Origin of the sequence: Enterobacter cloacae complex sp. P13B (assembly GCF_014895915.1) — a bacterium.
Taxonomy (GTDB): Bacteria; Pseudomonadota; Gammaproteobacteria; order Enterobacterales; family Enterobacteriaceae; genus Enterobacter; species Enterobacter bugandensis.
The window spans coordinates 1-57671 of the sequence record NZ_JADBQN010000019.1 but is presented as its reverse complement, the minus strand read 5'-3'; the positions used below and the strand labels follow the sequence as shown (position 1 = coordinate 57671).

The following is a 57671-nucleotide window of genomic DNA, read 5'->3' as shown; positions in this document are numbered from 1 at the left end:
CTGCCCGCTTTCGGGCGCTCCTGATGCGCCAGGCGCACCACCATTTTTTGCTCGCCCCAGCGCCCATGCGCCAGGTTATCTGCACCCAACATCTCCAGCGTGTCCATCACCAGCGGCACGCCGCCGTCCGCCTGAGAGGTTAAACCAATATGCTCGGGACGGATACCGAGCGTCATCTTACGCCCGGCGTAGCCACGATAGTACCAGTTGATCGGCAGCGCCATCCCGCTTTCCAGTTCAAAGTGGGTGCCCGCGCTGCTGATGCGCCCTTCCAGCAGGTTCATCGCCGGGCTGCCGATAAAGCTCGCCACAAAGCGGGTGGCCGGTTTTTCGTACACTTCCACCGGGGTGCCAATCTGCTCGGCAATGCCTTTGTTCATCACCATTACGCGCTGGGCAAGAGTCATGGCTTCGACCTGATCGTGGGTCACGTACAGTGACGTGGTTTTCAGACGACGGTGCAGCTGCTGCAGCTCAAGGCGCATCTGCACGCGCAGCTTGGCGTCGAGGTTAGACAGCGGCTCGTCGAACAGGAATACCGCCGGGTCGCGCACGATGGCGCGCCCCATCGCCACGCGCTGGCGCTGGCCGCCGGAGAGCTCGCGCGGGCGGCGCTTGAGCAGGCCGTCCAGCTCAAGAATGCGGGCGGCTTCTTTCACGCGCTCCTCGATATGGCCTTTGCCCATACCGCGGATTTTCAGCCCCCAGGCCATGTTCTCCTCCACGCTCATGTGCGGATAGAGGGCGTAGTTCTGGAACACCATCGCGATGCCCCTGTCTTTCGGCTCCATCTCGGTGACGCGCTGACGGTCAATCCAGATGTCCCCCGAGGTTACGCGCTCCAGCCCCGCCACCATGCGCAGCAGCGTGGACTTCCCGCAGCCGGACGGGCCGACCATCACGATAAATTCGCCGTCCGCCACGTCGAGCGTCAGCGGCTGAATGACCTGGGTTTTACCGTCCCAGCTTTTGGTAACTGCCTGAAGTTTTAAACCTGCCATCTTATTTCTCGCTATCGACCAGGCCGCGGACAAACGCGCGCTGCATGGCTAAAACAATGACTACGGGTGGGATTAGGGTGAGCAGCATCGCCGCCATCACCTGGTTCCAGAGGGTGGTGCCTTCACCGGTGGCAATCATGCCTTTGATGCCCGCCACGGCGGTGCCGAGGTTGACGTCCTGAATAATCAGCAGCGGCCACAGGTACTGGTTCCAGCCGTAGATAAAGGTGATCACAAACAGCGCCGCAAGGTTGGTTTTCGACAGCGGCAGCACGATGTCGCGGAAGAAGCGCATCGGGGAGGCGCCGTCGATGCGCGCGGCCTCAATCAGCTCGTCCGGCAGGGTCATAAAGAACTGGCGGAACAGGAAGGTGGCGGTCGCCGAGGCCATCAGCGGCAGGGTTAAGCCCGCGTAGCTGTCCAGCATCTTCAGGTTGGCAATCACCTCCACCGTCGGGAAGATACGCACCTCCACCGGCAGCATCAGGGTGATGAAAATCATCCAGAAGAAGAGGTTACGCAGCGGAAAGCGAAACCAGACAATGGCGAAGGCCGAGAGCATCGACACCGTAATTTTGCCAACCGTAATGCCGAACGCCATGATGAAGCTGTTGAGCATCATCAGCCAGAACGGCGCGCTGTTGGCGCCCACGCCCTGGGTCCAGATGGTTTTCATGTTCTCGAAAAGATGCCCGCCCGGGATCAGCGTCATCGGCGTGTCGAACACCGCTTTAGTGTCCAGCGTGGCGGCGACAAAGGCCACGTACAGCGGGAACAGGATGACGATAATCCCTAAAATCAGCATGGTGTGGCTGAAAATCGTCAGCCCGCGACGGTTCTCAATCATTGGTAGCGCACCTTACTTTCAACATAGCGGAACTGCACCACCGTGAGGATGATGACGAGGAACATCAGCACCACCGACTGCGCGGCGGAGGCCGAGAGATCCAGCCCGGCGAAGCCTTCACGGTAGATTTTGTAAATCAGCGTGGTGGTCGCCTGGACCGGGCCGCCCGCGGTGGCGGCGTCGATCACCGGGAAGGTGTCGAAGAAAGCGTACACGAGGTTAACCACCAGCAGGAAAAAGCTCACCGGGGCAATCAACGGCAGGGACAGTCTGAAGAAGCGACGAATCGGCCCTGCGCCGTCAATCGCGGCGGCCTCCACCAGCGAACGCGGGATGGACTGCAGCGCGGCAAAGAAAAACAGGAAGTTATAGCTGATCTGCTTCCACACCGAGGCGAACACCACCAGGAACATCGCCTGACCGCTGTTCTGGGCGTGGTTCCAGTCGTAGCCGAACTCTGCCAGGAAGTGAGTAATCAGCCCGCGTCCGGGGTTAAACAGGAAGATCCACAGCACAGCGGCAACGGCGGGGGCCACGGCGTAAGGCAGCAGCATCAGGGTCTGATACAGGCGGCTGCCGCGCACCACGTAATCCACCAGCGCGGCGAAAAACAGCGAGGCAACAAGGCCGCTCACGGTCACTAGCGCGCTGAATTTCATCGTCGTCCAGAAGGAGTCCAGGTAGTAGCTGTCATGGAATAGCGCGGTAAAGTTGTCCAGCCCGACGAACTGGCTGGAGAGCCCGAACGGATCGACGCTTTGTACCGAGTACCACAGCGCTTCGCCCGCAGGCCAGATAAAGAAGATAACGGTGATGACCAGCTGAGGCGCGACCAACAGGTACGGCAGCCAGCGGGAGCGAAACACCGGACGGGATGAGGACATGGAGATTGGGTTCCTGAACAATGCCGGGTGGCGGCTGCGCCTTACCCGGCCTGGATGGGGCACGTCGTAGGCCCGGTAAGCGCAGCGCCACCGGGCGAATCACAGATTACGATTTCGTCGACTGCTCAAAGCGGCGCAGCAGCTGATTCCCGCGCTCTACTGCGGAATCCAGCGCCTGCTGTGGCGTTTTCTTCCCGGTCCACACGCTTTCCAGCTCTTCATCCACGATGGTGCGGATCTGCGGCATGTTGCCCAGACGCAGGCCTTTAGTAAACGGCAATGGCGGCTTGTTCAGCATCTGACGCGTCGCGATGTCCGCGCCCGGGTTTTTGCTGTAGAAGCCCTGCTCGCGGGTCAGGTCATACGCGGCTTTGGTGATCGGCAGGTAGCCGGTCTTCTGGTGCCATTCAGCAGCGTTTTCCGGATTCGCCAGGAAATCCAGGAACTCGGCGACGCCTTTGTAGGTGCCCTTATCTTTACCCTGCATCACCCACAGGCTCGCCCCGCCGATGATGGCGTTCTGCGGCGCGCCCTTCACGTCAGCGTCGTACGGCATCATGCCCACGCCGTAGTTGAATTTGGCGTAGTGACGAATATCCGCCAGCGAGCCGGACGAGGCGGTGGTAATGGCGCAGTCGCCGTTGTAGAACTTCTCGGTGGATTCGTCTTTCCGCCCGAAGTAGCTGAAGTCGCCCTTCTTGTTCAGATCGGCAAGCAGCGCAATGTGCTTCACCTGCTCCGGCTTGTTGAACTCCAGTACCGCGTCGGTGCCGTCGAAGCCATTGTTTTTGGTGGCAACCGGCAGGCCGTGCCAGGCGCTGAAGTTTTCAATCTGGATCCAGCCCTGCCAGCCGCTGGCGTAGCCGCACTTCATCCCCGCCGCTTTCAGCTTCGCGGTGTATTCGGCCAGGTCCTGCCAGGTTTTTGGCTGCTGCTCCGGATCTAAACCGGCTTTTTTGAAGGCGTCTTTGTTGTAGTACAGCACTGGCGTGGAGCTGTTAAACGGCTGGGACAGCAGGTGACCGGTTTTGGAATCGGTGTAGTAACCCGCTACGGTCGGCACGAACTGGGATTCATCGAAGTTGATACCCGCTTCTTTGAACACTTCATAGACCGGCTTGATGGCTTTGGAGGCCATCATGGTGGCGGTGCCCACTTCATACACCTGTAACAGTGCAGGCGCGTTGCCGGTACGGAAGGCGGCGATGCCCGCGCTCAGGCTCTGCTCGTAGTTACCTTTGTACACCGGCACAATTTTGTAATCCGGATGGGTGTCGTTGAAACGCTGCGCCAGGGAGTCAACTTCTTTACCCAACTCCCCTTCCATGGAATGCCAGAACGGAATGGTGGTCACAGCCATTGCGTTCGTCGCAAAAGCCAGACCCAGTGCCAGACCCAAAGCTGTGTGTCGTAACGATGTCATTGTCATCTCTCTTATTGTGCCGGATGCGCGATATCACGCGTTTTATGCTCGCGAGGTAACATGACATGCTCGAATGACAGAAAAATAACTGTTTGTTTACAGATAAGTGACAGTAAAGGGTCAGGGGGATGATGGTTGTGTGAAGGGGGTTTATGTGAAAAAGCCGGGTGGCGGCTACGCCTTACCCGGCCTACTCGATCCCTGTAGGCCCGGTAAGCGCAGCGCCACCGGGCGATACAGACGGCTCAGCCGCCCAGGTAAGCGCTCCGCACCGCTTCGTTCGCCAGCAGCGCATCGCCGGTGTCTTCCAGCACCACGCGGCCGTTCTCCAGCACGTAGCCACGGTCAGCGAGCTTCAGCGCCTGGTTGGCGTTCTGCTCGACGAGGAAGATGGTCATCCCCTCTTTACGCAACTGCTCGATGGTGTCGAATATCTGCTGGATGATGATCGGCGCAAGACCGAGCGACGGCTCGTCCAGCAGCAGGAGACGCGGCTGGCTCATCAGCGCGCGGCCAATTGCCAGCATCTGCTGTTCACCGCCGGACATGGTTCCCGCACGCTGAATGCGACGCTCCCACAGGCGCGGGAAGAGTTCGTACACCCACTTGATGCGGGTCTGGTATTCATCGCGATGGGCGAAGAAACCGCCCATCGCCAGGTTCTCTTCCACCGTCATACGCGAGAAGACGCGACGCCCTTCCGGGACAATCGCCACCGCCTCACGCATGATTCTGGCCGTCTGCCAGTCGGTAATGTCCTTACCATCGAACACAATCCGCCCGCTGGTGGCGCGCGGGTCGCCGCACAGGGTGCCGAGCAGCGTGGTTTTACCCGCGCCGTTGGCGCCAATCAGGGTAACGATTTCACCCTGATTGATGTGCAGGCTGACGTCGTGCAGCGCCTGGATCTTGCCGTAGTGCGCATTGACCTTGTCGAACGTTAACATCGCTTTTTCCATCTTATGCCTCACCAAGGTATGCGCGGATCACGTCCGGGTTGTTGCGGATCTCTTCCGGCGTGCCGTTTGCCAGCGGCGTGCCCTGGTTTACCACGTAGATACGGTCCGAAATACCCATCACCAGCTTCATGTCGTGCTCAATCAGCAGGATGGTGGTGTCGTGATGATCGCGCAACTCGGCAATCAGCTCGTCCAGCTCTTTGGTCTCTTTCGGGTTGAGGCCCGCTGCCGGTTCGTCGAGCATCAGGATCTCCGGCTGGGTCACCATGCAGCGCACGATCTCCAGTCGACGCTGGTCGCCATAGGCCAGGTTGCTCGCCTGACGGTTGGCGTGCTGCAGCAGGCCGATACGGTCGAGCCAGGTGGCGGCGCGATCGAGCGCCTCCTCCTGCGCGCGGCGGAAGGCCGGGGTTTTCAGCAGGCCGGAGAACAGGCCGGTTTTCAGCTGCTGATGCTGTGCCACCAGCAGGTTCTCAATCACCGTCATCTCGCGGAACAAACGCACGTGCTGGAAGGTACGCACCACGCCCATGCGGGCAATCTGCTGGCCCGGCAGCCCTTCCAGGTGCTGGTCGCGCAGCATGATGGTGCCGCCCGTCGGCTTGTAGAAGCCGGTCAGGCAGTTAAAGACCGTGGTTTTCCCCGCGCCGTTCGGGCCAATCAGGGAGACGATCTCTTTTTTATGCAGGTCCAGGTTCACGTTGTTGACCGCCAGCAGGCCGCCAAAACGCATCATCAGACCGTTTACGGATAATAATGGCTGACTCATGCCTGCTCTCCTTTCGCTTCCACATTCTTAAGCTTCAGCTGTGGACGCGTCATCGGCAGCAGACCCTGCGGACGCCAGATCATCATCAGCACCATCAAACCACCCAGCATCAGCATGCTGTATTCGTTAAAGTCGCGCATCAACTCGCGAGAGACCACCAGCAGGATGGCCGCGAGGATAACGGCGAACTGCGAGCCCATCCCACCGAGTACCACAATCGCCAGCACAAAGGCCGATTCGGCAAAGGTGAACGACTCGGGGCTGACGAAGCCCTGACGCGCGGCGAACAGCGTGCCGGCGAAACCGGCAAACGCGGCGCTGATGGTGAACGCGGTCAGCTTGATGCGGGTCGGGTTCAGGCCCAGAGAGCGGCAGGCGATCTCATCTTCGCGCAGCGCTTCCCACGCTCGGCCCAGCGGCATGCGCAGCAGGCGGTTGATCACGAACAGGGTGATGACCACCAGCAGCAGCGCCACCAGGTAGAGCCAGATCACGCGGTCAGATGGATCATATTTGATGCCAAAGAAGTTGCTGAAGGTATCCCAGCCGCCTTCGCGGGCGGTACGGCTGAACTCCAGGCCAAAGAAGGTCGGTTTTGGGATCTGGCTGATGCCGTTCGGGCCGCCGGTCACTTCGGTGTTGTTGAGCAGCAGGATACGGACGATTTCACCGAAGCCTAAGGTCACAATCGCCAGGTAGTCACCGCGCAGGCGCAGCACCGGGAAGCCGAGCAGGAAGCCTGCGGCGGCAGAGACCAGCCCCGCCAGCGGCAGGCAGGTCCAGAAGCCCAGGCCGTAATAGTGGTTCAGCAGCGCGAAGGTGTACGCGCCGATAGCGTAGAAACCGCCGTAGCCCAGCACCAGCAGGCCGGACAGCCCCACCACCACGTTCAGACCGAGGCCGAGAATCACATAAATCATGGTCAGGGTGGCGATGTCCACCGTGCCGCGCGACACCATAAACGGCCACGCCACGGCAGCCACCAGCAGCGCCACGAGGAACAGCTTCTGTTTTACCGTTGTACCGTCGATCGCCGGCAAGACGAATTTCGGTCCGGAGACATTTTTCAGCGTTTTCTGGAACAGCGGGCGCAGCAGCTGGAACAGGAACACCACGGCGGTGCCGATAAAGACCCACTGCCAGCGAATATCAGCTGCAGTATCGACAACGAGTTTGGTGCCATTCAGCTCAAGCTGGACGCCCATAAAGACGCTGGCCAGCACGAAGAACATGGCGGCAGAGAGCAGCGCCATTGCAAAATGCATCGGTTTCATACTTTCTCTACCTCCGGACGGCCCAGAATACCGGTAGGCATCACCAGCAGAACCAGAATCAGCAGGGCAAACGACACCACGTCCTTATATTCGGTGCTCAGGTACGCCGAGGAGAGTGCTTCCGCCACGCCCAGGATCAGGCCGCCAATCATCGCGCCCGGAATGCTGCCAATGCCGCCCAGTACCGCCGCGGTGAAGGCTTTCATCCCGGCCATAAAGCCGATGTACGGGTTAATTACGCCGTAAAACTGGCCGAGCAGCACGCCAGCCACCGCAGCCATCGCCGCGCCAATCACGAAGGTCAGGGCGATTACGCGGTCGGTGTTGATGCCGAGCAGGCTCGCCATCTTCAGGTCTTCAGCGCACGCGCGGCAGGCGCGTCCCATGCGGGAGTAGCGGATGAACAGGGTCAGGGCGAGCATGGCGACAAAGGTCACGACCCAGATCACCAGTTGCATCGTGGTAATAGAGGCAGAGAAGTTTTCGCTGGCCCCCACAATCCACTGGCCGTTAAACAGGCTTGGCAGCGCCACGTCGCGCGAACCTTCGGTCAGGCTGACGTAGTTTTGCAGGAAGATCGACATCCCAATCGCGGAAATCAGCGCAATAAGACGCTTGGAGCTGCGCACCGGCCGGTAGGCCACGCGCTCGATGCTCCAGCCGTAGGCGCTGGCGATCACGATCGCGCCAACAAACCCGGCGGCGACCAGCAGCCAGCTGCTGTCGATGCCCATCATCATCAGCGCGGCGATAATCATAAAGGAGACGTAGCTACCGATCATATACACCTCGCCGTGGGCGAAGTTGATCATGCCGATAATGCCGTAAACCATCGTATAGCCGATGGCGATCAGCGCGTAGGTGCTTCCCAGCGTGACGCCGTTAAACATCTGCTGCAAAAAGTAGAGAAACTGCTCGGACATATGCAAACCTTTTTATACCCGCCCGGTGAGCCGGGCGGTGGGATAATTATTTGGCGACCGAGGACGAACCGTCGGCGTGCCACTTAAAGACACCAAACTCAAATCCCTTCAGATCGCCTTTCTCATCCCAGTTCAGCGTCCCAATCACGGTGTTCGCCCCGTGTGCTTTTAAATCTTTCACCAGATCCAGCGGCTCTTTGCTGCCGGTACGCTCCAGCGCGGTTGCCAGAGACTGCACAGCCGCGTAGGTGATCCAGACGTATGGACCACTCGGATCTTTCTTCTGCGCCTTGAGCGCATCCACGATAGCCTTGTTGGCCGGATCCTGGTCATAGCGTTTTGGCATCGTCACCAGCATGCCTTCGGCAGAATCCCCTGCGATGTTCGACAGTGAGGCGTTGCCCACGCCCTCTGGCCCCATAAACTGGGTTTTCAGACCGGTGGCGCGCGCCTGGCGCAGCATCTGGCCCATCTCCGGGTAGTAGCCACCGTAGTAGACGAAGTCGATGTTCTCTTTTTGCAGACGGGCGATCAGCGCGGAGAAGTCTTTTTCGCCTGCGGTAATGCCGTCGAAGAAGACGATGTTCGCGCCGCCTTTTTTCAGGCCGTCCTGCACGGAGCGCGCCAGGCCTTCGCCGTACTGCTGCTTGTCATGAATGATGGCGATACGCTGTGGCTTAACGGTCTCGAGGATGTATTTGGCCGCGGTTGGCCCCTGGGAGGAGTCCAGACCGGCGGTACGCATGATGTGCTGGTAACCGCGCTGGGTCAGCTCCGGGTTGGTGGCGCCCGGAGTGATCATCAGAATACCTTCGTCTTCGTAGATATCGGACGCGGGCTGGGTGGAGGATGAGCAGAGGTGGCCGATGACGTACTGAATCCCGTCGTTGACGATTTTGTTGGCGACCGCAACGGCCTGTTTCGGATCGCAGGCGTCGTCATACTCCACGCCTACCAGCTTGTCGCCCTTGATGCCGCCTTTGGCGTTGATGTCTTTGATGGCCTGACGCGCGCCGTTAAACTCCATGTCACCCCACTGGGCAACAGGGCCGGACATCGCACCGACTACCGCAACTTTAATCTCTTCCGCCATGACCGCATGCGAGATCGCCAGTGCAACCATTCCCGCGATAAATGTCTTCGCGTTCCTTTTCATCTCAGAATCCCCATTCGTGATGTCGTGTTTATATTTTGTTTTATTATGGTTAAAAAGCATTCTGTACTTTTAATGAACAACGCTATTTTTACCAGTGCCTTTAATGGTTTAGCGCAGTTTTTTGTCAAAAACCAGACTAAAATCTCTATTTTTCAGGCGATTAAGGAAAGATAATATTCTGAAATCAGGCAGAGATAAACAAATAAAAGTGCAGTTTGCAGCATAAAATAACGGTACAAAGCGCCGAATAAATCACTGCCATTCAGGTTAAAATTCTGCTTATTTTTCGATCCATGTGTTTTCACACTGCCCATTGCATTGCTAAAAAACTAATCACCTGGTTAATGAGAATAAAAAGAGGAAGCCGCTGAGTGAATAAATTGAGTACACTGCCTCTACTCAATTTGATTTGGACAAGCTGCTAATGAAACTGACTATCGTGCGTCTGGTGACCTTTAGCGACCAGGATCATATCGACCTGGGCAAGATCTGGCCGGAATATTCCCCTTCGTCGCTGCATGTCGACGAGAACCATTGCATTTATGCCGCGCGCTTCAACGAGCGCCTGCTGGCCGCGGTTCGCGTGACCCTGAGCGGCACGGAGGGAGCGCTGGACTCGCTGCGCGTGCGTGACGTGACCCGTCGTCGCGGTGTGGGACAGTATTTAATTGAAGAAGTGATCCGCGAAAACCCGAACGTAAACTCATGGTGGATGGCCGACGTGGGCGTGGAAGACCGCGGCGTGATGGCAGCGTTTATGCAGGCGTTAGGGTTTACGGCGCAGGAGAGCGGGTGGGAGAAGCGTTTGGAATGAATTGTGCGGTGCGGCATGATGCCCTCACCCCGGCCCTCTCCCACGGGGAGAGGGTGCAAACACTAAAATGGCAACCTTACGGTTGCCATTTGCGTTTATTTGGCGTCTGTCGCCGTTCCGTTAGCATGCCAGTCAAACACGCCGAACTCAAAGCCCTTCAGATCGCCTTTTGCGTCCCAGGAGAGCGGCCCCATCACGGTTTCCACCGTGTTGGCTTTCAGCCAGGTGGTAATCTCAGCCGGATCGGCTGACTGGTTCAGACCCGCCTGCAGAGACTGCAGCGCTGCGTAGGTTGTCCAGACGAACGCGCCGCTTGGATCCTGCTTCTTCGCCTTGATGGCATCTACGATAGGTTTGTTCGCTGGCACCTGGTCGTAGTTCTTCGGCTTGGTCACCAGCAGACCTTCGGCAGATTCACCCGCGATGTTAGACAGGGAAACGTTCGCCACGCCTTCCGGGCCCATGAACTGGGTTTTCAGACCCGCCGCGCGCGCCTGGCGCAGGATCTGGCCCATTTCCGGGTGGTAGCCGCCGTAGTAAACGAAATCGATATTCTCTTTCTTCAGACGCGCCACCAGGGTGGAGAAGTCTTTCTCGCCAGCGGTGATCCCGTCAAAGAAGACCACGTTGGCATTGCCTTTTTTAAGACCGTCCTGCACCGCACGGGCCAGACCTTCACCATACTGCTGTTTGTCGTGAACAATCGCGATACGCTGCGGCTTCACTTTTTCCAGAATGTACTTAGCCGCCGTTGGGCCCTGATCGGAGTCCAGACCGGTGGTACGCAGGGTCAGCTTGTAGCCGCGCGCGGTCAGCTCCGGTGCGGTCGCAGCCGGGGTGATCATCAGGATACCTTCGTCTTCGTAGATGTCAGACGCGGGCTGAGTAGAAGAGGAACACAGGTGACCGATAACGTATTTGATGCCGTCGTTGACCACTTTGTTCGCCACCGCGACCGCTTGCTTCGGGTCACAGGCATCGTCGTATTTTACGATCTGCAGTTTTTCGCCCTTGATGCCGCCCTTAGCATTAATGTCTGCAACTGCCTGTTCTGCGCCCGTAAATTCCTGGTCGCCGTACTGTGCTACCGGACCGGACATTGCGCCCACCACGGCCACCTTAATATCTGCCTGCGCCATGGTGCTGAATGCCAACGCGATACATCCTGCCAGTAACGCTTTACCCTTCATGTTCATCCTGAGATTCCCCATTATTATGGTTATTACGATTGTTGTGATGTTGTTGTGCAGCGCTTTATTTCAGTTATTGGTGTGCTGTTCGCGCTTTTTCAGCATACTCTGCTAAAACATACCCCATTTTTATGATTTTGGAATAGCTAATTTGAAATGAATATATGATAAGCCCGACAGGATTTACCGCCGGGCTGGTGGCTTTAACGTGTCAGCGACGCGGAGATAATGTCCAGCGCTTTGCGAAACTGCGCTTCTGGGATGGTAAGCGGATAAAGGAAGCGGATCACGTTGCCGTAAACGCCGCAGCTCAGGAGCAGCAGCCCTTCGTTCAACGCGCGCTCCTGCACCTGACGGGTAAATTCCGGCGACGGTTGCCCAGATTGCGGATCGTTAAACTCTACCGCGACCATCGAGCCCTGGGCACGGATGTCGGCGATGAACGGGCAGTTTTCCTTCGCTTTGTTGAGCACTTCTACCAGATGATGGCCGAGATGCGCCGAGCGTGTGCAGAGATCTTCCTCGTCAATCACGTCCAGCACCGCGTGCGCCGCGGCAATCGCCAGCGGGTTACCTGCGTAGGTACCGCCCAGACCGCCAGGTGCAGGCGCGTCCATCACCTCGGCGCGGCCCGATACCGCTGAGAGCGGCATCCCGCCCGCGAGGCTTTTTGCCATGGTGATCAGGTCCGGCTTCACGCAGTGGTGTTCCATCGAGAACAGCTTGCCGGTGCGGGCGAAGCCGCTTTGCACCTCGTCGGCAATCAGCAAAATTCCGTGGGTATCGCACAGGGCGCGCAGCGCCTGCATAAAATCAGCGGGCGCAATGTTGAACCCGCCCTCTCCCTGAACCGGTTCGAGAATAATGGCCGCCACCTGGTCTGGGGCGATATCGGCCTTAAAGATGCGCTCCAGGCTTTTTAATGCTTCCGCCGTGCTGATGCCGTGCAGATCGTCAGGGAATTGAGCGTGGTATACCGAACCGGGGAACGGGCCGAAACCCAGCTTGTACGGCGCGACCTTACCGGTCAGCGCCATGGTCATAAAGGTGCGACCGTGGAACGCGCCGCCGAAGGTGATAAGGCCGGGGCGTCTGGTATACGCGCGGGCAATTTTGACCGCGTTTTCGACCGCTTCAGCACCCGTCGAGAAGAAGGCGGTTTTGGCCGGGCCGTCAATCGGCACGCGCTGGTTGATGCGCTCGGCAAGCGCCACATAGCCCTCATACGGCACAATCTGGTAGGCCGTGTGGGTAAAAGCGTGGAGTTGTTTTTCGATAGCGGAGATAACTTTGGGATGGCGATGGCCGGTATTCAGCACCGCGATCCCGGCGGCGAAGTCGATGTACTCATTGCCTTCCACGTCCCACACCGTGGCGTTTTCGGCTTTATCAGCATAGAAGTTACACATCACGCCGATGCCGCGCGGCGTCGCCTGTAAACGCCGGTCATTCAGTTCGTTATTTTTCACCCTGACCCCCTGAGAAAATCGCCTGCTTAGCGCATCAGTAAGTGTTTGCCAGGGGGGAGAAATTCGCCAGAGCGGGCGCTAAAAAAACAAAACCCCCGAATTTGCATTCGAGGGCTCTCGGTGTACTTCGCGGTAATTACGCTTCGATAGCAGCGCGAAGTTTTTTCATGGCGTTCTTTTCAAGCTGACGGACACGTTCCGCAGAAACGCCGTAGCGGTCAGCCAGCTCCTGCAGCGTGGACTTGTTGTCTTCGTCCAGCCAGCGGGCGCGGATAATGTCCTGGCTACGCTCGTCGAGGCCTTCCATCGCATGGGTCAGCTTGTTCGCGGCCTGATCTTCCCAGTTGTCCTCTTCAATGCCGTCGGCAAAGTTAGAGGTTTTATCCTGCAGATACAGAACCGGTGCCATCGGCTGGCTGTCAGATGCGTCGTCGTCGGAGGACATATCAAAGGTCATGTCCTGCGCGGCCATACGGGATTCCATCTCACGGACGTCTTTGCTGGATACACCCAGCTCGCGCGCCACCATTTCCACTTCATCCTGATTGAACCAGCCCAGACGCTGCTTGGTTTTACGCAGGTTGAAGAACAGCTTACGTTGCGCTTTTGTCGTGGCGACTTTCACGATACGCCAGTTGCGCAGCACGTATTCATGAATTTCTGCTTTGATCCAGTGTACGGCGAAGGAGACCAGTCGCACGCCCACTTCCGGGTTAAAGCGACGTACAGCCTTCATCAGGCCGATGTTACCTTCCTGAATCAAGTCCGCCTGCGGCAGGCCATAGCCCGCATAGTTACGAGCAATGTGAACAACAAAGCGCAGGTGAGACAGGATCAGCTTTTTCGCTGCTTCCAGATCGCCCTGGTAATGCAGCTTTTCAGCAAGCTCCTTTTCTTCCTCGGCCGTTAACATCGGCCAGGTGTTCGCAGCCCGGATGTAAGATTCCAGGTTACCAACAGGGGCTAAAGCTAAAGTTTGCATTTCTTTGGTCATTCATTCCTCTCAATGTTTCTTCTGGTCCAGGCTGTCCCCGTCAGGCAACAACCATGCCAAAGCGTTTGAGCAACGAGATTAGCATTCACTCTTTTATCAGACAGTGATTTTATCCACAAGTTCCAGGTGCAACGGTGAATAAATTACGCACAAAATGTGACATGGAGATGATAACAGGGGAAGAGACAACAGGGACGCTTTCCCTGCAGAGCGAACATCTCGGTGCAGGGAAAGATTATATCACGCTTTTATTAGTCGGGAGTAAAGTGGCGTAAATGTTGAACCGTTGCCAGCCATGCGGCAATCCAGCCGATCATGGAGCACACCAGCAGCAACAGAAGGCACTCATCGAAGCCTAAGCCACTGATATCAAACTTAGTTCCGAAAACCTGCGCCACTTCGGTGACGGCAGACGAAAGCCGCATCACCAAAATTTCTGACAATATTAGTGAAAGAAATGCGCCGGAGAAACCGAGCAGTGCGCCACCGTAGAGGAACGGACGCAGGATGAAACCATCCGTTGCGCCAATCAGTTTTTGCACGTTGATGGTATCGCGACGCGCAAAGATGCTCAGACGCACGCTGTTACCGATGACGAGGAACACCGCTGCCACCATCAGCACGCCGATCATCGCCGACACGCGCCCCACCAGCCCGGTCAGCGCCGCAAGACGGGCAAACCAGCTGTCGTCCATGCGCACTTCATCAATCCCGTTGATGCGTGTGATGCGGTCGCGCAGGGTATTCAGCGAATCGGTACCCTGGAAATCCAGCTTCGGGATCACCACCGCAACGGCGGGCAGCGGGTTCTCTTCCAGCATGTCCAGCGCGCCGCCAAAGCCTGACCAGTTACGGAACTCGCCCAACGCTTCTTCACGGGAGAGATAATTCACCTTCTCCACGCCCTGCTCGGCCTGGATTTGCCCGACCACCTGCGCCGCCGCGTTATCGTCGAGCGCTTTATCCAGATAAACGGTGATCTGCGGTGACGGGTAATACTGCGACGCCGCCTGGTTGACGTTCTTATAGACCATGTAGCAGACGCTTGGCAGCGTCAGGGAGATGGCGATCACCATCACCGTCAGGAACGTCGCCAGCGGTTTGCTTTTCAGGTCCTGCAGCGCGCCGTGGAAGGCGTAGCGCACCTGTTCGTTAAACACGTTGGTCTTGCGGGAGGCCGGTTTCGGCGCCGCTTTCTGGCGCTTAGGCGCATTACGACTGCCGTCACCGCCGCCCTGCGGCTTACGGAAACGGTCGAACCGGTTCCCGAACTGCCGAATCTGGTTCATTGCATCACGCTTGTTCACCGTGGCCTCCGTGCAAATGCCCGTCGCTCAGGGTCAGCATGCGGTACGAACGACGGGAAATCAGCCCCATGTCGTGCGTCGCCATCAGTACCGTTACCCCTACGCGGTTGAATTCCTCAAACAGACGCAAAATCCCTTCGGACAGGGCATCGTCCAGGTTACCGGTCGGTTCATCCGCCAGCAGTACGGCAGGCTTGTTCACCACCGCGCGGGCGATGCCCACGCGCTGCTGTTCACCGCCGGAAAGCTGGATCGGGAAGTTCTTCGCTTTGTCCAGCAGCCCGACCTTGTCCAGCGCCGCAGAGACGCGACGGCGGATATCGTCATAGCTGGCGCCGGCAATAATCAGCGGGATCGCCACGTTATCGAAAACGGTGCGATCCATCAGCAGGTGGTGATCCTGGAAAATCATGCCAATCTGACGACGCAGAAACGGCACTTCACGGTTTTTCAGACGGCTAATTTCGTGGCCGCTGAACCAGATTTTCCCGGCGCTTGGCCGTTCGATCCCACAGATAAGCTTGAGCAGGGTACTTTTCCCCGCGCCGGAATGGCCGGTCAGGAATGCCATCTCGCCTGGCTGCAGGTGGAACGTTACCCCCTGCAGCGCTTGTCTCCCACCGAGATAGGCCTTGCTGACGTGTTCAAAGCGAATCATTGTTAGTCCTCTCGGGCAAATAATGCCTCAATAAAGTCGTCCGCCTTAAACGGACGCAAATCCTCAATACGCTCGCCCACACCGATGTAGCGGATAGGAATGCCGAACTGGTCGGCCACGGAGAAGATCACCCCGCCTTTCGCGGTGCCGTCCAGTTTGGTCAGCGTGATCCCCGTCAGCCCTACCGCTTCATGGAACAGCTTCGCCTGGCTAATGGCGTTCTGCCCGGTGCTGGCGTCGATAGTCAGCATAATTTCATGCGGTGCATCTTCGTCCAGCTTCTTCATGACGCGGACGATTTTCTTCAGCTCTTCCATCAGGTGCGATTTGTTTTGCAAACGCCCTGCGGTGTCAGCAATCAGCACGTCCACGTTGCGCGACTTCGCCGCCTGGATGGCATCGAAAATCACGGATGCGGAATCCGCGCCGGTGTGCTGGGCAATCACCGGAATGTTGTTGCGCTGGCCCCACACCTGGAGCTGCTCAACCGCTGCCGCACGGAAGGTATCGCCCGCCGCCAGCATCACCGATTTGCCCTGCTGCTCAAACTGGCGCGCCAGCTTGCCGATGGTGGTGGTTTTACCCACGCCGTTAACGCCAACCATCAGAATAACAAATGGCGTTTTGCCTTCAATATTAAGCGGTTCGTCAACTTTTGCGAGAATTTCACCCATCTCGTCTTTCAGCAGGCCGTACAGCGCCTCGGCGTCGCGCAGCTGTTTGCGGCTCGCCCCTTCGGTCAGGTTGGCGATGATCTTACGGGTAGTTTCCACGCCCACGTCCGCAATCAGCAGCTGCTCTTCCAGCTCTTCAAACAGATCGTCGTCGATCTTCTTGCCGCGGAAAAGACTGATAAATCCGGAACCTAAGTTTTCTTTGGTTTTGAGCAGGCTGCGCTTCAGGCGCGCGAAGAAACCTTCTTTGGTCGGTTTTTCCTGCTCCTGAACGATCTCTTCTTCGGCCTGCTCTTCCACCGGCACGACGATTACCGCTTCTTCAGCCGCTTCCGCCGCCAGCGCCTGAGCTTCCAGCTCTTCGTCGGTCAGCTCTGGCTCAAGTGCCGCCTCTTCTTCCACCGCCTCAACGATTTCAACGGTTTCCGCTTCGGCCTGCCACTCTTCGGCAGAAACCTCTTCAGCTTTAACCTCTTCGGGCAGCGGCAGCGCTTCGTGTTCGATAGCGGCCTGCGGCGCTTCGGTAAGGGTTTCTACGATAACCGGCTCTGGCTTCTCGCTCTCCTGAACCTGCTCAGTGACCTCAACCACCTCTTCAGCAAAGGATTCAATCTCTTCTTTGCTGTGCGCTGGTTCTTCCGCTTCGACAACCGCAGCGGTTTCGACAGGCGTTTCAGGCTGTGACTGCTCTTCTACAACCTGTTGCTCTTCGGTTTTCTGTTCTGTTTCTTGCTCTTTTTCACCGAAACCCAACCAGGAAAAGAAGCCACGTTTTTTTTGTTTTGCCATCTGCGACTACACTCCTCGCGGCGCTATATACAGGGAAGCTAAAAAAATGATGAAATAGTCTAACACTTTACTTAATTGACATCACCGCCCGCAATCGCAGGGCTATGGTTAACAGAGCTTTCCAGAGATGAAGAAACCCACCCGCGCCCCGGCCGGTCAAATTCGCATTATCGGCGGCCAGTGGCGAGGCCGGAAATTACCGGTGCCGGACAGCCCCGGTTTACGCCCTACAACCGACCGCGTTCGCGAGACGCTGTTTAACTGGCTTGCCCCATCAATGGTAGACGCCCACTGCCTGGACTGCTTCGCCGGAAGCGGTGCCTTAGGGCTGGAAGCGCTGTCGCGCTACGCCGCCAGCGCCACGCTGCTGGAGATGGAGCGCGGCGTTGCGCAGACGCTGCAGCAAAATCTGGCGACGCTGAAGGCGACGAATGCGAAAGTGGTCAACACCAATACGCTGAGTTTCCTCGCGCAGCAGGGTACGCCGCATAACGTGGTCTTTGTCGACCCGCCGTTCCGCAAGGGGTTGCTGGAAGAGACGTTATCCCTGCTGGAGCACAATGGCTGGCTGGCGGATGACGCGCTGATTTATGTAGAAAGCGAAGTGGAAAACGGCCTGCCACCCGTTCCCGTTCACTGGGATCTGCACCGCGAGAAGGTCGCAGGCCAGGTGGCTTATCGTCTGTATCACCGTCAGGCACAAGGAGGATCCGATGCCGGTACTGATTAACCTGGGACGCTTGCTGATGCTGGGCGTCTGGGCATTTTTGATTTTGAATCTGGTGCACCCGTTCCCGCGCCCGTTGAACATCTTTGTTAACGTGGCGCTGATTTTCACCTCGTTCATGCACGCCCTGCAGATGGTGATGCTGAAAAACGGCCTGCCGAAAGATGGCCCGCCGATGACCGGCTGGCAGCAGCTGCGGGTGTTTATTTTCGGCGTGTTTGAACTGCTGGTGTGGATGAAGAAGTTTAAGGCGCAGGTGAAGAAGTAAGGTGCGGTGTGATGCCCTCACCCTAACCCTCTCCCACTGGGAGAGGGGACCGATCGCGCATTATTCAGCCCTAAAACCTACAAAACGCGACCCTTTATAGCTCAGCGTGCCTTTCTCTCCCACCGTCAGCTGATGGTACTGCTGCGCCTCCAGGCGGAAGGTCATCTCCAGACCGCCGGTTTCCGGCTTAAAGCTGGCTTCATAGCGCATGCCGGTGCCCGCGGGCGTCACCTGCTGCTGGCGAGAGCGGCGGTCGTTAAGCGGTTTCTCGCGTTTGTTCGCCACCACTACGCGCTTGTGCATCAGCGGCGCGGCGTCGTTGTCCGCCTTTTCGCGGCGCTGCTGCACGAAGCGAAACGAGGCGGCAATGACGATAATCGCCACCACGATAATGAAAAACAGCGGCATCTTGCTCATTGAAACATCCCATCAGATTATGCGGAATTCAGGATACCTCGCCTGCCCCGGCATTGCCAAACGCCCGCTCGCGTCACTACACTGGATCAGAAACTGATTATTCAGCCTCAACAGTTACAGGGAGTTAATATGCTTTGGTCATTTATCGCTGTCTGTTTTTCCGCATGGCTTTATGTCGATGCGTCCTATCGCGGTCCAGCCTGGCAGCGCTGGTTGTTTAAACCCGTCACGCTGCTGTTGCTTCTGCTGCTCGCCTGGCAGGCTCCGATGTTTAACGCCATCAGCTATCTGGTGCTCGCCGGGCTGTGTGCCTCCCTGATTGGTGATGCCTTAACCCTGCTGCCGCGTCAGCGCCTGCTGTATGCCGTGGGGGCATTTTTCCTCTCCCATCTGCTGTATACCATCTACTTTGCCAGCCAGATGACGCTCTCCTTCTTCTGGCCGCTGCCGCTGGTGCTGCTGGTGATTGGCGCGCTGCTGATTGCGGTGATCTGGTCGCGTCTGGAAGAGATGCGTCTGCCGGTATGCACGTTTATCGCCATGACGCTGGTGATGGTGTGGCTGGCCGGTGAACTGTGGTTCTTCCGCCCGACATCTCAGGCGATGTCCGCGTTCTTCGGCGCGGCGCTGCTGTTAATCGGCAATATCGTCTGGCTGGGCAGCCACTATCGCCGCCGCTTCCGCGCGGACAACGCGATTTCGTCCGCCTGCTACTTTGCCGGGCACTTCCTGATCGTGCGTTCATTGTATATCTAAATAACGCTTGACTCTGGAGTCGACTCCAGAGTGTATGCTGCGGTTAATGAGAAAATTATCATTACCGGAGAATGCCATGTCGACTCCAGAAATTCCAAAAAAAGTCCCACAATTCTCGGCGCTTAAGCTCAGCCCGGTTCCGCCGAAAGACGACTGCTGCTGCGAGGGCGCGTGCGAAACGCAGGTCGATGCGCTGCCTGAAAACGGCAACCGCTACAGCTGGGTCGTCAACGGCATGGACTGCGCGGCCTGCGCCCGCAAAGTGGAAAACGCGGTGAGGCAGGTACCGGGCGTGAACCACGTTCAGGTCCTGTTCGCCACCGAAAAGCTACTGGTCAGCGCCGAAAAAGACGTCAGCAAGCAGGTAGAAGCCGCCGTCAGCAAGGCGGGCTATACCCTGCGCAGCGAAACGGCACCTGCCGAAAAAACCTCTCCCCTGAAAGAAAACCTGCCGCTTATTACCCTCATCATCATGATGGCCCTGAGCTGGGGTCTGGAGCAGATTAACCACCCGTTCGGCAACCTGGCGTTTATCGCCACCACGCTGGTTGGCCTGTTCCCGATTGCCCGTCAGGCACTGCGCCTGATGAGAAGCGGCAGCTGGTTTGCCATTGAAACGTTGATGAGCGTGGCGGCCATTGGCGCGCTGTTCATTGGCGCGACGGCGGAAGCGGCGATGGTGCTGCTGCTGTTCCTGATCGGCGAACGGCTTGAGGGCTGGGCAGCGAGCCGGGCGCGCAAAGGGGTGAGCGCGCTGATGGCGCTGAAGCCAGAAACCGCCACGCGGGTCAATGGAGGCAAACGTGAAACGGTCGCCATCAACACGCTGCGCCCGGGCGACGTGATTGAAGTCGCCGCGGGCGGGCGTCTGCCTGCCGATGGGGCTCTCGTTACCGCCACCGCGAGCTTTGACGAAAGCGCCCTGACCGGGGAATCCATTCCGGTGGAGCGTGCGGCAGGCGAAAAAGTCCCTGCCGGTGCCACCAGCGTCGACCGCCTGGTGCAGCTCAAAGTCCTGTCCGAGCCGGGTGACAGCGCCATCGACCGTATCCTGAAGCTGATTGAAGAGGCCGAGGAGCGCCGCGCGCCGGTCGAACGCTTTATTGACCGCTTCAGCCGGATTTACACCCCCGCCATCATGCTGGTCGCCCTGCTGGTTACCGTGATTCCACCGCTGTTCTTCGGCGCGCCGTGGGAGGGCTGGATTTATAAAGGGCTGACCCTGCTGCTGATTGGCTGCCCGTGCGCACTGGTGATCTCTACGCCCGCGGCGATTACCTCGGGGCTGGCGGCGGCGGCACGTCGCGGGGCGCTGATTAAGGGCGGCGCGGCGCTGGAACAGCTGAGCCAGGTTCAGCACATCGCCTTCGATAAAACCGGCACGCTGACGGTTGGCAAGCCGCAGGTCACCGGCATCTATCCGCAGGACATCAGTGAAGACGAACTGCTGATCATGGCCGCCGCCGTTGAGCAGGGCTCCACTCACCCGCTGGCGCAGGCGATAGTGTGTGAAGCGCAGAGACGCGGGCTGGCTATCCCTTCGGCAACCGCCCAACGGGCGCTGGTCGGGTCAGGGATTGAGGCCGTCGTCGACGGCAAAAAGGTGCTGATTGTCGCGGCGGGCGCGTTCTCTCATCCACAGGTTGAGGCGTTAGAGCAGGCCGGGCAGACGGTCGTTGCCGTGATGCAGGACGGCGTGTCGAAGGGCATGCTGGCACTACGCGACACTCTACGCGATGACGCCAAAGACGCCGTGGCGGCGCTGCATCAGTTGGGCGTACAGGGCGTGATCCTCACCGGCGATAACCCGCGCGCGGCGGCTGCGATTGCCGACGAGCTGGGGCTGGCGTTTAAGGCCGGATTACTGCCTGCGGACAAGGTCAGCGCGGTAACTGAACTGAACAGCCGCGCGCCGCTGGCGATGGTCGGTGACGGAATTAACGATGCCCCGGCGATGAAGGCCTCAACCATTGGCATTGCGATGGGCAGCGGCACCGACGTGGCGCTGGAGACCGCCGACGCGGCGCTGACGCACAACCGCCTGACCGGGCTGGCGCAGATGATAGATCTTGCGCGGGCGACGCGCGCCAATATTCGCCAGAACATCGGCATTGCGCTGGGTCTGAAGGGGATATTTCTCGTCACCACGCTGCTCGGCATGACTGGCCTGTGGCTGGCGGTGCTGGCAGATACCGGGGCGACGGTGCTGGTCACGGCGAACGCGTTGAGATTATTACGGCGGAAATAAAAACGCCCGGTGGCGGCTGCGCCTTACCGGGCCTACAACAATTCTGAACCGTAGGCCGGGGAAGGCGCAGCCGCCACCCGGCAAAAAACGGCGTTACTGCATCCCCAACATCCTCGGCAGCCACAATGATATAGCCGGGATGTACGTCACCATCCCCAGCACCACCAGCAACATACCGTAAAACGGCAGCATCGCCCGTACCACGGTTTCAATCTTCTGCTTGCTCACCGCGCTCGCCACAAACAGCACCGACCCGACCGGCGGGGTGATCAGCCCGATCCCCAGGTTAACCATCATGATCATCCCGAAGTGCACCGGGTCGATCCCCAAAGAGTTGGTCACCGGCAGCAGCACCGGCGTCAGGATCAGAATGATCGGCGCCATGTCCATCAGCGTGCCGATCAGCAGCAGCATGATGTTGAGATACATCAGGATCACGTACTTATTATCAGAGAGCGACGTGAAGAACTCGGTGATGCGCATCGGCAGCTGCATGTAGGTCATCACCGCGCCAAACGCCGCGGCAAAGCCGATTAAAATCATCACGATGGTGACGGTTTTCACCGTGCGGCACATCAGCTTCGGCAGTTCGCTCCATTTGTAGTCGCGGTAGATAAACATGGTGACGAAGAATGCCCACAGGCAGGCCACGGCGGCGGATTCCGTCGCCGTAAATATCCCGGACAAGATCCCGCCGAGGATAATCACCACCGTCATCAGCCCCCACAGGGCATCAAGTAAAATCTTCACCGCCTGCTTAAACGGGATTTTCTCACCCTTCGGGTAACCGCGCTTGTGGGCGAATCCGAGACAGAGGATCATCAGGCACAGCCCCAGCAGCAGCCCCGGCAGCACGCCGGCGATAAACAGCGTGGCGATGGAGACCGTTCCCCCCGCCGCCAGGGAATAAATCACCGAGTTGTGGCTGGGCGGGATCAGAATCGCCTGCACCGACCCGCTGGCCGTGACCGCCGCCGCGTATTCGCGCGGATAGCCCTTCTTCTCCATCTCCGGGATCATCACGCTGCCGATGGACGCTGTATCCGCCACCGACGAGCCAGAAATCGCGCCGAAGAACGTCGAGGCGACGATGTTCACCAGCGACAGCCCGCCGCGAATAAAGCCGACAAACACATAGGCGAAGTTAACCAGCCGTCGGGCAATGCCCCCTTCCGCCATGATCGCTCCGGCAAGGATGAAGAACGGGATCGCCAGCAGGGTAAATTTGTTCACCCCACTGGTGATCTGGATCATCAGCGCCTCCAGCGGTAAATCAATCCACAGCGCACCTGCCACGGCGCTCAGCCCCACGGCGAAGGCCACCGGCATCCCCAGCGCCAGCAAAATGGCGAGGGTGAATAACAAAACAAAAGCATCCATTGTTCACCCCTTAACTGTGATTGCCGATCAGCACGACCGGACGGTTTTCCTGCGCGCCAAACAGCAGGCGTTCAAGCACGAACAGAATCAAAATCGCCGACCCGATCGGCAGCGGCAGGTAACTTTCGCCGGAAGTCAGGATCGGGAACTCCGCCACCGGCTGCTCCCACAGCTCGACGCACAGCCAGTAGCTGTACCAGCACATCAGACCGGAAATCAGCAGCATCAGCAGATCAACCACACGTACACACAACTTTTGCAGCGACGCGGGCAGACGGTCGGTGAGCATATTGACCGCAATGTGCGACCCGGCGCGGTAGCTCACCGCCGCGCCGATGAAGGTGAACGTCACCATGCAGATAATGGCGACGGGCTCCGGCCAGGATTCGCCGCGGTTGAGCACGTAGCGTGAGAAGATGCCGATGGGGATGACAATCGTCATCACCAGCAGCGATACACCCGCCACCGCCATGGCGAGCAGGTACAGACGGTCCATCCACTTCAGGTAGAGTTCGGACATACGTGCTCCGTATTACTGGACGTCAGCGATGGCTTTCATCAGATCCTGATGCTTGTCGCCATACTGGGCGCGCACCGGCTCTGTGGCCTTGATGAATACCGTCTTATCGATATCGTGGAACTGCACGCCGCCCGCCTTCATTTTCGCCAGCGCCTGGTCGTTATACGCATTCCACAGCTTGCGCTGTTCGAACTGCGCTTCACGGGCCAGGGTCAGGATTTTTTGCTGTTCATCAGCGCTCAGCTTGTCCCATTTCACTTTTGAATAGAGCAGCATTTCCGGGGTGATAAAGTGGCCGCTGAGGGTGTAGTTTTTAGCAACCGGCATGTAGTTGTGGGCGATAAAGGTGGGCGGGTTATTCTCCGCGCCGTCGATCACGCCGGTCTGCATGCCGCTGTAAACCTCGCTAACGCCCATCGCCACCGAGTTCGCCCCCATGTCCTTCAGCGTGGCGAGTGCCACCGGGCTGCCCTGCACGCGGATTTTCTTCCCTTTCAGATCTTCAGGTTTGACGATCGGCTCTTTGGTGATCAGGTTGCGGGTGCCGGAATCCATCCAGCCGAGGAACACCAGGCGGGATTTCGGGTTCGCGGTCAGCTTGTCGCCGATCTGCTTGCCGATATCCCCGTCGATCACTTTATGCATATGATCCTCATCCCGGAAAACGTACGGCAGGGTGAAGACTTCGATATCCGGCAGGATGGCGGCAACCGGCGCCATGGAGACGCGGATCATGTCAATCGCCCCCATCTGCGCCTGCTCAATCATCTGCTTTTCATCCCCCAGCACGCCGCCGGGGAAGACCTTAATCTCCAGCTTGCCGTCGGTTTGTTGTTTGAGTTTTTCACCCATGTGCTGAACCGCGACCACGTTCGGGTAGCCTTCAGGATGCACATCGGCGGCTTTGATGGTTTGGGCAGAAACGGTGCAGGCAAAAGCAGACAGGCACAGCGCGGCCAGTAACGGCTTGAGGGTCGTATTCATTGAGTCAGCTCCAGGGTAGCGATGTCAGCGTTAAAACAGTGTTTTATTTTTTTACGCTTAGAAAATAGACTAGCCCGGGAGAAGCGTAGGTGAAGCGCCTCACAAAAGCGCGAATTTATGAAACGATGGTTTAAATTTGTGAGGGCGGTAATGCCGGGTAACGACGCGGCCATACCCGGCGGGGCATGACCGCGCGTCAATCAGGAAAAATAGCTCATGACCAGGCCTAAAAACAGCACCAGACCGACATAGTTATTGTTCATAAACGCTTTAAAGCAGGCTTCGCGTTCGCGTTTTGCAATCAGCTTCTGCTGGTAGGCAAACAGCAGCCCTGCTACCAGTATCGACCAGTAAAATTCCCAGTTCAGTCCGTTCAGGCGCGCAATCGCGACCATCAGCGCCAGTACCGCAACCTGCAGAATGCCAATGATGAGTTTGTCCTGGCGTCCAAAGAGAATGGCGGTGGATTTAATGCCAATTTTCATGTCATCGTCGCGGTCAACCATCGCATATTGCGTGTCATACGCCACGGCCCAGAGGATGTTCGCCAGGAACATCAGCCAGCAGCTAAGCGGTAAGGACTCACTAACTGCCGCAAACGCCATCGGAATCGACCAGCCAAACGCCGCCCCCAGCACCACCTGAGGCAGATGGGTGTAGCGCTTCATAAAGGGATAAACCCAGGCCAGAGCAAGCGCCGCGACGGACAGCAGAATCGTCATGGTGTTCAGGGTTAATACCAGCAGGAAAGAGAGCAGCACCAGAACGATGAACAGTACGCGCGCTTCTTTCCCGGTCACCTGGCCGCTGGGTAGCGGGCGGTTGGCAGTGCGCTTTACGTGGCCGTCAAATTTACGATCGGCATAGTCATTCACCACGCAGCCCGCCGCGCGCATCAGCCAGACGCCGGCAACGAATACGCCCAGGATCCACAGCGGCGGCATGCCCGGCGTGGCCACCCACAGCGCCCATAAGGTCGGCCACAGCAGCAGCAACGCGCCAATGGGTTTATCGGTACGCATTAAGCGGTGATACGCCAACAGCTTATTCTGCGTCAGGGTCCACTCCATTTTTTCTTCCTCTTAGTACAACGGTGATGCCGGTAAAAATAGCTCCGTCAGGATTAACGGCTTACCGCTCAGACGAAGGCGGGAACGGCGCCCCCACAGTTCGGCATCACGCCCAATTTCAATGAAATCCCTGGTCAGCTCAGATGAGGTGAAAAGATAACGTCCCAGCGGCGTTTTCCCCAGCCGCTGCAGCGCCAGCTCAGGCCCGGATAGGGTAGATTCAGGCACCACCGTCCGCCCGGCAAGCCAGGGTTCGCCATCGGCACAGAGCAAAATTTCACGCAGCCAGTAGCGTTCCTCTTGCGGCAACAGCGGCAGCTCGCTGGCGATCTCATCGCCGGAGACAAACCCTTCCTGTATAAGGGTTACCGTGACCGTTTTACCCTGTTGCTCAAAACGTTTTGTCATGGAATCTTCCAGCAGCAACCAGTCCAGCTGCTGCGGATCAAGCGCAGGTATTTGGTCGAAATAGCGCAGCGCACGCAGTTGCGTTAGCGCGGGGTGTGACATGCCAGACTCTCCGATACATAACGTAATGGCATTGTATCGCAGAAACGGGCAATGAGGGGGGGCCAAACGTTATTTAACGATCACTATCGCAACATGGGCGCAACAGCCTGGCGAATACGAAAAAAAGTGCGCCCACTCAGGCGCACTAAACTACTAACAAATCAGCACTGTGGGGAACAGTTACCCCTTGCCTTTTACACTGCTGATAAAGGTGGAACGGGCAGTGGTTGAACCTAAACGTTCGGCTTCATCAAGCAGTTTCAGCGCTTTATCGACATCGCCGCGCTTCACCGCCTGCTTAATGGCGTTGTTGAAGTACTCTTCGGTGTCGTTCAGTACGGGCTCGGCTTTCTTCGCCGGGGCTGGCGCTGCGGCTGGCGCAGCGGCAACTGGCGCGGCATAGGCTGGAGCGGCGGTATTACCGACGGTGACCGGCCCCGGACCAGACGAACCAAACAGCGGGCCAACCAGCACGCTGGAAGCGCTATTGGTGGAGACTTTTAACTTCACCAGACCGTCCGTTGCGTGGCGGGCAATCGGGTCGGGAATATCCGGCACCGCATTGCCGGTACCTTTTGCATACGCTTTTGCCGGATCCACTAACCTGGTGGTTTGCTGCAAATCTTTATCGGTGGTGAATACCAGCACGTAGATTTTTTGCTGACCCAGCGCTGGCGTCAGACGCATCACGCCCTCAAGCCGGTCCGCGCTCATCACGCCGGGCTCCTGATAGGTAAAATACTCGCTCGGGAAGAAGGCAGATGGCGTCATGTTCTGGTCGAGGATCAGCACGTTCGGCGCAAATACGCTGGTCTGCTTATTCACTTCACTGGTCAGCGTCAGGGTCAGCTCGCCAATATTGGCCGGAACGCTGTAGGCAGCAACCGGGCCGGAAATGCCGGGCACATTCAGCTGTTGCCCGCCCGTGGAAAGCTGTGTGGACTGCGTTTTGGATTGATCAACCGGTGTCCAGGTCAGCTGCTGCAGCGCTGCCGTCGGAACGGAAGGCGCCGTGGACGTATTCTGAGGAACAAAATTCACTTCTGCGAACGTTAGCGCCGGCACGCTGGCCAGCAGCCCCGCAGAGAGGTACAGCGCGACGAGACTTTTCTTCATTTTCATTGTTATTACCTCTGATAGCATCAGCTCTGCGGTGGCCAGGCAATAGCGCGCAGGGCCCTAAGGAGAGAGGGGCTTACGCCCCTCTTTCAGGTCATTACGTCAGGTCTTGCGAATTACCACCAGATTTCCATCTGGGCACCGAAGCTCCACTCGTCAGTGTCGCCGCGGCCAAGGCCTGCAGTCTGCATACCGAAGTTGGAGTTATAGTTGGAACTCGTAGAGATCGGGCTACCGGAAGTGTCATAACCCCACTTCTCATCCCACTTGGCGTAGGTTGCGAAGACACGGATTGCAGGACGAGACCAGATGCTGTCGCCAGCCTGCCACTGTTGTGCCAGGGTGATTTTGTACTGGTTGTTGGTTTCGTCAGTTTTCTGAGATTTGACGTTGTCGTAGCCTACTTCCAGCAGGGTGCTCATGATTGGCGTCCATTTGTACATAGGACGCACGCCGACGGTCCACCACTTGGTGCCGTTGTTGTTATCCCAGTCGATATCCTGATACATACCGACGTACATCAGGTCCCAACTGTCGCCCAGGGAGATTGCACCGTGGTCAAGGATACGCAGCAGGCTACCGTTGTTGTTGATGCCGTATCCGTACAGTTTGCCATCGGAATCGTCATTGCCAAGACCAATGCCCGCGCCCTGGTTCAGACCTTTACCCTGGGAGGTCATAGAGTCCGTTGCGTACTGAACAACGAACTTGTTGAAGCCCTTCAGCATGCTCTGGGTATGTTCTGCGGTGAACATCCAGCCATCTTTCGAAGCTTTTGGCTGCAGGTAGTAATCATCGTTAACGTTGGTGTGACCGTAGTCAACGCCCAGCTCCAGCGTACCGCCCGGGTTGACTTCCATCTGCGCTAAACGCACGTCAAACACGTCGTTCGCGGTGTCGGTGGTGTAGTCACGGATGTTGTTGCTGGCGAAGGTAGAAGAACCGCCAGCTTCAGTGGAGCGGCTGGCTGCCAGAGAGAGTTTACCGAAGCCCAGGTCGATGTTTTCGATACCCGCACCAGGACCGGAAATGTCCCAGTAGTAGAAGTCGATCATGTGGACGTCATGACGCTGATAGAAGCGCTTACCGGCCCAGATGGTGGAGCCAGGCAGCCACTCAATCAGGTTTTTACCCTGCACGTTGGCTTCACGGAAGGCCGGATCAGTGGCTTCCCAGTCATTCTGCTGCGCAACGGAATACGCGACGTTAGTGTCGAAATAGAAGCTCTTATCGCCCTCTTTCCACACTTCCTGGCCCAGCTTCAATTCCGCATAGGTTTCACATTCGTTACCCAGACGGTATTTACTTTGAGCACCCGTTGCCTGGAAGCACTGCTGGGCACCGCCACTCCCGGTCCAGCCAATGCCGGAACGAGCATAACCTTTAAAGTCCACGGCACCAGCCTGGGCAGACAGGATGCCTGCCGCAATGGCGACCGCCAGAGGGACTTGTTTGCGCAGAGTAATCATCATTCTATCTCCTGAGATCATTGCTTTTCTTTGAACACTTCACCTGTCGGTTTCGTGTCTTCTTTTGGGATTGCTTAAACGCCTGGCTCTTTATGCAACCGACGACATGCAGTGCCATCCTCACGGAACAGATGGCAGCGCTCTGGCGGCAAGCCGATAGCGAATGTGGCACCCTCTTCTACCAACACCACGTCATTCTGGCGGTAGACCAGGTTCTGACGGATGGCGGGGATCTGGATATGAATCTGTGTTTCGTGACCAAGCTGTTCGACGACCTGAACTTCACCTTCCAGCGTCACATCCGCAATGTGGCTTGGCAGTAGATGCTCAGGACGGATACCGAGGGACATATTTGCCCCAACCTGTACGTTGGCGCTGTCGACCGGCAGCCAGACCTGCTGGCGGTTTGGCAGCTCCACCTGTACCTGTTCAATGGCTGTCGCCGTCACTTTGACGGGCAGGAAGTTCATCTTTGGCGAGCCAATAAAGCCCGCAACAAAGCGGTCTGCCGGGTAGTGATACAGCTCCAGCGGTTTGCCCACCTGCGCCACGCGACCGGCGTCCAGCACCACGATTTTGTCGGCGAGGGTCATCGCTTCGACCTGATCGTGGGTGACGTAAATCATCGTGCGGCCAAGGCGCTTGTGCAGACGGGAGATTTCAATACGCATCTGGACGCGCAGGGCGGCATCCAGGTTAGAGAGAGGTTCATCGAGCAGGAACACGCGCGGCTCGGCCACCAGCGTACGGCCAATCGCCACGCGCTGACGCTGGCCGCCGGAAAGCGCTTTCGGTTTACGCTCCAGCAGGTGCGCCAGCTGCAACACTTCAGCCACCTGCGTGACGCGCTGGTTAATGACCTCTTTTTTCGCCCCGGCCAGCTTCAAGCCAAAGGACATGTTCTCGGCAACGGAAAGATGGGGATAAAGCGCATAAGACTGGAACACCATGCCTACGCCGCGTTCGGCTGGCGGGATGTCGTTCATTCGGGTATCACCGATTAGCAGGTCGCCACTGGTGATAGTTTCAAGACCGGCAATCATACGCAGCAGAGTTGATTTACCACAGCCTGATGGGCCGACAAACACCACAAACTCGCCTTCAGTGATGTCCAGATTGATGTCTTTCGACACCACTACGTCGCCCCAGGCTTTCGTTACATTACGCAGCTGTACGCTCGCCATGCCCTTCTCCCTTCGTTACAACCTGTCACCGACAGAAACATTCAAGATAAGTTCACTATGGGGTATCCATTACTTTCGTGAATCCTCCACCCCCCGCCTTTTTTATGGGGGAGGAGGCGGGAGGATGAGAGAACAGGCTCTGCGACCGCAGCCGGGGGGCTGAGGCGAAATTCGTGAAGCCGCCTGCAAAATTCGGTGGGTTTTTATGTGCGCCAGCACTCATAACTTAAATTTATGCAACAGAGATCACACAAACGGGGGGTGGGGCGTAGGGGTTGGGAGGATGGAAAGAGGATGTCAAATAAGGAGACTGAGTCACGTTGAACCACCTTATGTATCCACGAGCACATCACCAAAAAGGATGGCAGATATGAATATCAAGACTGGCGCACGCGTTTTCGCATTGTCCGCCCTTGCAGCAATGATGGTTTCCGCCCCAGCGCTCGCCAAAATTGAAGAAGGCAAGCTGGTTATCTGGATTAACGGCGACAAGGGCTATAACGGCCTGGCCGAAGTGGGCAAAAAATTCGAGAAAGACACCGGTATCAAAGTCACCGTAGAGCACCCGGACAAACTGGAAGAGAAATTCCCACAGGTTGCAGCAACCGGCGACGGCCCTGACATCATCTTCTGGGCACATGACCGTTTCGGCGGTTACGCGCAGTCTGGCCTGCTGGCTGAAGTCACGCCAGACAAAGCTTTCCAGGACAAACTGTTCCCGTTCACCTGGGACGCCGTTCGCTATAACGGCAAGCTGATCGCCTACCCAATCGCGGTTGAAGCCCTGTCACTGATTTACAACAAAGACCTGGTGCCAAACCCACCAAAAACCTGGGAAGAGATCCCGAAACTGGATAAAGAGCTGAAGGCGAAAGGTAAATCCGCCCTGATGTTCAACCTGCAAGAGCCGTACTTCACCTGGCCGCTGATTGCTGCCGACGGCGGCTACGCGTTCAAGTTTGAAAACGGCAAATATGACGTGAAAGACGTGGGCGTGGACAACGCGGGCGCGAAAAAAGGCCTGACCTTCCTGGTTGACCTGATTAAGAACAAACACATGAACGCGGATACCGACTACTCCATCGCGGAAGCGGCGTTCAACAAAGGCGAAACCGCGATGACCATCAACGGTCCGTGGGCCTGGACCAATATCGACAAGAGCAAAATCAACTACGGCGTGACCCTGCTGCCAACCTTCAACGGCAAGCCGTCTAAACCGTTCGTGGGCGTGCTGAGCGCGGGCATCAACGCCGCCAGCCCGAACAAAGAGCTGGCGAAAGAGTTCCTGGAAAACTACCTGCTGACCGATCAGGGTCTGGGTGAAGTGAACAAGGACAAACCGCTGGGCGCCGTGGCGCTGAAATCCTTCCAGGATCAGCTGGCAAAAGATCCACGCATCGCGGCAACCATGGATAACGCTCAGAAAGGCGAAATCATGCCGAACATCCCACAGATGGCCGCGTTCTGGTACGCCACCCGTACCGCCGTCATCAACGCTGCAAGCGGTCGCCAGACTGTCGATGCCGCGCTGAAGGATGCTCAGGGTCGTATTACTAAGTAAGAAGAAAAACGGCGGGTGGCGCGTGCGCTTACCCGCCCTACGACTACGGCACGATCCGTAGGTCAGGTAAGCGCAGCGCCACCTGACGAAAAGTTTCCACCGTTGTAGAGGAAGAACCCCATGGATGTCATTAAAAAGAAGCACTGGTGGCAAAGCGACGCGCTGAAGTGGTCAGCGATCGGTCTGCTGTGTCTGCTGGTGGGTTACCTTGTTGTTTTAATGTACGTACAAGGGGAATATCTGTTCGCCATCATGACGCTGATCTTAAGCTCTGCTGGCCTGTATATTTTCGCCAACCGTAAAGCCTATGCCTGGCGCTATGTCTACCCGGGCGTGGCCGGGATGGGGCTGTTTGTCCTGTTCCCGCTAATCTGCACCATCGCCATTGCGTTCACCAACTACAGCAGCACCAACCAGCTCGCGCAGGAGCGCGCCACTCAGGTGCTTCTGGATCGCTCTTATCAGGCGGGTAAAACCTTCAACTTCGGCCTGTATCCTGCAGGTGACGAGTGGAAGTTAGCGCTCACTGACGGTGAGAGCGGCAAAAACTATCTTTCCGACGCGTTCAAATTTGGCGGCGAGCAGAAGCTGGTCTTAAAAGAGGCCGCGGCCCTGCCGGAGGGTGAACGTGCGAACCTGCGTATCATTACCCAGAATCGCCAGGCGCTGACCCAGCTCACCGCCGTGCTGCCCGATGAAAGCAAAGTGACCATGAGCTCGCTGCGCCAGTTCTCCGGCACGCAGCCGCTATATACCCTGGCGGACGACGGCACGCTGACCAACAACCAGAGCGGCGTGAAGTACCGTCCGAATAACGACATTGGTTTCTATCAGTCTATAACGGCCGATGGCAAATGGGGTGATGACAAGCTCAGCCCTGGCTATACCGTCACCATCGGCTGGGACAACTTTACCCGCGTGTTTACCGACGAAGGTATCCAGAAACCGTTCTTCGCCATCTTCGTCTGGACGGTGGTCTTCTCGGTGCTGACGGTGATCCTGACCGTTGCCGTAGGCATGGTGCTGGCCTGCCTCGTGCAGTGGGAGTCCCTGAAAGGCAAAGCGATTTACCGCGTGCTGCTGATTCTGCCTTACGCCGTACCGTCGTTTATCTCGATTCTGATTTTCAAAGGGCTGTTTAACCAGAGCTTCGGTGAAATCAACATGATGCTGAGCGCGCTGTTCGGTATCAAACCGGCCTGGTTCAGCGACCCGACCACCGCCCGCTCAATGATTATCATCGTCAACACCTGGCTGGGCTATCCGTACATGATGATCCTGTGCATGGGGCTGCTGAAGGCGATTCCGGACGATCTGTATGAAGCCTCGGCGATGGACGGCGCGGGTCCGTTCCAGAACTTCTTTAAAATTACGCTACCGCTGCTTATTAAGCCGCTGACGCCGCTGATGATTGCCAGCTTCGCCTTTAACTTTAACAACTTCGTGCTGATTCAGCTGTTGACCAACGGCGGCCCGGACCGCCTTGGCACCACCACGCCGGCAGGCTATACCGACCTGCTCGTGAGCTACACCTACCGTATCGCCTTTGAAGGCGGCGGCGGCCAGGACTTTGGTCTGGCGGCGGCGATTGCCACCCTGATCTTCCTGCTGGTTGGCGCTCTGGCGATTGTGAACCTGAAAGCCACACGTATGAAATTTGACTAAGGAGGGTACTGAACATGGCAATGGTACAACCCAAATCTCAGAAGCTGCGCCTCCTCGCGACGCACTTAGGCCTGCTGATTTTCATCGCGGCCATCATGTTCCCGCTGCTGATGGTTATCGCCATCTCCCTGCGCTCGGGTAACTTTGCGACCGGGAGCCTGATCCCGGATGAAATCTCCTGGGAGCACTGGAAGCTCGCGCTGGGCTTCAGCGTGGAGCACGCCGATGGACGCGTCACCCCGCCGCCGTTCCCGGTGCTGCTGTGGCTGTGGAACTCGGTGAAGGTAGCAACCATCACCGCGATCGGCATCGTGACGCTCTCCACCACCTGTGCTTATGCCTTCGCCCGCATGCGTTTCCCGGGCAAAGCAACGCTGCTGAAAGGCATGCTGATTTTCCAGATGTTCCCGGCGGTGCTGTCGCTGGTGGCGCTGTACGCCCTGTTTGACCGTCTGGGCCAGTACGTGCCGTTTATCGGCCTGAATACCCACGGCGGCGTGATCTTTGCCTATCTCGGCGGTATTGCCCTGCATGTGTGGACCATTAAAGGCTATTTCGAAACCATCGACGGCTCGCTGGAAGAGGCGGCGTCGCTGGATGGCGCTACCCCGTGGCAGGCGTTCCGTCTGGTGCTGTTGCCGCTGTCAGTGCCGATTCTGGCGGTGGTGTTTATCCTGTCGTTTATCGCGGCGATCACCGAAGTACCGGTCGCCTCACTGTTACTGCGCGATGTGAACAGCTACACCCTGGCCGTAGGTATGCAGCAATACCTCAACCCGCAAAACTACCTGTGGGGCGACTTTGCCGCGGCGGCCGTACTGTCTGCCATCCCGATTACCGTGGTGTTCCTGCTGGCCCAGCGCTGGCTGGTGAATGGCCTGACGGCGGGCGGCGTGAAAGGTTAAGTTTCATCTGTTATGCCACTGCAACCCTCAACTTTAGACGTATTGTATTGACCCAACTTGTGACTGTTGTTAGGCGGCCTCCGGGCCGCCATTTTTTTATTCGCGTTTCAGCCGCTTCGAATTACACAGCCAGAGGGTGATCACCAGCAGCAGGATCGCCGCCGAGTAGATCAGCACGTCGAGCGGGGATTTATGATCGACGATGATCAGCCGCACAATGGCGGTGATGCCAATGTAGACAAAATAGCGCAGCGGAAAGTGAAAGCCGGACTGGAAGTACTTCACAATCAGGGCGATAAATTCAAAGTAGAGAAAGTAGACCACCAGACCTTCCACCAGCGCATATTTGCTGGTTTGCTCAGGAGCGAACAGCACATCCGCCAGATGCACCGTCTCTTTGCCGAGAAAGACGACCAGGATCAGGCCAAGGCTCAGCAGACCGAGGTTCAGCACGGTCTGGAGTATCGTTGAGATAAACTCAACGCGCGGGCGAGTCAGGGATGTCATACAGCACCTCATTCTCCAGGACGAGATTCCTGTATAACGCAAAAATGTGACGGGGATCTATATTTTTTGTTTATGTTTGGCGCATTCGCCCGGTGGCGCTGCGCTTACCGGGCCTACAAAAACCGTAGGCCGGGCAAACGCAGTGCCGCCCGGCGTAAAGCATCAGCGGAAGTTAATGTTCTTATCGCTGGTCATGTCGTACAGCTGGAACTTACGCCCAAGCTGCTGGCCGCCATCACGCGTCAGCGGCGTCCAGCCCACGGCCGCTCGGCTGCGGGTCGGACCGGATGAGAACAGATCCAGCGGAATCGACACGTAGACCCCTTTGGTGAAGTCCCCTTCCCCGTACTCGTCCGGCGAGACGTTGGTGATGGTGGCGTAGCCGCCCACCACGACGCCGCTGTCGAAGTGTTTGGAGATATCCAGCGTGCCGCCCTTGTCGCCCGCCAGATACTGGCCGACGCTGGCTTTCACCAGCACGTCCTGCGCGAACGAAGGCGTCCAGTAGGCGGTCAGGTGGCCTGTTTTGACGCTGTAGTCGGTGAACTTCATCATGTCCTGCGCGCTGCGCCAGTCACGCTGCTTAACGTAGTTGGCATCAATCCCGAACGCCCAGTTGCTGTCGACGGGACGATACAGCACTTCCGCCCCCGCGCCACCAAACATGGTTTCCAGATAGCCACCGTAAACCTGGCCGTAGAAACCGTTGCCGAAGTACTGGAAGTAGTTGGCCTGCAGGTTATTCACGTAGACATCGTTCTGCACGTATTCACGCACGCGGGTACGCACGCGCGGCAGCTTCGAGTCGTTCGGCGGGTTCGTGTAGTTAAACTTGTCGTAGTTGTTCGCAATGTTGCCGAACAGGCTGCCGGTGGTCAGCAGGTGGTCGGTGACCCACAGATCCGCCGTCGCCATCGCACCCAGCTGATACATGTAGAAGTTTTCCGGCCCGCCGACGGACTGGTTCAGTACCGGATCGATGTGGAAATCAAAGCGCGATTTATCGATATACCAGCCCTGCTCGGTGGTTTCCGGCACGATCGGCTCTACGCGTTTTTGCACCAGCTCGGTTTCATGCCCGAGCGGTTCGCCTTCAAGATGGCGCTTGAGGCTGGCGACATCGGTTTCGGTGGTGACCTGCGGCAGATTCAGGCGGTTCTCCGTCACGCGGATCGTGCGGATCCCGTCCGGGAGATCGTTCATCACGATCCGGTTGGCGCGTTCGATCCCTTCACGCGAGTCGCGGTATTTCACCTGCTCGCCGGTGACGTACAGCGTATCGCCTTTCACCTGAATTTTCGGATCGGCCAGACCGGCGTTGTATTTCAACAGCGTCAGCTGGTTTGCCACCACGGAGTGCTGCAGAATCGCATCCTGCGGCTCCGGCCGGTAGGCAGGCCGCGCGTTATCGTTGTAGTGCGGCCGCATGTCGTTGAAGTTGGTGCGCAGCGTGAAGCCAAACATCACCGTGTTGCCACGCTCGTAGCTGAGGTTAACGTCGGCCCAGTCGGTGACGCGATAAATGGCGCCGACGTTAAACTTGCTCTTCTGCTCAATCTTCCCGGCGAAGTCCTGCGAGTAGTCGTTCCCTTCGTACTCCAGCTTCAGGCGCAGCGGCTGCCACGGCGTCTGGTATTCCACACCACCGAACAGCGAGGCCGGGCCGTGGAACATCTGGTCGCCGTTGATAGAACCGGCTTTCTTGTAGCTGTTATCGCGGTAGCAGTATTTATCGCTGTAGGTACAGAACGGGTTTTTAACGTTGCCGCTGGTGCCGAGATAGCCCCAGCCAAGACCGAGAGAAAAATCAAACGGTCCCCAGGCCTTGCTGGCCACGATGTATTCCGCGTCGAACAGGCCGGTACCGCCGATATCTTTTGCACCCACGGAGACCTGCGGCATCCAGTAGCTCTCTTCCCACAGGCGCAGCTTGACGTCGAAGGCTTTATCTTTGTAGGTCTGATCGCCGGAGAAGGCGTCGACGCTGCTGTACTGTTTCGTACGCACGTCGGTGTAGCGCAGCGTGGTTTCAAGCCACGGGAAAAGCTGTACGGAGGCAGAATAGTAGCGATACTGGTCGTTATCGCGGTAGTTAAGGCTAATTTCCCCTTCACGCGCCATGCGCGCGGTAGGCGTTTGCAGTAAACCGACGCCGCCGAAGTCTGACTGAGACGGGCCAATAGGTGCCGGATACGTTTCTGCATGGCAGGCGGCGCTTACGCAGAGCGCCAGCATGCTGTAGAGATAGGTTCTTTTCATTCTTCCGGTATCCGCTGTGTCAGGGAGTGAAGGATATCGGCGTTAAGCCCGTCATATGCCTTCGTCCAGAAATGGTCGGCAAAACCGACAAAAATGATGCTGCCCGGCATGGGTTCGATATGGCGTTTATTCCAGTACGCCACCGGCGCTTTTTGCGTATGCCCGTCTGGATAAATAATCCATGCGTAGCTGTTATCCGCGCCGCTCAGCAGACTTTGTTCGTCGAGATAGCTCGCCGCGTCGCGACCGGGCGTAAAGGGCTTTTTACCGGGGCTGCTGATAAGCCCCATCACGGTCACCGTCGTCGGCTTCACCGGAAGCCAGAGGGTGTACTCCCCTTCAAGCGTGGGGTTGCCCTTTTCCGTGACGCGCACTTCATCTGGATCAAGATTGACTTTCTGGCGGCCTGTCACCTTCAGCGCCTGAAGCTGCTGGCGAACGCTGTTAATGGCCGCGGCATCGTCGCCGTCTTCCTGCTCCGCCAGGCTCGTCAGGCGGGCCAGCAGGGCACGGTGTTCCTGCTCCGCCTTAACCGTCGCCTGACGCTCGCCGATCACCGCTCCCGGCCACCAGCTGTTGGCAAGTCTTGGCTGCCCGACGAGATCGAGCAGATGCTCGGCGTTGGTTAAGGTTTTGGGTTTTTCACTGTCCGGCGTGTAGACCTTTACCGTTCCTGCGGACCATGCCAGCGGCGCGGCAAGGCTGGCGAGAAGCGCAGCGTGGATGAGCGTTTTCATGATTTCGCCGCCTTGATCAGGGTGGTTTTCACCGGGAAGAAACCGGCACCGAGATACTGCAAGGACTGACGGATCTGCCCATCCTCGTCGATCCAGAAGCGGTTATGCCAGGTGGCCTGGTCGGTGGTGACCTCTTCATCCAGCACGCGAACCTGCGTTTCGTCGCTGCCGACTTTCACGCTGTCCGTACCGTCCCAGCGGAAGGTCGAGCGTGCCGTGGCGTAGCGCACCTGCTTGTGCTCGGTCCAGCCCATCGTGCGCGTCCAGCTTGCGCCGTCGACGATCTGATTTGGCTTGATGAGCGGGTCTTCGGCGAGATTATTCACCTCGAGCAAGTTGTCGCCGCCGAGCAGCGTTTTCACGATTCGGGCATGCTGCGTGACGATGGTGGCCTGATCCTGCGTCACCCATTTCTGCTGCCCGTTTTCATCGAAAGCGAGCACCACAAACAGCTGCGGGCCATCGTTTAGCTGCATGTACTGGCTGGCGTACGGCATGTTCTGAAGTTCGTCATCGGTCAAATGAACGCCCGGCGTGCCGAACAGGCTTTCCCACAGTGAATGTCCCAGCCCTTTGGTGGTGGCTGAGCACGCCTGCAACAGCAGGCAAATCAGAATGATTGCAGGTCGCTTCACGACTCTTCTCCGAAGGGGCGAAATAACCACACCGAAGTGTGGTTATGATTAAAACACCCGGTATTACTGGGTGCTGGTTGTCGTAGTGGTCGTGGTTCCGGTATTGGAGCCATCACCGCCACCGGTTGCCGCCAGCGCGACACCCACGGCTGAACTTACGGTGCTGGTGCTGGCTGCGGTAGAACTCCCCGCAGACGCAGACGTCGCTGCCGACCCTGCTGCTTCCCCGACCTGGACCGGAGCTGCATAGACAGACGTCGCCGCAAGTGCAGATATGGCAAAAATGCCATACAGTACTTTCTTCATAACAATTTCCCTTCAATGAATGAATGGAGATTTGCCCGAAAAGAAATTCAGGCGGAATCGAGTATACACAACTACAGCAGAGGGTTTACCGTGGGGGGAAATAGGGGGATGGTTTTCGGACTAATGGATAAAAGAGAAACGAAAAACAAATATTTGAAATAAATAATCGATAAAAATCAATAAATTATAATATATTCTTATTATCTTAGCTCTGCGTATTTTCTTAAAATAAACCGCAGCAATTAGCAGGTTAACCGCCTTTTTCAGATTAAACTCAGAGTCAGAATTTGAGTTAACTAACAGACATCAGGAATTATCCGATAAAAAAATGCCGGCATATCGCCGGCATTTTTCATGACATATTAATTACGCACGCCATGCTTTATAACGGTTAATCAAACCATTGGTGGAGCTGTCGTGGCTGTCGATGGCTTTATCGTCACCCAGCTCTGGCAGAATGCGGTTTGCCAGCTGTTTGCCCAGCTCAACGCCCCACTGGTCAAAGGTGAAGATGTTCAGGATCGCGCCCTGGGTGAAGATCTTGTGCTCGTACAGCGCAATCAGCGCGCCCAGGCTGAACGGGGTGATTTCGCGCAGCAGGATGGAGTTGGTTGGACGGTTGCCTTCGAACACTTTGAACGGCACAACGTGGTCCAGCGTGGCCGGATCTTTACCCTGGTCACGGTATTCCTGCTCAACCACTTCGCGGGATTTACCGAACGCCAGCGCTTCGGTCTGTGCGAAGAAGTTAGACAACAGCTTCGGATGGTGGTCGGACAGCGGGTTGTGCGTGATCGCCGGGGCGATGAAATCGCACGGTACCATTTTGGTACCCTGGTGAATCAGCTGGTAGAAGGCATGCTGGCCGTTGGTGCCCGGCTCGCCCCAGATGATCGGGCCAGTCTGGTAGTCCACCGCGTTGCCGTTACGGTCCACGTATTTACCGTTGGATTCCATGTTGCCCTGCTGGAAGTAGGCCGCAAAGCGGTGCATGTACTGGTCGTACGGCAGGATCGCTTCGGTTTCAGCGCCGAAGAAGTTGTTGTACCAGATACCGATCAGCGCCAGCAGCACCGGCAGGTTTTTCTCAGGCGCGGTGGTGGAGAAGTGTTTGTCCATCGCATGCGCGCCGGAGAGCAGCTCAACGAAGTTGTCGAAGCCCACGGACAGGATGATGGACAGACCGATTGCAGACCACAGCGAGTAGCGGCCGCCAACCCAGTCCCAGAACTCGAACATGTTCGCCGTATCGATGCCAAACTCGCCTACCGCTTTACCGTTGGTGGAGAGCGCCGCAAAGTGTTTCGCCACGTGCTTTTCGTCGCCCGCGGTTTTCAGGAACCAGTCGCGCGCGCTGTGGGCGTTGGTCATGGTTTCCTGGGTGGTGAAGGTTTTGGACGCCACCAGGAACAGGGTAGTTTCCGGGTTTACGTTCTTCAGCACTTCGGCGATGTGGGTTCCATCGACGTTAGAGACAAAGTGCATGTTGAGGTGGTTTTTGTACGGGCGCAGCGCTTCGGTCACCATGAACGGGCCGAGGTCAGAGCCGCCGATACCGATGTTCACCACGTCGGTGATTGCTTTGCCGGTGTAGCCTTTCCAGCTGCCGGAGATGATCGCTTCAGAGAAGGTTTTCATCTTTTCCAGCACCGCGTTTACTTCCGGCATCACATCTTTGCCGTCAACGATGATTGGCGTATTGCTACGGTTGCGCAGCGCCACGTGCAGCACGGCACGGTCTTCGGTGCGGTTGATCTTCTCGCCGGAGAACATGGATTTGATGGCGTCGGCCAGCTCGGTCTCTTTCGCCAGATCCTGCAGTTTTGCCAGCGTCTCTTCGGTAATGCGGTTTTTAGAGAAATCCACCAGCATCAGGTCATCGAAGGTCGCGGAGAACTTAGTGAAACGATCGGCATCTTTCGCGAACAGATCCGCGATGGTGACGTCTTTCATTTCATCATAATGTTTCTGGAGTGCCTGCCAGGCAGCGGTCTGCGTTGGGTTGATGTTTTTCATTAGCAATACTCTTCTGATTTGAGAATTGTGACTGCGGTCGATTGTAGCGCCTGCAAATAAAAATTGTGATGGTTTTTATGCCATTGCCCTGGTCTGCATCAAACGCAGGTGAAAAGACCCGAAAAGTATAGCTGCTGTCGCGCCCTTCCGGCGTGGCGAAATGTCGGTCAAAAGGGGGTAAAAAGGAGCATAAAATATGGGCCTGTTATAAGTCCTGTTTCTCAGGGGTACCCCCCCATAAAAAATCCGCATAATCCCAGCATTGACAGGACCTCCCCCGCATTTTATTTATAGGGCCGTATTTTGCGCCTGCACCTGTTTTCGTTTCATTCTTGTGCCAAGGTCGCTTATTCATTCCCTGACACGAGGTTGTTATGACGAGTTTTGTGGTCGCCAAGTTTGGCGGCACCAGTGTGGCCGATTACGATGCCATGAACCGCAGCGCCGATGTGGTGCTGGCCGATCCGAATACCCGACTGGTGGTGCTCTCTGCATCCGCCGGCGTGACGAACCTGCTGGTTTCTCTGTCTGAAGGACTGGAAGCGACAGAACGTTTCGTGAAGCTGGATGCACTGCGCAAAATTCAGTTCGACATTCTTGAACGTCTGCAAAACCCGAACGTGATCCGCGAAGAAGTGGAGCGCCTGCTGGAAAATATCACCACCCTGGCAGAAGCGGCGTCCCTGGCCACCTCTACCGCCCTGACCGATGAACTGGTCAGCCACGGTGAATTGATGTCTACCCTGCTGTTCGTTGAAATTATGCGCGAGCGTAACGTTCAGGCGCAGTGGTTTGACGTGCGTAAAGTGATGCGCACCAGCGATCGTTTTGGGCGCGCCGAACCGGACGTTGAGATGCTGGCCGAGCTCACCAACCAGCAGCTGGCGCCGCGCCTGGCAGAAGGTATGGTGATCACCCAGGGCTTTATCGGCAGCGAAGCGAAAGGACGCACGACCACGCTTGGCCGTGGCGGCAGCGATTACACCGCCGCGCTGCTGGGCGAGGCCCTGCACGCAACGCGCGTGGATATCTGGACGGATGTGCCGGGTATTTACACCACCGATCCGCGCGTCGTTTCCGCGGCAAAACGTATTGATGTGATTGCCTTTGAAGAAGCGGCGGAAATGGCCACCTTCGGTGCAAAAGTGCTGCATCCGGCAACGCTGCTGCCTGCCGTGCGCAGCGATATTCCGGTCTTCGTTGGCTCCAGTAAAGATCCAAAAGCGGGCGGGACGCTGGTCTGCAAGAAAACCGAGAACCCGCCGCTGTTCCGCGCGCTGGCCCTGCGCCGCCGCCAGACGCTGGTCACGCTGCACAGCCACAATATGCTGCACTCCCGCGGCTTCCTGGCGGAAGTGTTTGGCATCCTCGCGCGCCATAACATCTCTGTAGATTTGATTACCACCTCCGAAGTGAGCATTGCGCTGACGCTGGACACCACCGGCTCTACCTCCACCGGCGACACCCTGCTGACGCAGTCGCTGCTGATTGAGCTGTCTGAGCTGTGCCGCGTGGAGGTCGAAGAAGACCTGGCGCTGGTGGCCATCATCGGTAACAAGCTGTCTCGCGCCTGCGGCGTGGGCAAAGAGGTGTTCGGCGTGCTTGACCCGTTCAACATCCGCATGATCTGCTACGGTGCCTCCAGCTATAACCTTTGCTTCCTGGTCCCTGCCGATCAGGCCGAGCAGGTGGTGCAGAAACTTCATCAGAATTTGTTTGAATAAAATTCGTTAGCACGATAAACAATACCTATAAGCCGGGCACAGACCCGGCTTTTTCATAACTAAACAACACGACAATACTGCAAGGAATCCATTATGTTATCCGCCATCACGCGGCTGTTCCCGTTATGGGCGCTGCTGCTCTCCGTACTCGCGTATTACACCCCCACCACGTTCACCGGGATCGGTCCGTGGGTCACCACGCTGCTGATGCTGATCATGTTCGGCATGGGCGTGCACCTGAAAATCGACGATTTTAAACGCGTGCTGTCGCGCCCGGCGCCCGTCGCGGCAGGAATATTTTTGCACTACCTGGTGATGCCGCTCGCGGCCTGGCTGCTGGCGATGGCCTTTAAGATGCCGCCCGATCTCTCCGCCGGGATGGTGCTGGTGGGCAGCGTCGCCAGCGGTACGGCATCTAACGTGATGATCTATCTCGCGAAAGGTGACGTGGCGCTCTCCGTGACCATCTCTTCGGTATCCACGCTGGTTGGCGTGATTGCCACACCGCTGTTAACCCGCCTGTACGTGGACGCACATATTCAGGTGGACGTGATGGGCATGCTACTCAGCATTCTGCAGATTGTGGTGATCCCGATTGCGCTGGGGCTGGTCATTCACCATCTTTTCCCACGCTTGGTGAAAGCGGTTGAGCCGTACCTGCCCGCGTTTTCGATGGTCTGCATTCTGGCGATCATCAGCGCCGTGGTGGCTGGTTCCGCGTCGCACATTGCCTCCGTGGGCTTTGTGGTGATCGTCGCGGTGGTGCTGCATAACACCATTGGCCTGCTGGGCGGCTACTGGGGCGGGAAGCTGTTTGGCTTTGACGAGTCCACCTGCCGCACGCTGGCAATCGAGGTAGGGATGCAGAACTCCGGCCTGGCGGCGGCGCTGGGTAAAATTTACTTCTCACCGCTGGCGGCCCTCCCGGGCGCGCTGTTCTCCGTCTGGCACAACCTGTCCGGTTCGCTGCTGGCGGGCTACTGGTCCGGTAAACCGATTGATGAACAACCGAAAAAAGATGCGCTGAAGCAGGGTTAATTGACGCGGCTTGCTTTACACTGAAGCCTCCCCATCAGGAGGCTTCAGCAATGGCTACACCACGATTGACCCAGAAAGACATGACGGAAGCCGAGCAGCGTGAACTTAAAACGCTTCTCGACCGCGCCCGCATCGCCCATGGCCGCACACTGACGAACGCCGAAACCAATCAGGTTAAAAAAGAGTATATCGACAAGCTGATGGCGCAACGTGAGGCTGCGGCGAAAAAAGCCCGCAAGCTGAAAAAAGAGCAGGCTTATAAGCCGGATGCAGAGGCGACCTTTTCCTGGTCCGCCAATACATCAACCCGTGGAAGGCGCTAATCAGCGCCCTTTCTTTTTGCGCCCCGGCTGGGTAAAGCGTTTTCCGTTACCCGGCTTGCCCCGCCCTTTCTCTTCCGCCTGCGGTGCCTTAACCACCGGACGCTTAATCGCCTGCGTTTTCGGTTTCGCTTTAGCTTTCGGCTTCGCTTCGGACGAGGAGTTTTCGATAAGCTTGAACAGCTCGATCAGCTCGTCATCGGTTAAGTCACGCCACTCGCCCAGCGGGATCCCGGACAGGCTGACGTTCATGATGCGCGTACGTTCCAGCTTCGTCACTTCATAACCAAAATACTCGCACATGCGGCGGATCTGGCGGTTCAGGCCCTGCACCAGGGTAATGCGGAAGGCAAACGGCGCTTCTTTTTTGACCTTGCACTTCTTCGTCACGGTGCCCAGAATCGGCACGCCTGCGCCCATGCCGCGGATAAATTCGTCCGTCACCGGCTTGTTCACCGTCACGATGTACTCTTTCTCGTGGTCGTTACCGGCACGCAGGATCTTGTTGACCAGGTCGCCGTGGTTGGTGAGGAAAATCAGACCCTGAGAGTCTTTATCCAGACGGCCAATCGGGAAGATACGGCTGCTGTGGTTCACGAAATCAACGATGTTGTCCCGCTCGCCGTCTTCCGTGGTGCTGACAATCCCAACCGGTTTGTTCAACGCGATAAACACCAGGTCTTCAGCATCACGCGGTTCGATGAGCTGGCCATTCACTTTAACCACGTCGCCAGGCATCACCTGGTCACCAATCGTGGCGCGTTTGCCGTTGAGGAACACATTACCTTGTTCAATGTAACGGTCCGCCTCGCGACGTGAGCAGATCCCGCTCTCGCTAATGTATTTGTTTAATCGGGTTGATTGAGTTGGCAGCATAGTTTCTCCTGTGAAGGGCGAAATATACCTTAGGTATGGACTGGAAAAAAAGATTAGCCGACGGTAACTGAGACGGGTTTTTAAGTTTGCGAGACGCTTTCAGGATTTTACGTCCTGTCATTTACCCATGTGTTCAAGCCTTTTAGTTTTACTCTCCATGTAGAAATGTTTGTAGTTTATAAATCACAGGGAGTAATATGAAGGAGATTGTTCAGACAGAATCCTTCCGACGCTGGGAGCAAAACTTAAAAGATCGACGAGCGAAGACCATTATCGCTTCCCGCCTCTTTCGGTTGGCAAATGGCTTAGCGGGTGACGTTAAACCCGTGGGAGAAGGTATAAGTGAGCTAAGGATCCACATTGGTCCGGGCTACAGAATCTATTTTAAAGACCAGGGCAATTGCATCATCGTGCTGTTATGTGGTGGTGACAAAAGCAGCCAGGACAGAGACATACTGACAGCAAAAATGCTGAACAATGTATCCCAATGGCAGGAGTGAATGAGCATGCATAAATTAACACCTTACGATCCCGCCAACGCGCTGGTGGATGACGAGGAAATCGCCGTGTTTATCGCTGATGCACTAGAAACAGGCGACTCGACGTATATCGCTAAAGCCCTTGGGGTTGTAGCGCGAGCCAAAGGAATGTCGAACATTTCACAGCAAACTGGCTTATCACGTGAGCAGCTTTATCGGTCCTTCAGTGATAAAGGAAACCCAACGCTCAAAACCACGCTCGCGGTCATGAAAGCATTGGGCTTTGGGCTAACACTCAAACACGCCGGGGATTAATACTCATCCCGCTCGTCATCTTCATCCGGCTGTTCCATCACGCTATACGCCACTGCGCAGAACAGCGAGTTAAGACGCTTCATATCCCCCAGCAGCCCCAGGTGCAGGGAGCTGGTCTCGATACTTTGCACGTTCTGCTGGTGCAGACGTTCAACGTGGGCGTGCGAGTAGCGGCGGTTAAGAATGCGGAAGCGATGCTTGTTGCGGCGCAGGCGGCGCGCGCTTGGCACGTCGCTGGAGAAGAAGACCAGCATCGCCAGTTTGAGGTTGCTGACCAGCTGCTCGTGCAGCGCTTCCAGCTCCTTCAGTCCTTCAACGGAGAACGCCCGACGCGCGGCCAGCGACTTATCGGCAATCTCACTGCCCATGCGCTCAACGATATCGGAGGCCTGCTCAAGGTTGAGCGACATCTCAATGATTTCCGCCCAACGGCGGGACTCCTCCTCCGCCAGCTCGTCCTGCGGCATGCGCGCCAGGTAGAGCTTAATGGCGGTATAAAGCACGTTGATATCGTCCGCCAGTCTGCGCAGCTCCTTCTCCTCTCGCGGCTCGCCGTGCATCACCTTCTGCAGCCCTTCGAGCATGGTTTCCATGGCGTCGCCCATGCGCAGCGTCTCGCGCGCGGCATTCGCCAACGCCAGCGCCGGAGTGTCCAGCGCAGAGGTATCCAGGTGCTTCGGTTTAAGGCGCGCGTCCAGCTCCGGTTCATCACGGATAAGACGCTCGCAGAAGCGGGCCATCGGCGCGGCAAACGGCACCATCGCCAGGCAGCGCACCAGGTTATAGAAGACGTGGAAGTAGATCACCAGCTCCGCTTTCGGCAGCGGGAGGTTGTCCATCAGGTTTGCCAGCGGATGGACAAACGGCAGAATAATCAGGCTGCCCACCAGCTTAAACAGCAAACTCCCCAGCGCCACGCGGCGGGCGGCAGCATTGGCCGCGCTGTTGTTAAGCATCGCCAGCAGGCCAGAGCCGAGGTTAGCGCCGATCACCAGACACAGCGCCACCGGGAAGGAGATCGCGCCCGCGGCGGTGAGCGTGGCCGTCAGCAGCACGGCGGCCAGGCTGGAGTAACTGATGATGGCAAACACTGCCCCGATCAGCGCATCCAGCATGATGTCACCGGTCAGCGAGGCGAAGATGACCTGCACGCCGTTCGCCTGGGTGATAGGCGTCACCGCCTGCACAATCAGTTCCAGCGCCAGCAGAATCAGCCCGAGGCCAATGCCCACGCGGCCAAGCTGCCCGGCACGCGTTTGTTTGCGGCCAAGGAAAAAGATCACACCGATGAAAATCAGCAGCGGCGACAGCCAGGAGAGATCGAACGTCAGGATACGCGCCATCAGCGCGGTACCGACGTCAGCACCCAGCACGATCACCAGCGCCGGGGCGAGCGCGACCAGATCCTGCGCCACGAACGAGGTGACGAGCATGGTGGTGGCATTGCTGCTTTGCACCAGCGCCGTGACGCCAATCCCCGCGCAGAAGGCGAGCGGCTTCTTCTCAACGCTGCCGCTGAGGACGGTACGTAAGCGCGCGCCGAACACGCGCATCACGCCGGTGCGGACAATATGGGTGCCCCATACGAGCAGTGCGACTGCCGAAAGCAGATGTAACAACGTCAGCACGGAAGTGGGTTCTCCTTATCGTTATAGATTTTATGATTAAGTATAAGGGTTTAAACGTAAGAAAGAGACAGGGCACCGTTGAGGTGCCCTGTTTGTTGTAAGGAAAAGTGACGTTAGTCCGCGTCGTAGCCTAAATTCGGCGCCAGCCAGCGCTCTACTTCTGACACGCTCATGCCTTTGCGCAGGGCGTAATCTTCGATCTGATCGCGCTGCAGCTGCGCCACGGCGAAGTACTTGCTGTCCGGATGACTGAAGTACCAGCCCGACACGGACGCGCCCGGCCACATGGCGAACGACTCGGTGAGCTTCATGCCGGTATGCGCTTCTACGTCCAGAAGTTTCCAGATAGTGCCTTTTTCGGTGTGTTCCGGACAGGCCGGATAGCCCGGCGCCGGACGAATCCCCTGGTAGTTTTCGCGGATCAGCTCCTCGTTGCTGAGGTTCTCATTCGCCGCGTAACCCCAGTACACCTTACGTACGCGTTCGTGCAGGTATTCAGCAAAGGCTTCCGCCAGGCGGTCGGCAATCGCTTTCACCATGATCTTATTGTAATCATCGTGTTGCGCTTCAAACGCGTCTGCCAGGGCGTCTTCTTCCAGACCGCCGGTTACCGCAAAGGCGCCGATATAGTCAGCTTTCCCGCTCAGCTTCGGCGCAACGAAATCCGCCAGGCAGTAGTTGGCAAAGCCCACTTTTTCGGTTTGCTGCCGCAGGTGATGGCTCACGGCCAGCACGTGGGTACGGGTTTCATCGCGGTAGATTTCCACGTCGTCACCCACGCGGTTCGCCGGGAACAGCCCCACCACGCCGCGCGGGTTGAGGGTTTTCTCTGCGCTCAGCGTGTCCAGCATATCGTTGGCGTCTTTAAACAGACGCTTCGCCTCTTCGCCTACGACTTCATCTTCGAGGATGCGCGGATATTTGCCCGCCAGCGACCAGGTCATAAAGAACGGCGTCCAGTCAATGTAGTTGCGCAGCGTCTCGATGCTGGCCGTCACGTCCTGCACGCCCAGACGATGCGCGACCGGCGGCGTATAGCTTGCCCAGTCAAAGGCCAGGTCGTTATCGCGTGCGGCGGCGAGCGTCACCGGCGGCGTGCGCGGTTTTTTGCGCCCGTGCTGCACGCGAACGGTTTCGTACTCCTGGCGAGTGCGCGCCACAAAATCGTCGCGCTGAGTCTCGGAGAGCAGTGCGGAAACCACGCCCACCGTGCGCGAGGCGTTCTGCACGTAAACCGTCGGTCCGCTGTAGTTCTGCTCGATCTTCACTGCCGTGTGCGCTTTCGAGGTGGTCGCCCCGCCAATCAGCAGCGGAATGGTGAAGCCCTGACGCTCCATCTCTTTTGCCACGTTGACCATTTCGTCGAGCGACGGCGTAATCAGGCCGGAGAGGCCAATCAGATCGGCGTTCACTTCGCGCGCGGTCTTGAGGATTTTATCCGCCGGAACCATCACGCCAAGGTCGATAATTTCGTAGTTATTACACTGCAACACCACGCCAACAATGTTTTTGCCGATGTCGTGCACGTCGCCCTTCACGGTGGCGATAACCATTTTACCGTTGCTGGAGCCCTTCTCTTTGCTGGCTTCGATGAAGGGTTCAAGATAAGCCACTGCCTGCTTCATGACGCGAGCGGATTTCACCACCTGCGGCAGGAACATCTTGCCCTCGCCGAACAGATCGCCAACCACGTTCATGCCGTCCATCAGCGGCCCTTCGATCACCTCAATCGGGCGAGCTGCCTGCTGACGCGCCTCCTCGGTGTCCTGCTCAATGAACTCGGTAATCCCTTTCACCAGCGAGTATTCCAGACGCTTTTTCACGTCCCAGGAACGCCACTCGGCCTGCTGAACATTGGCCGATTCATCCGATTTACTGCCGCGGTATTTTTCCGCCAGGTCGAGCATGCGCTCGGTGGCGTCGTCGCGACGGTTGAGGATCACGTCCTCTACGGCATCGCGCAGTTCGGCAGGCAGATCGTCGTAAATCGCCAGCTGTCCGGCGTTGACGATGCCCATGTCCATCCCATTGCGGATGGCGTAGTAGAGGAACACGGCGTGGATCGCTTCACGCACCGGGTCGTTGCCGCGGAACGAGAACGAGACGTTCGACACGCCGCCGGAGATCAGCGCATGCGGCAGCTCGCGCTTGATGTCTTCACACGCGCCGATAAAGTCCTGGGCGTAGTTGTTGTGCTCTTCGATGCCGGTCGCGACGGCAAAGATGTTCGGGTCGAAAATAATGTCTTCCGGCGGGAAGCCCACCTCTTCGGTCAGAATTTTGTACGCGCGGCGGCATATCTCAATTTTGCGCTCGCGGGTGTCGGCCTGGCCCACCTCATCGAAGGCCATCACCACCACGGCCGCACCGTAGCGGCGCACCATCTTCGCGTGGTGGATAAAGATATCCACGCCCTCTTTCATCGAGATGGAGTTAACGATGCCTTTGCCCTGAATGCACTTCAGCCCTTTTTCGATGACCTCCCACTTGGAGGAGTCAATCATGATCGGCACGCGGGCGATATCCGGCTCACCGGCAATCAGGTTGAGGAAACGCACCATCGCCGCTTCGGCGTCAAGCATCCCCTCGTCCATGTTGATATCGATAATCTGCGCCCCGCTTTCCACCTGCTGGCGGGCGACGTCCAGCGCTTCGCTGTACTTCTCTTCTTTGATCAGGCGCTTGAATTTAGCGGAACCAGTAACGTTGGTACGTTCACCCACGTTCACAAACAGGCTGTCGTCGCCGATGGTCAACGGCTCCAGGCCGGAAAGGCGACAGGCAACCGGCAGCTCGGGCAGCTTGCGCGGCGGCAGCCCGTCCACGGCGCGGCTCATGGCGGCGATGTGCTCCGGCGTGGTGCCGCAGCAGCCGCCGACGATGTTCAGGAAACCTGACTCGGCCCACTCGCGGATTTGCGCCGCCATGGTGTCAGCATCCAGATCGTACTCGCCAAACGCGTTCGGCAGACCGGCGTTCGGATGCGCGGTAACGTAGCATTCGGCGATGCGCGAAAGCTCCTGCACGTACTGGCGCAGTTCGTCTGGTCCCAGCGCGCAGTTCAGGCCGAAGGAGAGCGCGTCGGCGTGGCGCAGGGAGTTATAAAACGCTTCGGTTGTCTGGCCGGACAGGGTGCGGCCGGAGGCGTCGGTGATGGTGCCGGAGATCATGATCGGCAGGTCAACGCCCAGCGCCTCAAACTCCTCTTTCACCGCGTATATCGCGGCTTTGGCGTTGAGGGTATCGAACACCGTTTCAATCAGGATCAGGTCGGAGCCACCTTCCACCAGCGCTTTGGTCGATTCACGATACGCCGTAACCAGCTGGTCAAAGGTGATATTACGAAACGCCGGGTCGTTGACGTCCGGTGAAATCGACGCGGTGCGGTTGGTCGGGCCAAGCACCCCGGCAACGTAGCGCGGCTTGTCCGGCGTGCGGGCCGTCCACTCGTCGGCACAGGCGCGGGCGAGCCTGGCCGCCTCATAGTTGATCTCCGCCGACAGGGATTCCATCTGGTAATCCGCCATGGCGATGGTTGTCGAGTTGAAGGTGTTAGTTTCAACGATATCCGCACCCGCTTCAAAGTAGGCATTGTGGATATCCTTAATCACGGACGGCTTGCTGAGCACCAGCAGGTCGTTGTTTCCTTTCAGGTCGCAGGGCCAGTCGGCGAAGCGCTCGCCGCGGAAATCGTCTTCGCTCAGACGATAGCTCTGGATCATGGTGCCCATGCCGCCGTCCAGCACCAGAATTCGTTCATTTAACTGCGCACGCAGTTGCTCTACTTTGCTGCTCACACTTGCTCCCGACAACGCTCAACAAGGCCAAAAGGCTGCGTTCCATACTGGCACAATCTCGCAGGGTGGAAAAGTCACGCCGCGGTAACATGAGACATGTTCACCATCACTCCTCCGATCAGTCAGGAAAGCGGTTGCAAATTCACCAAATAAAACGAAAATGATTTCCACGATACAGAAAAAGGAGATCGTCATGGTCGCGACCGTTCCCGCCAAACGCGGCAGAAAACCTGCCGCCACCGCCGCTGCACAACCCGGCGGACAGGTTCAATCCCTGACGCGCGGTCTGAAGCTGCTGGAGTGGATAGCCGAGTCGCACGGCAGCGTGGCCCTGACGGAGCTGGCCCAGCAGGCTGGTCTGCCGAACTCCACCACGCACCGCCTGCTGACCACCATGCAGCAGTTGGGTTTTGTCCGCCAGGTCGGCGAGCTGGGGCACTGGGCGGTGGGCGCGCATGCGTTTATCGTGGGCAGCAGCTTCCTTCAGAGCCGTAACCTGCTGGCGATTGTGCATCCGATTCTGCGCAAGCTGATGGAGGAGTCCGGCGAAACCGTCAACCTCGCGGTGCTGGACCAGAGCGACCACCAGGCGATTATCATCGACCAGGTGCAGTGCACGCAGCTGATGCGCATGTCCGCGCCGATTGGCGGCAAGCTGCCGATGCACGCCTCCGGGGCGGGGAAAGCGTTTCTCTCGCAGCTCAGCGAAGAGCAGGTGACGGGGCTGCTGCACCGTAAAGGGCTGCACGCCTACACCCACGCCACGCTGGTGTCGCCGGTGCATCTGAAAGAAGATCTGGCGTTGACCCGCAAGCGCGGCTATTCGTTTGATGACGAAGAACATGCCCTTGGGCTGCGCTGCCTCGCGGCCTGTATTTTCGACGAACATCGCGAGCCGTTTGCTGCGATCTCCATCTCTGGCCCCATCTCACGTATGACCGACGACCGGGTGACCGAGCTGGGCGCGCTGGTGATTAAGGCCGCGAAAGAGGTGACGCTGGCGTACGGTGGGATTCGTTAAACCGCACACAAAACCGCTGCTTGCGGCGGTAAGCGTACACATCCTCCACGTGCCCATTTTTGATCCGCGTTTGTAGCCCGCGCCAGTAGCTGGCGTGGAACAGATCTTCATGCATTTCTTCAAATAACGGCCCGATGCGTGGGTCCGCACACAGCCAGTGGCGAAACTCCTCGGGAAACACATCGCCCGGCGAAACGCTGTACCACGGCTCGCTGGAGAGCTCATCCTCCGGGTAACGGGGCGGCGGGATATCGCGAAAGTTCACCTCGGTCATGTAGCAAATTTCATCGTAATCGTAGAACACCACCCGCCCGTGCCGGGTGACGCCGAAGTTTTTAAACAGCATATCGCCAGGGAAGATATTGGCGGCGGCGAGCTGGCGGATAGCGTTGCCGTACTCTTCGATGGCATCACGTAATGCCTGGCCCTCTGACTGTTCCAGCCAGATATTGAGCGGCACCATACGGCGCTCAATATAGAGATGGCTAATCGCTATTTTATCGCCCAGATCGGTGATTTTCGTCGGCGCTTCCTGCATTAACAGCGACATAAGCGCCGGATCGATCTGCTGCTTATCCAGCACAAAGTTTTCAAACTCCTGGGTATCGGCCATTCGACCGACGCGATCGTGCTCTTTTACCAACTGATAGCAGGCGCGAACGTGGGCTGCGGTCATCTCTTTCTGTGGGGCGAATCTGTCTTTTATCACCTTAAAGACCCGGTCGAAGCCCGGCAGCGTGAAGACCAGCATCACCATGCCGCGGATACCTGGCGCTTCGATAAACTGCTCATCCGCCGCGGTGACATAGCGCAGATACTCCCGATAACTTTCCGTTTTGGCATGCTTCTGACAGCCAATCGCCATATACAGCTCGGCGGTGGTTTTGCCCGGCAGGATCTCGCGCAGCCACTCCACCAGGGCGGCAGGCAGCGGGGCGTACACCATGAAATAGGAGCGGGCGAAGCCAAACACGATGCTGGCCTCGGCGCTGGTGGTCAGGCAGGTATCAACAAACAGTTCCCCATCGTCGGTACGATGGATCGGTAACAGAAACGGCACAATGGCCGTCGGCGTAACCAGTTTGCCCACCAGCCAGGCGGCCTTATTCCGGTAGAACAGCTCGTTGGCCACCTGCACATGGCTGCGGCTGAGCACCTCCTCGCCGTGGGTTTCACGAAGATGCGCATGGATATAGCCGATATCCCGGAGCTTGTTCTCCCACGGCAGGCGCAGCGGCAAATCCGTTAAGATGCGATGCAGGAGCTTTTCCCACCCGCGATCGGGAAAGAAATCTTTCGCCAGCGGACGCGGAATGGTACGGAAGCGGCGCTCAGGCTGGGAGCTGAAGATAAATAACCGCTCAGGAGATAATGAGCGGTGGTCAAATAACCGGCAATAGACGGAGTTGAAAAAGCTCTCCGCAATCTCGAAGCGAGGGTAGTCGGGTAACAGATGGGTGTAATGCTCTTTCACGCGCAGTAAAAATGCCGCGTCCGGGCTTTTACCGTCGGTAATACAGCGCAGCTGCTCCACCACCAGACCCACATGGTGGTCATAGAGATGAATACGCTGCTTCATGGCCTGCTGAACCGCATGCCAGTCTGCATGTTCGAAGCGCTGCTGCGCGCCGGAGGTCACTTCCAGAAAACGACCATACTGGGCATCAAAGCCCTGCAGAATGGTTTGGGCAATCAGCAATTCCAGGCCACGCGACATATATTCCCCCTCACCCCGCCCCTCTCCCCGGAGGGGAGAGGGGGAAAAGTTTAGAACTGTGCTTCTTCGGTTGACCCCGTTAAGGCGGTAACGGATGAGGCACCTCCCTGGATGATGGTCGTCACGTTATCAAAGTAGCCCGTCCCCACTTCCTGCTGGTGAGAAACAAAGGTATAGCCGTCTTTACCAGCGGCAAACTCCGGCTGCTGCACCTTCTCAACGTAGTGCTTCATGCCCTCCCCCTGCGCGTAAGCGTGCGCCAGGTCGAACATGTTGAACCACATGCTGTGGATGCCTGCCAGGGTGATGAACTGGTACTTGTAGCCCATATCCGACAGCTGCTGCTGGAAGCTGGCGATGGTTTTATCATCCAGCTTTTTCTGCCAGTTGAAGGACGGCGAACAGTTGTAGGCCAGCAGTTTGCCCGGGTATTTCGCATGAATCGCATCGGCAAAGCGCTTCGCCAGCGCCAGATCCGGCGTGGACGTTTCACACCAGACCAGGTCGGCGTAAGGGGCATATGCCAAACCGCGGCTGATGGCCTGTTCGATACCGGCATGCGTGCGATAGAACCCCTCGCTGGTGCGCTCGCCGGTAATAAATTCGCTATCGTACGGATCGCAGTCAGAGGTAATCAGGTCCGCCGCATCCGCATCGGTACGGGCAATCACCAGCGTCGGCACGCCGAGCACGTCAGCAGCGAGACGCGCGGCAACCAGCTTCTGAATCGCTTCCTGGGTCGGGACGAGAACTTTTCCGCCCATATGCCCGCACTTCTTCACCGACGCCAGCTGGTCTTCGAAGTGAACGGCCGCTGCACCGGCCTCAATCATCGATTTCATCAGTTCGAAGGCGTTCAGCACGCCGCCGAAGCCCGCTTCCGCATCCGCCACGATCGGCAGGAAGTAATCAATAAAACGCGGATCGTTGGGCTCAATGCCTGCGGCCCACTGGATCTGATCCGCGCGGCGGAAGGTATTGTTGATCCGATCCACCACCGACGGTACCGAGTTGGCTGGATAAAGAGATTGATCCGGATACATGCTGGAGGCCAGGTTAGCGTCCGCCGCGACCTGCCAGCCGGAAAGGTAAATGGCTTCTATGCCGGCCTTCGCCTGCTGCAATGCCTGACCGCCGGTCAGCGCACCGAGGCTGTTGATATAACCCTTTTTGGAGCCACCGTGCAGCAGCTTCCACATTTTCGCCGCACCGTTCTGTGCCAGCGTGCATTCCGGGTTGACCGAGCCGCGTAATTTCACCACGTCCTCCGCGCTGTAAGGACGGCGGATGCCTTCCCAGCGCGGTTGAGTCCACTCTTTCTTTAATTCTTCGATTTGTTGGGTACGGGTTTTCATGTGCAGATGCTCCATATTGTTATGTGGTGAGTTACGCCAGGAAGCGGTAGCCCGGCAGGGTCAGGAAGTCGATTAAGTCATCTGATGTGGTGATTTGCTCCATCAGGCGCGCTGCGTCGTCAAAACGTCCGCTGCTGAAGCGGTGTTCGCCCAGCTCGTCCTGGATGACCCGCATCTCTTCGGCCAGCATCTGACGGAACAGGGCTTTGGTGACCGGCTTGCCGTTGCTGAGCGTTTTTTGATGGTGGATCCACTGCCAGATAGAGGTGCGCGAAATTTCCGCCGTGGCAGCATCTTCCATCAGGCCGTAGATAGGCACGCAGCCGTTGCCGGAGATCCACGCTTCGATGTACTGGACCGCGACGCGAATATTGGCACGCATCCCCTCTTCCGTTCGCTCGCCCGCGCACGGTGCCAGCAGCTGTTCTTCAGCCGTTGGGGCATCTTCTTCGCGCGTGACAAACAGCTGATTTTTGTTATCGCCGAGTACGCGATTGAAGACCTCCATCGCCGTATCGGCCAGGCCCGGATGGGCAATCCACGTGCCGTCGTGACCGTTACGGGCTTCCAGCTCTTTATCGGCTTTCACCTTGTTGAGCACCTGATTATTGCGCTCCGCGTCTTTGCTCGGAATAAAGGCCGCCATGCCGCCCATCGCAAAGGCACCCCGCTTGTGGCAGGTTTTAATCAGCAGACGCGAGTAGGCACTCAGGAAGGGTTTATCCATGGTCACGACCTGGCGGTCCGGCAGTACGCGATCGGGATAGTTTTTCAGGGTTTTGATGTAGCTGAAAATATAGTCCCAGCGTCCGCAGTTCAGGCCGACAATGTGGTCGCGCAGGGCATGCAGAATTTCATTCATCTGGAACACGGCGGGCAGCGTTTCAATCAGCAGCGTGGCCTTGATCGTGCCGCGCAGCAGGTTGAAGCGATCTTCCGCGTAGCTAAATACTTCGCTCCACCAGGCGGCTTCCTGCCAGGCCTGCGTTTTTGGCAGATAGAAATAGGGACCGCTACCTTTTGCCAGCAGGTTTTTGTAGTTATGGAAGAAATAGAGAGCGAAATCAAACAGGCTGCCCGGAATGGCTTCTCCACGCCATGTGACATGTTTTTCAGGCAGGTGCAGACCTCGTACGCGACAGATCAGCACCGCCGGATTCGGTTTGAGCTGGTAGATTTTCCCGGCTTCGTTGGTGTAGCTGATGGTGCCGTTGACGGCATCGCGCAGGTTGATCTGCCCGTCGATAACTTTGTTCCAGTCCGGGGCCAGCGAGTCTTCAAAATCGGCCATAAAGACTTTAACGTTAGCGTTCATGGCGTTGATCACCATTTTGCGCTCTACCGGACCAGTGATCTCAACGCGACGATCCTGTAAATCTTCAGGAATGCCGCGGATTTTCCACTCACCACGACGAATGGAAGCAGTTTCCGAAATAAATCCTGGCAACTTGCCGTTATCGATTTCCTGCTGTTGGTGAATCCGTGCCGCCAGCAGCTTATTGCGCTGCGGCGTAAAGCGGGTCACCAGCTCAGTCAGAAACTCTACCGCTTCGGCCGTCAAAACCTGCTGTTCTTGCTCACCATTCGGCTGGGTAAAGGTCAATTCATCGACCGTGGTTGCCTGTTGAGTCATCGTTCTGCTCCTCATCAAAGATCCAAAATCACGCCCCCAATGCGAACGAAAGATCGTTGTGTAGTTTTCGCTCAGCAGAATTAAGACTATCTATAATTTTTCCAAAATCAAAAACAATTTCCATTTTAATTTTAATTACAGCACAACATGATGATTAATATAGAGTTAAAGTTTCCTGGCATGTTGAACGGGATTTCGGAAATAAAAAAGGCACCCGAAGGTGCCTAATCTGAATAGCTGAAACGCTTTAGGATCGTTTAATGCAGACGATTACTCCAGCGTCGGATTCATGTGGCGAAGATCGTACGGCGTAATCTGGTAGACGTAATAGTTGAGCCAGTTAGTGAACAGCAGATTTCCGTGGCTGCGCCAGGTGGCTCCTGGTTTGTTTTGCGGATCGTTTTTCGGGAAATAGTTGTACGGGATATCCGGATTAAGACCCGCTTCGACATCACGGAAATATTCTGATGCGAGAGTATCGGGATCATACTCAGGATGGCCGGTAACGAACGCGATACGTTTGTCTTTACTGGCAAACAGGTAGGCATCCCCGTCTTCCGTTTCGGCCAGGATCTCCAGATCGGTGTAATCACGAATCAGCTGGGCCGGAAAATCGGCGTAGCGAGAATGCGGAGCCAGGAAGGTGTCATCAAAACCACGCGTCAGCAGCGCGTGTGGATGAAGAATGTGGTGTTCGTATACGCCGGAGAGCTTTTCAGTGCGGGTTTGCTTGGGAATACCGTAGAGAATGTTGAGTGCGGCCTGTACCGCCCAGCAGACAAACAGCGTTGACGTGACGTGATCTTTTGCCCACTCCAGCACCTGTTTGATCTGCGGCCAGTAGGCAACATCGTTAAATTCAACCAGACCGAGCGGCGCGCCTGTCACAATCAGTCCGTCGAAGTTTTCCCCCCGAATATCTTCGAAGTTACAGTAGAAGTTATTCAGATGCTCAGAGGGCGTGTTACGTGACTCGCGGGCATCAATACGCAGCAGTTGAATATCGACCTGCAGCGGGGAGTTCGACAGCAGACGCAGAAACTGATTCTCCGTCTCAATCTTTTTCGGCATCAGGTTGAGGATGAGAACCTTCAGCGGGCGAATTTCCTGACCTGTCGCGCGTGAAGCCGTCATCACGAAGACGTTCTCTTCACGTAAGAAATTGACGGCTGGTAGCTCGTCCTGCACCCGAATCGGCATAACCTTACTTCCTCACAATATACGTATAAACGTTTAGACATCCAGACAGCTAACGATACCCAGAAATGGTATGAATGTCGAGCCTGCAAGTCGAAGGTGAGAAAGTTTCAGGGAGAGGGAGAAAAACAAAAGCAAAAAACCCCGCACCTTACGGTACGGGGTTCTTCTTGATTAATGCCTGGCAGTTCCCTACT

At 57.3% G+C, this 57671-nt stretch carries 51 protein-coding genes (1 of these 51 running past the window's edge); 14 read left to right on the top strand and 37 right to left on the bottom strand.

Features of this window, described 5'->3' with window-relative positions; all coding sequences use genetic code 11:
- The 9 genes from IM273_RS10365 to livK form a co-directional block, all read right to left on the bottom strand.
- Positions 1 to 1001, bottom strand: the 5' portion of a protein-coding gene (locus IM273_RS10365) for a sn-glycerol-3-phosphate import ATP-binding protein UgpC (protein ID WP_193051628.1). It extends 70 nt beyond the left edge of the window; only the first 1001 of its 1071 coding nucleotides appear in the window; the start codon lies at positions 999 to 1001; the stop codon falls past the left edge of the window.
- 1 nt (position 1002) lies between these two features.
- Positions 1003 to 1848, bottom strand: a complete 846-nt coding sequence (gene ugpE / locus IM273_RS10360) for a sn-glycerol-3-phosphate ABC transporter permease UgpE (RefSeq protein WP_028015153.1) — start codon at positions 1846 to 1848, stop codon at positions 1003 to 1005.
- Positions 1845 to 2732 (bottom strand): sn-glycerol-3-phosphate ABC transporter permease UgpA, encoded by an 888-nt coding sequence (gene ugpA / locus IM273_RS10355; protein ID WP_023618241.1) that lies wholly within the window; start codon positions 2730 to 2732, stop codon positions 1845 to 1847. Before ugpA ends, ugpE begins: the two co-directional genes overlap by 4 nt.
- Positions 2733 to 2838: 106 nt before the next feature.
- A complete protein-coding gene (gene ugpB, locus IM273_RS10350; protein WP_193051627.1) occupies positions 2839 to 4155 on the bottom strand; it encodes a sn-glycerol-3-phosphate ABC transporter substrate-binding protein UgpB in 1317 nt (438 codons plus the stop codon).
- Between the two features lie 245 nt (positions 4156 to 4400).
- The gene (livF, locus tag IM273_RS10345) at positions 4401 to 5114 is read right to left on the bottom strand and encodes a high-affinity branched-chain amino acid ABC transporter ATP-binding protein LivF (RefSeq protein WP_008500102.1); all 714 of its coding nucleotides are present in this window, start codon (positions 5112 to 5114) and stop codon (positions 4401 to 4403) included.
- 1 nt (position 5115) lies between these two features.
- Positions 5116 to 5883, bottom strand: a complete 768-nt coding sequence (gene livG, locus IM273_RS10340) for a high-affinity branched-chain amino acid ABC transporter ATP-binding protein LivG (protein WP_028015149.1) — start codon at positions 5881 to 5883, stop codon at positions 5116 to 5118.
- On the bottom strand, positions 5880 to 7157 hold the full coding sequence (locus tag IM273_RS10335) for a high-affinity branched-chain amino acid ABC transporter permease LivM (protein ID WP_045631383.1): 1278 nt from the start codon (positions 7155 to 7157) through the stop codon (positions 5880 to 5882). The genes livG and IM273_RS10335 overlap by 4 nt, the downstream gene beginning before the upstream one ends.
- Positions 7154 to 8080, bottom strand: coding sequence for a high-affinity branched-chain amino acid ABC transporter permease LivH (gene livH, locus IM273_RS10330; protein ID WP_028015147.1), 927 nt, complete (start codon positions 8078 to 8080; stop codon positions 7154 to 7156). Before livH ends, IM273_RS10335 begins: the two co-directional genes overlap by 4 nt.
- Before the next feature lie 46 nt (positions 8081 to 8126).
- Positions 8127 to 9236, bottom strand: a complete 1110-nt coding sequence (livK, locus tag IM273_RS10325) for a high-affinity branched-chain amino acid ABC transporter substrate-binding protein LivK (protein WP_193051626.1) — start codon at positions 9234 to 9236, stop codon at positions 8127 to 8129.
- A 424-nt stretch (positions 9237 to 9660) separates the two neighbouring features.
- On the opposite strand from livK, the gene panM reads away from it, so the two are divergent.
- Positions 9661 to 10050 carry an aspartate 1-decarboxylase autocleavage activator PanM gene (panM, locus tag IM273_RS10320; protein ID WP_193051625.1) on the top strand — a complete coding sequence of 130 codons (390 nt, stop codon included), beginning with the start codon at positions 9661 to 9663 and terminating at the stop codon, positions 10048 to 10050.
- A 95-nt stretch (positions 10051 to 10145) separates the two neighbouring features.
- Here the strand turns inward: panM and livJ are convergent, their stop codons facing one another.
- The 6 genes from livJ to ftsY form a co-directional block, all read right to left on the bottom strand.
- On the bottom strand, positions 10146 to 11246 hold the full coding sequence (livJ, locus tag IM273_RS10315) for a branched chain amino acid ABC transporter substrate-binding protein LivJ (RefSeq protein ID WP_193051624.1): 1101 nt from the start codon (positions 11244 to 11246) through the stop codon (positions 10146 to 10148).
- Between the two features lie 197 nt (positions 11247 to 11443).
- Positions 11444 to 12709, bottom strand: coding sequence for a 4-aminobutyrate--2-oxoglutarate transaminase (locus IM273_RS10310; RefSeq protein WP_069733688.1), 1266 nt, complete (start codon positions 12707 to 12709; stop codon positions 11444 to 11446).
- Between the two features lie 136 nt (positions 12710 to 12845).
- Positions 12846 to 13703, bottom strand: coding sequence for an RNA polymerase sigma factor RpoH (gene rpoH, locus IM273_RS10305; RefSeq protein ID WP_028015143.1), 858 nt, complete (start codon positions 13701 to 13703; stop codon positions 12846 to 12848).
- Positions 13704 to 13954: 251 nt separating this feature from the next.
- On the bottom strand, positions 13955 to 15010 hold the full coding sequence (ftsX, locus tag IM273_RS10300; protein ID WP_045260956.1) for a permease-like cell division protein FtsX: 1056 nt from the start codon (positions 15008 to 15010) through the stop codon (positions 13955 to 13957).
- Entirely contained in the window at positions 14997 to 15668 is a 672-nt protein-coding gene (ftsE, locus tag IM273_RS10295; protein WP_003861525.1) for a cell division ATP-binding protein FtsE, read from the bottom strand. The genes ftsX and ftsE overlap by 14 nt, the downstream gene beginning before the upstream one ends.
- 2 nt (positions 15669 to 15670) lie before the next feature.
- Entirely contained in the window at positions 15671 to 17131 is a 1461-nt protein-coding gene (ftsY, locus tag IM273_RS10290) for a signal recognition particle-docking protein FtsY (protein WP_045631387.1), read from the bottom strand.
- A gap of 127 nt (positions 17132 to 17258) precedes the next feature.
- Here ftsY and rsmD point away from each other — a divergent pair, with 127 nt between their 5' ends.
- Together rsmD and IM273_RS10280 are read left to right on the top strand one after the other, a co-directional pair.
- Entirely contained in the window at positions 17259 to 17861 is a 603-nt protein-coding gene (gene rsmD / locus IM273_RS10285) for a 16S rRNA (guanine(966)-N(2))-methyltransferase (RefSeq protein ID WP_028015140.1), read from the top strand.
- Positions 17845 to 18126: a DUF1145 family protein gene (locus IM273_RS10280; protein WP_014882110.1), complete on the top strand. Its 282-nt coding sequence runs from the start codon at positions 17845 to 17847 to the stop codon at positions 18124 to 18126. Before rsmD ends, IM273_RS10280 begins: the two co-directional genes overlap by 17 nt.
- A 60-nt stretch (positions 18127 to 18186) precedes the next feature.
- Here the strand turns inward: IM273_RS10280 and IM273_RS10275 are convergent, their stop codons facing one another.
- The gene (locus IM273_RS10275) at positions 18187 to 18543 is read right to left on the bottom strand and encodes a DUF2500 domain-containing protein (protein WP_193032173.1); all 357 of its coding nucleotides are present in this window, start codon (positions 18541 to 18543) and stop codon (positions 18187 to 18189) included.
- 129 nt (positions 18544 to 18672) lie between these two features.
- Here IM273_RS10275 and IM273_RS10270 point away from each other — a divergent pair, with 129 nt between their 5' ends.
- Positions 18673 to 19299 (top strand): lysoplasmalogenase, encoded by a 627-nt coding sequence (locus IM273_RS10270; RefSeq protein ID WP_028015138.1) that lies wholly within the window; start codon positions 18673 to 18675, stop codon positions 19297 to 19299.
- A 76-nt stretch (positions 19300 to 19375) separates the two neighbouring features.
- Complete coding sequence (gene zntA, locus IM273_RS10265; protein ID WP_193051623.1) at positions 19376 to 21547, top strand: Zn(II)/Cd(II)/Pb(II) translocating P-type ATPase ZntA; 2172 nt, start codon at positions 19376 to 19378, stop codon at positions 21545 to 21547.
- A gap of 93 nt (positions 21548 to 21640) precedes the next feature.
- On the opposite strand, the gene IM273_RS10260 is transcribed toward zntA, so the two are convergent.
- The 8 genes from IM273_RS10260 to malK all read right to left on the bottom strand — a co-directional run bounded on the left by IM273_RS10260 (position 21641) and on the right by malK (position 29783).
- Positions 21641 to 22927 (bottom strand): TRAP transporter large permease, encoded by a 1287-nt coding sequence (locus IM273_RS10260; RefSeq protein ID WP_028015136.1) that lies wholly within the window; start codon positions 22925 to 22927, stop codon positions 21641 to 21643.
- Between the two features lie 10 nt (positions 22928 to 22937).
- The gene (locus IM273_RS10255; RefSeq protein ID WP_045260961.1) at positions 22938 to 23447 is read right to left on the bottom strand and encodes a TRAP transporter small permease; all 510 of its coding nucleotides are present in this window, start codon (positions 23445 to 23447) and stop codon (positions 22938 to 22940) included.
- Positions 23448 to 23459: 12 nt separating this feature from the next.
- Entirely contained in the window at positions 23460 to 24431 is a 972-nt protein-coding gene (locus IM273_RS10250; RefSeq protein ID WP_028015134.1) for a TRAP transporter substrate-binding protein, read from the bottom strand.
- A 200-nt stretch (positions 24432 to 24631) separates the two neighbouring features.
- Positions 24632 to 25501 carry a 4-hydroxybenzoate octaprenyltransferase gene (gene ubiA, locus IM273_RS10245; RefSeq protein WP_193051622.1) on the bottom strand — a complete coding sequence of 290 codons (870 nt, stop codon included), beginning with the start codon at positions 25499 to 25501 and terminating at the stop codon, positions 24632 to 24634.
- A gap of 12 nt (positions 25502 to 25513) precedes the next feature.
- On the bottom strand, positions 25514 to 26011 hold the full coding sequence (ubiC, locus tag IM273_RS10240; protein ID WP_014882105.1) for a chorismate lyase: 498 nt from the start codon (positions 26009 to 26011) through the stop codon (positions 25514 to 25516).
- A gap of 180 nt (positions 26012 to 26191) precedes the next feature.
- A complete protein-coding gene (malM, locus tag IM273_RS10235; RefSeq protein WP_063943950.1) occupies positions 26192 to 27133 on the bottom strand; it encodes a maltose operon protein MalM in 942 nt (313 codons plus the stop codon).
- A gap of 113 nt (positions 27134 to 27246) precedes the next feature.
- Positions 27247 to 28602, bottom strand: coding sequence for a maltoporin (locus tag IM273_RS10230; RefSeq protein WP_047366843.1), 1356 nt, complete (start codon positions 28600 to 28602; stop codon positions 27247 to 27249).
- Between the two features lie 71 nt (positions 28603 to 28673).
- Positions 28674 to 29783 (bottom strand): maltose/maltodextrin ABC transporter ATP-binding protein MalK, encoded by a 1110-nt coding sequence (malK, locus tag IM273_RS10225; protein ID WP_028015130.1) that lies wholly within the window; start codon positions 29781 to 29783, stop codon positions 28674 to 28676.
- A gap of 370 nt (positions 29784 to 30153) precedes the next feature.
- On the opposite strand from malK, the gene malE reads away from it, so the two are divergent.
- From malE to malG, 3 genes are all read left to right on the top strand, one after another.
- Entirely contained in the window at positions 30154 to 31344 is a 1191-nt protein-coding gene (gene malE, locus IM273_RS10220; protein ID WP_032644952.1) for a maltose/maltodextrin ABC transporter substrate-binding protein MalE, read from the top strand.
- A gap of 120 nt (positions 31345 to 31464) precedes the next feature.
- The gene (gene malF / locus IM273_RS10215) at positions 31465 to 33009 is read left to right on the top strand and encodes a maltose ABC transporter permease MalF (RefSeq protein WP_028015128.1); all 1545 of its coding nucleotides are present in this window, start codon (positions 31465 to 31467) and stop codon (positions 33007 to 33009) included.
- A 14-nt stretch (positions 33010 to 33023) separates the two neighbouring features.
- A complete protein-coding gene (gene malG, locus IM273_RS10210; protein ID WP_006810496.1) occupies positions 33024 to 33914 on the top strand; it encodes a maltose ABC transporter permease MalG in 891 nt (296 codons plus the stop codon).
- 96 nt (positions 33915 to 34010) lie between these two features.
- Here the strand turns inward: malG and psiE are convergent, their stop codons facing one another.
- The 6 genes from psiE to pgi form a co-directional block, all read right to left on the bottom strand.
- Positions 34011 to 34421, bottom strand: coding sequence for a phosphate-starvation-inducible protein PsiE (psiE, locus tag IM273_RS10205; RefSeq protein WP_000202963.1), 411 nt, complete (start codon positions 34419 to 34421; stop codon positions 34011 to 34013).
- A 162-nt stretch (positions 34422 to 34583) separates the two neighbouring features.
- The gene (locus tag IM273_RS10200) at positions 34584 to 36680 is read right to left on the bottom strand and encodes a YjbH domain-containing protein (protein WP_047366842.1); all 2097 of its coding nucleotides are present in this window, start codon (positions 36678 to 36680) and stop codon (positions 34584 to 34586) included.
- Entirely contained in the window at positions 36677 to 37417 is a 741-nt protein-coding gene (locus IM273_RS10195) for a capsule biosynthesis GfcC D2 domain-containing protein (RefSeq protein ID WP_193051621.1), read from the bottom strand. Before IM273_RS10195 ends, IM273_RS10200 begins: the two co-directional genes overlap by 4 nt.
- The gene (locus IM273_RS10190) at positions 37414 to 38052 is read right to left on the bottom strand and encodes a YjbF family lipoprotein (RefSeq protein WP_047366840.1); all 639 of its coding nucleotides are present in this window, start codon (positions 38050 to 38052) and stop codon (positions 37414 to 37416) included. Before IM273_RS10190 ends, IM273_RS10195 begins: the two co-directional genes overlap by 4 nt.
- 63 nt (positions 38053 to 38115) lie before the next feature.
- On the bottom strand, positions 38116 to 38358 hold the full coding sequence (gene yjbE / locus IM273_RS10185; protein ID WP_013095034.1) for an exopolysaccharide production protein YjbE: 243 nt from the start codon (positions 38356 to 38358) through the stop codon (positions 38116 to 38118).
- Positions 38359 to 38724: 366 nt separating this feature from the next.
- Positions 38725 to 40374: a glucose-6-phosphate isomerase gene (gene pgi, locus IM273_RS10180; protein ID WP_041911574.1), complete on the bottom strand. Its 1650-nt coding sequence runs from the start codon at positions 40372 to 40374 to the stop codon at positions 38725 to 38727.
- Between the two features lie 374 nt (positions 40375 to 40748).
- Here pgi and lysC point away from each other — a divergent pair, with 374 nt between their 5' ends.
- The 3 genes from lysC to IM273_RS10165 all read left to right on the top strand — a co-directional run bounded on the left by lysC (position 40749) and on the right by IM273_RS10165 (position 43459).
- Positions 40749 to 42098, top strand: a complete 1350-nt coding sequence (lysC, locus tag IM273_RS10175; RefSeq protein ID WP_041911575.1) for a lysine-sensitive aspartokinase 3 — start codon at positions 40749 to 40751, stop codon at positions 42096 to 42098.
- Between the two features lie 93 nt (positions 42099 to 42191).
- Positions 42192 to 43136, top strand: coding sequence for a ketopantoate/pantoate/pantothenate transporter PanS (gene panS, locus IM273_RS10170; protein ID WP_193051876.1), 945 nt, complete (start codon positions 42192 to 42194; stop codon positions 43134 to 43136).
- A 50-nt stretch (positions 43137 to 43186) separates the two neighbouring features.
- Positions 43187 to 43459: a DUF3811 domain-containing protein gene (locus IM273_RS10165; protein WP_003860346.1), complete on the top strand. Its 273-nt coding sequence runs from the start codon at positions 43187 to 43189 to the stop codon at positions 43457 to 43459.
- On the opposite strand, the gene rluF is transcribed toward IM273_RS10165, so the two are convergent.
- On the bottom strand, positions 43460 to 44332 hold the full coding sequence (gene rluF, locus IM273_RS10160; RefSeq protein ID WP_048957452.1) for a 23S rRNA pseudouridine(2604) synthase RluF: 873 nt from the start codon (positions 44330 to 44332) through the stop codon (positions 43460 to 43462).
- A 197-nt stretch (positions 44333 to 44529) separates the two neighbouring features.
- On the opposite strand from rluF, the gene IM273_RS10155 reads away from it, so the two are divergent.
- Positions 44530 to 44832: a type II toxin-antitoxin system RelE/ParE family toxin gene (locus IM273_RS10155; protein ID WP_193051875.1), complete on the top strand. Its 303-nt coding sequence runs from the start codon at positions 44530 to 44532 to the stop codon at positions 44830 to 44832.
- A 6-nt stretch (positions 44833 to 44838) separates the two neighbouring features.
- Entirely contained in the window at positions 44839 to 45126 is a 288-nt protein-coding gene (locus IM273_RS10150) for an addiction module antidote protein (RefSeq protein ID WP_021242718.1), read from the top strand.
- Here the strand turns inward: IM273_RS10150 and IM273_RS10145 are convergent.
- Positions 45123 to 46754: a Na/Pi cotransporter family protein gene (locus IM273_RS10145; protein WP_126327291.1), complete on the bottom strand. Its 1632-nt coding sequence runs from the start codon at positions 46752 to 46754 to the stop codon at positions 45123 to 45125. The genes IM273_RS10150 and IM273_RS10145 overlap by 4 nt on opposite strands.
- Positions 46755 to 46867: 113 nt before the next feature.
- Positions 46868 to 50551 (bottom strand): methionine synthase, encoded by a 3684-nt coding sequence (metH, locus tag IM273_RS10140; RefSeq protein WP_048957451.1) that lies wholly within the window; start codon positions 50549 to 50551, stop codon positions 46868 to 46870.
- A gap of 193 nt (positions 50552 to 50744) precedes the next feature.
- On the opposite strand from metH, the gene iclR reads away from it, so the two are divergent.
- Positions 50745 to 51572 carry a glyoxylate bypass operon transcriptional repressor IclR gene (gene iclR / locus IM273_RS10135; protein ID WP_074148023.1) on the top strand — a complete coding sequence of 276 codons (828 nt, stop codon included), beginning with the start codon at positions 50745 to 50747 and terminating at the stop codon, positions 51570 to 51572.
- Here the strand turns inward: iclR and aceK are convergent.
- The 4 genes from aceK to metA all read right to left on the bottom strand — a co-directional run bounded on the left by aceK (position 51526) and on the right by metA (position 57477).
- Entirely contained in the window at positions 51526 to 53289 is a 1764-nt protein-coding gene (gene aceK, locus IM273_RS10130) for a bifunctional isocitrate dehydrogenase kinase/phosphatase (protein ID WP_193051874.1), read from the bottom strand. The two genes, iclR and aceK, sit on opposite strands and share 47 nt — an antisense overlap.
- Positions 53290 to 53339: 50 nt before the next feature.
- Entirely contained in the window at positions 53340 to 54644 is a 1305-nt protein-coding gene (gene aceA / locus IM273_RS10125) for an isocitrate lyase (RefSeq protein WP_028015114.1), read from the bottom strand.
- A 31-nt stretch (positions 54645 to 54675) separates the two neighbouring features.
- The gene (gene aceB, locus IM273_RS10120) at positions 54676 to 56277 is read right to left on the bottom strand and encodes a malate synthase A (RefSeq protein ID WP_193051873.1); all 1602 of its coding nucleotides are present in this window, start codon (positions 56275 to 56277) and stop codon (positions 54676 to 54678) included.
- A 270-nt stretch (positions 56278 to 56547) separates the two neighbouring features.
- Positions 56548 to 57477, bottom strand: a complete 930-nt coding sequence (metA, locus tag IM273_RS10115) for a homoserine O-succinyltransferase (protein WP_045260974.1) — start codon at positions 57475 to 57477, stop codon at positions 56548 to 56550.
- Between the last annotated feature and the right edge of the window lie 194 nt (positions 57478 to 57671).

What these genes read in the sequence shown, in the direction of transcription:
- IM273_RS10260 (WP_028015136.1), bottom strand. Translation starts at nt 22,927, where the DNA reads ATGGATGCTTTTGTTTTGTTATTCACCCTCGCCATTTTGCTGGCGCTG.
- ugpA (WP_023618241.1), bottom strand. Translation starts at nt 2,732, where the DNA reads ATGTCCTCATCCCGTCCGGTGTTTCGCTCCCGCTGGCTGCCGTACCTG.
- aceK (WP_193051874.1), bottom strand. Translation starts at nt 53,289, where the DNA reads ATGTCGCGTGGCCTGGAATTGCTGATTGCCCAAACCATTCTGCAGGGC.
- IM273_RS10250 (WP_028015134.1), bottom strand. Translation starts at nt 24,431, where the DNA reads ATGAATACGACCCTCAAGCCGTTACTGGCCGCGCTGTGCCTGTCTGCT.
- aceB (WP_193051873.1), bottom strand. Translation starts at nt 56,277, where the DNA reads ATGACTCAACAGGCAACCACGGTCGATGAATTGACCTTTACCCAGCCG.
- malK (WP_028015130.1), bottom strand. Translation starts at nt 29,783, where the DNA reads ATGGCGAGCGTACAGCTGCGTAATGTAACGAAAGCCTGGGGCGACGTA.
- IM273_RS10155 (WP_193051875.1), top strand. Translation starts at nt 44,530, where the DNA reads ATGAAGGAGATTGTTCAGACAGAATCCTTCCGACGCTGGGAGCAAAAC.
- zntA (WP_193051623.1), top strand. Translation starts at nt 19,376, where the DNA reads ATGTCGACTCCAGAAATTCCAAAAAAAGTCCCACAATTCTCGGCGCTT.
- livG (WP_028015149.1), bottom strand. Translation starts at nt 5,883, where the DNA reads ATGAGTCAGCCATTATTATCCGTAAACGGTCTGATGATGCGTTTTGGC.
- yjbE (WP_013095034.1), bottom strand. Translation starts at nt 38,358, where the DNA reads ATGAAGAAAGTACTGTATGGCATTTTTGCCATATCTGCACTTGCGGCG.
- iclR (WP_074148023.1), top strand. Translation starts at nt 50,745, where the DNA reads ATGGTCGCGACCGTTCCCGCCAAACGCGGCAGAAAACCTGCCGCCACC.
- ugpE (WP_028015153.1), bottom strand. Translation starts at nt 1,848, where the DNA reads ATGATTGAGAACCGTCGCGGGCTGACGATTTTCAGCCACACCATGCTG.
- ftsE (WP_003861525.1), bottom strand. Translation starts at nt 15,668, where the DNA reads ATGATTCGCTTTGAACACGTCAGCAAGGCCTATCTCGGTGGGAGACAA.
- aceA (WP_028015114.1), bottom strand. Translation starts at nt 54,644, where the DNA reads ATGAAAACCCGTACCCAACAAATCGAAGAATTAAAGAAAGAGTGGACT.
- ugpB (WP_193051627.1), bottom strand. Translation starts at nt 4,155, where the DNA reads ATGACATCGTTACGACACACAGCTTTGGGTCTGGCACTGGGTCTGGCT.
- livJ (WP_193051624.1), bottom strand. Translation starts at nt 11,246, where the DNA reads ATGAACATGAAGGGTAAAGCGTTACTGGCAGGATGTATCGCGTTGGCA.
- IM273_RS10230 (WP_047366843.1), bottom strand. Translation starts at nt 28,602, where the DNA reads ATGATGATTACTCTGCGCAAACAAGTCCCTCTGGCGGTCGCCATTGCG.
- ubiA (WP_193051622.1), bottom strand. Translation starts at nt 25,501, where the DNA reads ATGGAGTGGACCCTGACGCAGAATAAGCTGTTGGCGTATCACCGCTTA.
- rsmD (WP_028015140.1), top strand. Translation starts at nt 17,259, where the DNA reads ATGAAGAAACCCACCCGCGCCCCGGCCGGTCAAATTCGCATTATCGGC.
- IM273_RS10275 (WP_193032173.1), bottom strand. Translation starts at nt 18,543, where the DNA reads ATGAGCAAGATGCCGCTGTTTTTCATTATCGTGGTGGCGATTATCGTC.
- malF (WP_028015128.1), top strand. Translation starts at nt 31,465, where the DNA reads ATGGATGTCATTAAAAAGAAGCACTGGTGGCAAAGCGACGCGCTGAAG.
- IM273_RS10270 (WP_028015138.1), top strand. Translation starts at nt 18,673, where the DNA reads ATGCTTTGGTCATTTATCGCTGTCTGTTTTTCCGCATGGCTTTATGTC.
- livK (WP_193051626.1), bottom strand. Translation starts at nt 9,236, where the DNA reads ATGAAAAGGAACGCGAAGACATTTATCGCGGGAATGGTTGCACTGGCG.
- malM (WP_063943950.1), bottom strand. Translation starts at nt 27,133, where the DNA reads ATGAAAATGAAGAAAAGTCTCGTCGCGCTGTACCTCTCTGCGGGGCTG.
- IM273_RS10335 (WP_045631383.1), bottom strand. Translation starts at nt 7,157, where the DNA reads ATGAAACCGATGCATTTTGCAATGGCGCTGCTCTCTGCCGCCATGTTC.
- pgi (WP_041911574.1), bottom strand. Translation starts at nt 40,374, where the DNA reads ATGAAAAACATCAACCCAACGCAGACCGCTGCCTGGCAGGCACTCCAG.
- IM273_RS10150 (WP_021242718.1), top strand. Translation starts at nt 44,839, where the DNA reads ATGCATAAATTAACACCTTACGATCCCGCCAACGCGCTGGTGGATGAC.
- rluF (WP_048957452.1), bottom strand. Translation starts at nt 44,332, where the DNA reads ATGCTGCCAACTCAATCAACCCGATTAAACAAATACATTAGCGAGAGC.
- IM273_RS10255 (WP_045260961.1), bottom strand. Translation starts at nt 23,447, where the DNA reads ATGTCCGAACTCTACCTGAAGTGGATGGACCGTCTGTACCTGCTCGCC.
- IM273_RS10280 (WP_014882110.1), top strand. Translation starts at nt 17,845, where the DNA reads ATGCCGGTACTGATTAACCTGGGACGCTTGCTGATGCTGGGCGTCTGG.
- IM273_RS10165 (WP_003860346.1), top strand. Translation starts at nt 43,187, where the DNA reads ATGGCTACACCACGATTGACCCAGAAAGACATGACGGAAGCCGAGCAG.
- lysC (WP_041911575.1), top strand. Translation starts at nt 40,749, where the DNA reads ATGACGAGTTTTGTGGTCGCCAAGTTTGGCGGCACCAGTGTGGCCGAT.
- rpoH (WP_028015143.1), bottom strand. Translation starts at nt 13,703, where the DNA reads ATGACCAAAGAAATGCAAACTTTAGCTTTAGCCCCTGTTGGTAACCTG.
- IM273_RS10195 (WP_193051621.1), bottom strand. Translation starts at nt 37,417, where the DNA reads ATGAAAACGCTCATCCACGCTGCGCTTCTCGCCAGCCTTGCCGCGCCG.
- metA (WP_045260974.1), bottom strand. Translation starts at nt 57,477, where the DNA reads ATGCCGATTCGGGTGCAGGACGAGCTACCAGCCGTCAATTTCTTACGT.
- panS (WP_193051876.1), top strand. Translation starts at nt 42,192, where the DNA reads ATGTTATCCGCCATCACGCGGCTGTTCCCGTTATGGGCGCTGCTGCTC.
- IM273_RS10200 (WP_047366842.1), bottom strand. Translation starts at nt 36,680, where the DNA reads ATGAAAAGAACCTATCTCTACAGCATGCTGGCGCTCTGCGTAAGCGCC.
- ubiC (WP_014882105.1), bottom strand. Translation starts at nt 26,011, where the DNA reads ATGTCACACCCCGCGCTAACGCAACTGCGTGCGCTGCGCTATTTCGAC.
- psiE (WP_000202963.1), bottom strand. Translation starts at nt 34,421, where the DNA reads ATGACATCCCTGACTCGCCCGCGCGTTGAGTTTATCTCAACGATACTC.
- malG (WP_006810496.1), top strand. Translation starts at nt 33,024, where the DNA reads ATGGCAATGGTACAACCCAAATCTCAGAAGCTGCGCCTCCTCGCGACG.
- livH (WP_028015147.1), bottom strand. Translation starts at nt 8,080, where the DNA reads ATGTCCGAGCAGTTTCTCTACTTTTTGCAGCAGATGTTTAACGGCGTC.
- panM (WP_193051625.1), top strand. Translation starts at nt 9,661, where the DNA reads ATGAAACTGACTATCGTGCGTCTGGTGACCTTTAGCGACCAGGATCAT.
- livF (WP_008500102.1), bottom strand. Translation starts at nt 5,114, where the DNA reads ATGGAAAAAGCGATGTTAACGTTCGACAAGGTCAATGCGCACTACGGC.
- ftsY (WP_045631387.1), bottom strand. Translation starts at nt 17,131, where the DNA reads ATGGCAAAACAAAAAAAACGTGGCTTCTTTTCCTGGTTGGGTTTCGGT.
- malE (WP_032644952.1), top strand. Translation starts at nt 30,154, where the DNA reads ATGAATATCAAGACTGGCGCACGCGTTTTCGCATTGTCCGCCCTTGCA.